Annotated in this window: 40 protein-coding genes, 2 tRNA genes and 6 pseudogenes (2 of these 48 running past the window's edge); 22 read left to right on the top strand and 26 right to left on the bottom strand. The window is 36.1% G+C overall.

The window, feature by feature from the left end; genetic code table 11:
• From secA to VUJ46_RS15520, 3 genes are all read right to left on the bottom strand, one after another.
• Positions 1 to 1,138, bottom strand: the start of a protein-coding gene (gene secA / locus VUJ46_RS15510; protein ID WP_326981638.1) for a preprotein translocase subunit SecA. 1,937 nt of this gene lie to the left of the window's left edge; only the first 1,138 of its 3,075 coding nucleotides appear in the window; it begins with the start codon at positions 1,136 to 1,138; its stop codon lies off the left edge, out of view.
• A 94-nt stretch (positions 1,139 to 1,232) separates the two neighbouring features.
• Positions 1,233 to 1,454, bottom strand: a complete 222-nt coding sequence (locus VUJ46_RS15515) for a DUF2795 domain-containing protein (protein ID WP_047399050.1) — start codon at positions 1,452 to 1,454, stop codon at positions 1,233 to 1,235.
• Between the two features lie 140 nt (positions 1,455 to 1,594).
• Positions 1,595 to 2,617, bottom strand: a complete 1,023-nt coding sequence (locus tag VUJ46_RS15520) for a GDP-mannose 4,6-dehydratase (RefSeq protein WP_326981639.1) — start codon at positions 2,615 to 2,617, stop codon at positions 1,595 to 1,597.
• Between the two features lie 161 nt (positions 2,618 to 2,778).
• Between VUJ46_RS15520 and VUJ46_RS15525 the strand changes: the two genes are divergently transcribed.
• Both VUJ46_RS15525 and VUJ46_RS15530 read left to right on the top strand, forming a co-directional pair.
• Positions 2,779 to 3,576, top strand: coding sequence for a DUF2797 domain-containing protein (locus VUJ46_RS15525; RefSeq protein WP_326981640.1), 798 nt, complete (start codon positions 2,779 to 2,781; stop codon positions 3,574 to 3,576).
• Between the two features lie 36 nt (positions 3,577 to 3,612).
• Positions 3,613 to 6,267 (top strand): hypothetical protein, encoded by a 2,655-nt coding sequence (locus VUJ46_RS15530; protein ID WP_326981641.1) that lies wholly within the window; start codon positions 3,613 to 3,615, stop codon positions 6,265 to 6,267.
• Between the two features lie 22 nt (positions 6,268 to 6,289).
• Here VUJ46_RS15530 and VUJ46_RS15535 read toward each other — a convergent pair whose 3' ends face one another.
• A complete protein-coding gene (locus tag VUJ46_RS15535; protein WP_326981642.1) occupies positions 6,290 to 6,640 on the bottom strand; it encodes a hypothetical protein in 351 nt (116 codons plus the stop codon).
• Between the two features lie 116 nt (positions 6,641 to 6,756).
• On the bottom strand, positions 6,757 to 7,959 hold the full coding sequence (locus tag VUJ46_RS15540) for an NAD(P)/FAD-dependent oxidoreductase (RefSeq protein ID WP_326981643.1): 1,203 nt from the start codon (positions 7,957 to 7,959) through the stop codon (positions 6,757 to 6,759).
• Positions 7,960 to 8,263: 304 nt separating this feature from the next.
• Here VUJ46_RS15540 and VUJ46_RS15545 point away from each other — a divergent pair, with 304 nt between their 5' ends.
• The 6 genes from VUJ46_RS15545 (at position 8,264) to VUJ46_RS15570 (ending at position 26,385) form a co-directional block, all read left to right on the top strand.
• On the top strand, positions 8,264 to 8,755 hold the full coding sequence (locus VUJ46_RS15545; protein WP_326981644.1) for an acyl-CoA thioesterase: 492 nt from the start codon (positions 8,264 to 8,266) through the stop codon (positions 8,753 to 8,755).
• Between the two features lie 81 nt (positions 8,756 to 8,836).
• On the top strand, positions 8,837 to 9,898 hold the full coding sequence (gene thiL / locus VUJ46_RS15550; protein ID WP_326981645.1) for a thiamine-phosphate kinase: 1,062 nt from the start codon (positions 8,837 to 8,839) through the stop codon (positions 9,896 to 9,898).
• Between the two features lie 1,459 nt (positions 9,899 to 11,357).
• On the top strand, positions 11,358 to 13,604 hold the full coding sequence (locus VUJ46_RS15555; protein WP_326981646.1) for a S8 family serine peptidase: 2,247 nt from the start codon (positions 11,358 to 11,360) through the stop codon (positions 13,602 to 13,604).
• 13 nt (positions 13,605 to 13,617) lie between these two features.
• Positions 13,618 to 15,585: a T9SS type A sorting domain-containing protein gene (locus tag VUJ46_RS15560; RefSeq protein ID WP_326981647.1), complete on the top strand. Its 1,968-nt coding sequence runs from the start codon at positions 13,618 to 13,620 to the stop codon at positions 15,583 to 15,585.
• A 119-nt stretch (positions 15,586 to 15,704) separates the two neighbouring features.
• Positions 15,705 to 25,931, top strand: coding sequence for a SpvB/TcaC N-terminal domain-containing protein (locus tag VUJ46_RS15565; RefSeq protein WP_326981648.1), 10,227 nt, complete (start codon positions 15,705 to 15,707; stop codon positions 25,929 to 25,931).
• Positions 25,918 to 26,385, top strand: a complete 468-nt coding sequence (locus VUJ46_RS15570; protein WP_326981649.1) for a hypothetical protein — start codon at positions 25,918 to 25,920, stop codon at positions 26,383 to 26,385. The genes VUJ46_RS15565 and VUJ46_RS15570 overlap by 14 nt, the downstream gene beginning before the upstream one ends.
• 12 nt (positions 26,386 to 26,397) lie before the next feature.
• Here VUJ46_RS15570 and VUJ46_RS15575 read toward each other — a convergent pair.
• Positions 26,398 to 26,697 (bottom strand): annotated as a pseudogene (locus VUJ46_RS15575) (helix-turn-helix domain-containing protein); the annotation flags it as partial.
• A gap of 366 nt (positions 26,698 to 27,063) precedes the next feature.
• Between VUJ46_RS15575 and VUJ46_RS15580 the strand changes: the two are divergent.
• The 8 genes and pseudogenes from VUJ46_RS15580 to VUJ46_RS15615 all read left to right on the top strand — a co-directional run.
• A pseudogene (locus tag VUJ46_RS15580) lies at positions 27,064 to 27,216 on the top strand (RHS repeat-associated core domain-containing protein); the annotation flags it as partial.
• A 48-nt stretch (positions 27,217 to 27,264) separates the two neighbouring features.
• Complete coding sequence (locus VUJ46_RS15585; RefSeq protein WP_326981650.1) at positions 27,265 to 27,921, top strand: hypothetical protein; 657 nt, start codon at positions 27,265 to 27,267, stop codon at positions 27,919 to 27,921.
• A gap of 30 nt (positions 27,922 to 27,951) precedes the next feature.
• Positions 27,952 to 28,344, top strand: a complete 393-nt coding sequence (locus VUJ46_RS15590) for a hypothetical protein (RefSeq protein ID WP_326981651.1) — start codon at positions 27,952 to 27,954, stop codon at positions 28,342 to 28,344.
• Positions 28,345 to 28,851: 507 nt separating this feature from the next.
• Positions 28,852 to 29,769: pseudogene (locus VUJ46_RS15595) on the top strand (RHS repeat-associated core domain-containing protein); the annotation flags it as partial.
• A 7-nt stretch (positions 29,770 to 29,776) separates the two neighbouring features.
• Positions 29,777 to 30,103: a hypothetical protein gene (locus tag VUJ46_RS15600; protein WP_326981652.1), complete on the top strand. Its 327-nt coding sequence runs from the start codon at positions 29,777 to 29,779 to the stop codon at positions 30,101 to 30,103.
• A 462-nt stretch (positions 30,104 to 30,565) separates the two neighbouring features.
• Positions 30,566 to 31,546 carry an RHS repeat-associated core domain-containing protein gene (locus VUJ46_RS15605; protein WP_326981653.1) on the top strand — a complete coding sequence of 327 codons (981 nt, stop codon included), beginning with the start codon at positions 30,566 to 30,568 and terminating at the stop codon, positions 31,544 to 31,546.
• A 914-nt stretch (positions 31,547 to 32,460) separates the two neighbouring features.
• A pseudogene (locus VUJ46_RS15610) lies at positions 32,461 to 33,408 on the top strand (RHS repeat-associated core domain-containing protein); the annotation flags it as partial.
• A 372-nt stretch (positions 33,409 to 33,780) separates the two neighbouring features.
• Positions 33,781 to 33,897, top strand: a pseudogene (locus VUJ46_RS15615) (IS3 family transposase); the annotation flags it as partial.
• A 100-nt stretch (positions 33,898 to 33,997) separates the two neighbouring features.
• Here the strand turns inward: VUJ46_RS15615 and VUJ46_RS15620 are convergent.
• On the bottom strand, positions 33,998 to 34,885 hold the full coding sequence (locus tag VUJ46_RS15620; RefSeq protein ID WP_326981654.1) for a metalloprotease: 888 nt from the start codon (positions 34,883 to 34,885) through the stop codon (positions 33,998 to 34,000).
• 181 nt (positions 34,886 to 35,066) lie between these two features.
• On the opposite strand from VUJ46_RS15620, the pseudogene rplU reads away from it, so the two are divergent.
• The 3 genes and pseudogenes from rplU to VUJ46_RS15635 all read left to right on the top strand — a co-directional run.
• Positions 35,067 to 35,429: pseudogene (gene rplU / locus VUJ46_RS15625) on the top strand (50S ribosomal protein L21); the annotation flags it as partial.
• A 44-nt stretch (positions 35,430 to 35,473) separates the two neighbouring features.
• Entirely contained in the window at positions 35,474 to 35,731 is a 258-nt protein-coding gene (gene rpmA, locus VUJ46_RS15630) for a 50S ribosomal protein L27 (protein ID WP_100076262.1), read from the top strand.
• A gap of 456 nt (positions 35,732 to 36,187) precedes the next feature.
• On the top strand, positions 36,188 to 36,364 hold the full coding sequence (locus tag VUJ46_RS15635; protein ID WP_326981655.1) for a bacteriocin-like protein: 177 nt from the start codon (positions 36,188 to 36,190) through the stop codon (positions 36,362 to 36,364).
• Between the two features lie 67 nt (positions 36,365 to 36,431).
• On the opposite strand, the gene VUJ46_RS15640 is transcribed toward VUJ46_RS15635, so the two are convergent.
• Together VUJ46_RS15640 and VUJ46_RS15645 are read right to left on the bottom strand one after the other, a co-directional pair.
• Positions 36,432 to 38,957 (bottom strand): DUF5686 family protein, encoded by a 2,526-nt coding sequence (locus tag VUJ46_RS15640; RefSeq protein WP_326981656.1) that lies wholly within the window; start codon positions 38,955 to 38,957, stop codon positions 36,432 to 36,434.
• A gap of 168 nt (positions 38,958 to 39,125) precedes the next feature.
• Positions 39,126 to 39,665, bottom strand: coding sequence for a hypothetical protein (locus tag VUJ46_RS15645; protein WP_326981657.1), 540 nt, complete (start codon positions 39,663 to 39,665; stop codon positions 39,126 to 39,128).
• Between VUJ46_RS15645 and VUJ46_RS15650 the strand changes: the two genes are divergently transcribed.
• Positions 39,643 to 39,816, top strand: a complete 174-nt coding sequence (locus VUJ46_RS15650) for a hypothetical protein (protein WP_326981658.1) — start codon at positions 39,643 to 39,645, stop codon at positions 39,814 to 39,816. The genes VUJ46_RS15645 and VUJ46_RS15650 overlap by 23 nt on opposite strands.
• Positions 39,817 to 39,874: 58 nt before the next feature.
• Here the strand turns inward: VUJ46_RS15650 and VUJ46_RS15655 are convergent, their stop codons facing one another.
• Both VUJ46_RS15655 and VUJ46_RS15660 read right to left on the bottom strand, forming a co-directional pair.
• The gene (locus VUJ46_RS15655; RefSeq protein WP_326981659.1) at positions 39,875 to 40,132 is read right to left on the bottom strand and encodes a hypothetical protein; all 258 of its coding nucleotides are present in this window, start codon (positions 40,130 to 40,132) and stop codon (positions 39,875 to 39,877) included.
• 260 nt (positions 40,133 to 40,392) lie between these two features.
• Positions 40,393 to 40,839 carry a JAB domain-containing protein gene (locus VUJ46_RS15660; RefSeq protein WP_326981660.1) on the bottom strand — a complete coding sequence of 149 codons (447 nt, stop codon included), beginning with the start codon at positions 40,837 to 40,839 and terminating at the stop codon, positions 40,393 to 40,395.
• 394 nt (positions 40,840 to 41,233) lie between these two features.
• On the opposite strand from VUJ46_RS15660, the gene VUJ46_RS15665 reads away from it, so the two are divergent.
• The gene (locus VUJ46_RS15665; protein ID WP_326981209.1) at positions 41,234 to 42,574 is read left to right on the top strand and encodes an IS5 family transposase; all 1,341 of its coding nucleotides are present in this window, start codon (positions 41,234 to 41,236) and stop codon (positions 42,572 to 42,574) included.
• Positions 42,575 to 42,885: 311 nt separating this feature from the next.
• On the opposite strand, the gene VUJ46_RS15670 is transcribed toward VUJ46_RS15665, so the two are convergent.
• The 12 genes from VUJ46_RS15670 to VUJ46_RS15725 form a co-directional block, all read right to left on the bottom strand.
• The gene (locus tag VUJ46_RS15670; RefSeq protein ID WP_326981661.1) at positions 42,886 to 43,152 is read right to left on the bottom strand and encodes a hypothetical protein; all 267 of its coding nucleotides are present in this window, start codon (positions 43,150 to 43,152) and stop codon (positions 42,886 to 42,888) included.
• Between the two features lie 10 nt (positions 43,153 to 43,162).
• Complete coding sequence (locus tag VUJ46_RS15675) at positions 43,163 to 43,906, bottom strand: cysteine peptidase family C39 domain-containing protein (RefSeq protein ID WP_326981662.1); 744 nt, start codon at positions 43,904 to 43,906, stop codon at positions 43,163 to 43,165.
• A gap of 116 nt (positions 43,907 to 44,022) precedes the next feature.
• Positions 44,023 to 45,567, bottom strand: coding sequence for a hypothetical protein (locus tag VUJ46_RS15680; protein ID WP_326981663.1), 1,545 nt, complete (start codon positions 45,565 to 45,567; stop codon positions 44,023 to 44,025).
• A 173-nt stretch (positions 45,568 to 45,740) separates the two neighbouring features.
• On the bottom strand, positions 45,741 to 46,868 hold the full coding sequence (locus VUJ46_RS15685) for a DUF3871 family protein (RefSeq protein ID WP_326981664.1): 1,128 nt from the start codon (positions 46,866 to 46,868) through the stop codon (positions 45,741 to 45,743).
• Positions 46,852 to 47,769: an AAA family ATPase gene (locus tag VUJ46_RS15690; RefSeq protein ID WP_326981665.1), complete on the bottom strand. Its 918-nt coding sequence runs from the start codon at positions 47,767 to 47,769 to the stop codon at positions 46,852 to 46,854. Before VUJ46_RS15690 ends, VUJ46_RS15685 begins: the two co-directional genes overlap by 17 nt.
• Positions 47,770 to 47,906: 137 nt before the next feature.
• Positions 47,907 to 48,629 (bottom strand): hypothetical protein, encoded by a 723-nt coding sequence (locus tag VUJ46_RS15695; protein ID WP_326981666.1) that lies wholly within the window; start codon positions 48,627 to 48,629, stop codon positions 47,907 to 47,909.
• 68 nt (positions 48,630 to 48,697) lie between these two features.
• Positions 48,698 to 49,903 carry a site-specific integrase gene (locus VUJ46_RS15700; protein ID WP_326981667.1) on the bottom strand — a complete coding sequence of 402 codons (1,206 nt, stop codon included), beginning with the start codon at positions 49,901 to 49,903 and terminating at the stop codon, positions 48,698 to 48,700.
• Positions 49,904 to 50,144: 241 nt separating this feature from the next.
• Positions 50,145 to 50,218, bottom strand: a tRNA-Asn gene (locus VUJ46_RS15705).
• 281 nt (positions 50,219 to 50,499) lie between these two features.
• Positions 50,500 to 53,709 carry a S41 family peptidase gene (locus VUJ46_RS15710; RefSeq protein WP_326981668.1) on the bottom strand — a complete coding sequence of 1,070 codons (3,210 nt, stop codon included), beginning with the start codon at positions 53,707 to 53,709 and terminating at the stop codon, positions 50,500 to 50,502.
• Positions 53,710 to 53,809: 100 nt separating this feature from the next.
• Positions 53,810 to 53,886: transfer RNA gene (locus VUJ46_RS15715), tRNA-Asn, on the bottom strand.
• 81 nt (positions 53,887 to 53,967) lie between these two features.
• Complete coding sequence (rseP, locus tag VUJ46_RS15720; protein ID WP_326981669.1) at positions 53,968 to 55,317, bottom strand: RIP metalloprotease RseP; 1,350 nt, start codon at positions 55,315 to 55,317, stop codon at positions 53,968 to 53,970.
• A 104-nt stretch (positions 55,318 to 55,421) separates the two neighbouring features.
• Positions 55,422 to 55,862: a DUF6646 family protein gene (locus VUJ46_RS15725; protein WP_326981670.1), complete on the bottom strand. Its 441-nt coding sequence runs from the start codon at positions 55,860 to 55,862 to the stop codon at positions 55,422 to 55,424.
• A gap of 102 nt (positions 55,863 to 55,964) precedes the next feature.
• Between VUJ46_RS15725 and VUJ46_RS15730 the strand changes: the two genes are divergently transcribed.
• On the top strand, positions 55,965 to 56,717 hold the full coding sequence (locus VUJ46_RS15730; RefSeq protein ID WP_326981671.1) for a nitrilase-related carbon-nitrogen hydrolase: 753 nt from the start codon (positions 55,965 to 55,967) through the stop codon (positions 56,715 to 56,717).
• 61 nt (positions 56,718 to 56,778) lie between these two features.
• Here VUJ46_RS15730 and trxA read toward each other — a convergent pair whose 3' ends face one another.
• The 3 genes in view from trxA to VUJ46_RS15745 are tightly spaced (at most 15 nt apart) and all read right to left on the bottom strand, a layout consistent with a single transcriptional unit that may run on beyond the window.
• Complete coding sequence (trxA, locus tag VUJ46_RS15735; protein WP_312390436.1) at positions 56,779 to 57,078, bottom strand: thioredoxin; 300 nt, start codon at positions 57,076 to 57,078, stop codon at positions 56,779 to 56,781.
• Between the two features lie 15 nt (positions 57,079 to 57,093).
• Positions 57,094 to 57,465, bottom strand: coding sequence for a rhodanese-like domain-containing protein (locus VUJ46_RS15740; protein ID WP_326981672.1), 372 nt, complete (start codon positions 57,463 to 57,465; stop codon positions 57,094 to 57,096).
• A gap of 7 nt (positions 57,466 to 57,472) precedes the next feature.
• Positions 57,473 to 57,671, bottom strand: the end of a protein-coding gene (locus tag VUJ46_RS15745) for an MBL fold metallo-hydrolase (protein ID WP_326981673.1). 1,211 nt of this gene lie beyond the right edge of the window; only the last 199 of its 1,410 coding nucleotides appear in the window; the start codon falls outside the window, past its right edge — the gene reads right to left on this strand; its stop codon occupies positions 57,473 to 57,475.

Consider the following 57,671-nt stretch of genomic DNA (forward strand, 5'->3'; position numbering starts at 1 on the left):
TTTTAGGAAGACCTCTGTAAGCCTGAAGCAATTTGAATCCTCCTTCTTTTGTGTTTCCTGCACCGATTAGCTTTTTAGCTTCATTAAAGATTGCAGAAACTGTTTTTTTCTGAACTTCAACAATTCTGTCGATAGAAGGTTTTAGAACATCAAATTCCTGTCTGTCTCCTTGTGGAACTGGACCAGAAATAATCAAAGGTGTTCTTGCATCATCTACCAAAACAGAGTCAACCTCATCCACGATCGCAAAGTTGAGTTCTCTTTGTACCAGTTCTGAAGGTGAAGTTACCATGTTATCTCTCAAATAATCGAAACCGAATTCGTTATTTGTACCATAAGTAATGTCTGAATTGTATGCTTTTCTTCTTCCGTCTGAGTTCGGCTGGTGATTATCGATACAATCGATGCTCATTCCGTGGAATTGATATAATGGACCCATCCACGCCGAGTCTCTTTTTGCAAGGTAGTCATTCACCGTTACCACGTGAACTCCTCTTGCAGGAAGTGCATTTAAGAAAATTGGCAATGTTCCTACCAAAGTTTTACCTTCCCCGGTTGCCATCTCGGCAATTTTTCCGCTGTGAAGAATAATACCTCCGATAAACTGAACATCGTAATGCACCATATCCCAGTTTACGGGTGTTCCGGCAGCATCCCATGAGTTTTTCCAAACAGCCTGATCCCCCTGAATTTCCACGAAATCTTTACCCGCAGCCGCCAATTGTCTGTCCCAATCGCTTGCTTTGATTCTGATCTCACCATTCTGAGCCCATCTTCTTGCCGTTTCTTTTACTAAAGCAAATACTTCAGGAAGAATTTGAAGGAGTACTTTTTCTTCGATTTCGTAAGACTCTTTTTTAAGCCCCTCAATTTTCGTGAAAAGAGCTTCTTTTTCGTCTACGTTCTTAGAATTTTTTATCTGCTCCTGGATCTGTTCTATTTGAGCTGTGATTTTACTGGTTGCAGATTTAATATTTTCTTTAAACTCAGCAGTTTTCTCTCTTAAACCATCATCAGACAATTGCTGAATTCCCGGTTCAACAGCTTTGATTTTTGTTACAACTTTTTTTACTTCTTTTAGGTCCTGCGCTTTCTTGTCTCCCAAAAACCCTTTTAGAACTTTGTTTAAAAAACTCATAAATATTTGCTTTTGGCAATCTGCTTTTGGCGAATTGCCTTATTGTTAATTTAAAAATATTGGCCAATAGCGCTAAGCCATCAGCCAAGTGCTATTAATACTCGTCTTCGTTCCAAAGATAATCTTCGTCCGTAGGATAGTCACTCCAGATTTCGTCGATTGCATCATAGATTTCTCCTTCATCTTCGATCGCCTGAAGATTTTCTACCACTTCCATTGGTGCACCAGTTCTGATCGCATAGTCGATAAGTTCAGACTTTGTCATTGGCCAAGGTGCGTCACTTAAGTAAGAAGCTAATTCTAATGTCCAGTACATAATTTTCTAATTTTTTGCAAAAGTATAAAAATAGCTTATATTATATGCTTTTTTACACCTGATTTTCAATTCTTTTTATTAATTTTTGTTCATCGTACGCCACAGGAAGCATTATCACTGCGCTGCAGACCTACTCGATGTCATTTTCTCAAAAACCATTCCACAAATTTTTTTATGCCATTTTGGAAGTTGGTGTCAGGTTTATAGCCAATTAATGTCTTAGCTTTGGTAATATCGGCATTGGTTTTCAGGACATCGCCGGGCTGCATTGGCAGATTTTTTCTAATGGCAGATTTTCCTAGAGTATTTTCTATGGTAGAAAGCATTTCATTTAAATTAATAACCTGGCTTTCTCCTAAATTAATGATTTCATAAACATTGGAATTATTTTCCAGATATTGGATCGATTTCGTAATTCCGTCAATAATATCATCAATATAGGTATAATCTCTGGCCGTTGTTCCGTCACCATAGAAAGGGATTTCCTGGTTTTCAGAGATTAATTTTGTGAATTTGTGAATCGCAAGATCAGGTCTTTGTCTCGGTCCGTACACTGTGAAGAACCTAAGCTGGATCATATCAATTTTATATAAATCATGATAAACATGACCTAAAATTTCACCACATTTTTTGGTAGCAGCGTACGGTGAAATAGGATTGTCTACATTATCTGTTTCTGCAAACGGAATTTTTTCGTTGTTTCCGTAAACACTTGAAGATGATGCACAAACGAATTTTTTAATACCAAAATCTTTGCTCAGCTCCCAAAGGTTCATCGTTCCGCGGACATTTACTTCTTCATATTCCAAAGGTCTTTCAATGGAAGGCCGAACGCCGGCAAGCGCTGCAAGATGAATAATTAAATCAATCTTATGATTTTTAAATATTTGTTCTAGCCCTTTTTTATCACGGATGTCCTGATAATACAAAGTGTAATTCTCTGATGCTGAAATTGAAATCAGTTGATGGATATCATCTACTTTATCAGAAAATTCAAAATCCGAATTTTTTCCAATTGATTCTAAAGTATTCTTAATTTTTACCTGATAATTATAGAAATCATCAAAATTGTCAACGTTTATGACAGAATGTCCTTTTTTTAATAATTGTTCTACTAAGTGAGAACCAATAAATCCGCTTCCTCCTGTTACAAGATAAATCATTCGTGATTTTTTAGTAATACAAAAATATACATTTACTTTTTGAAAATATAATCTTACATTTGAATTAATATATAAAAGATGGAATATTGGCATTGCTCCTTAGCATTCGCCTCAGTTTTTCTTCGTCTTTAACCTTTATTTTTTAATCAAGTATCTATTTTATGCAGTTTCAAGGGCAAATTTTAAAAATGACGAGCTTCAATGATGAGCCGATTCAATATTATCTTAATCTTTCAGGTGATCTTATTCATATGAATGAGCTTTTGGGAAAAGAATTAACGATAAAACACACAGGTTTTCAATGTGTAAATTGCGGTGAAAATAAACCTATTTACAGAATGGGATTTTGTAAAAGCTGCTTTTTTGAAAGCCCTTATGCAAGTGATACCATTATTCGTCCTGAACTTTCTACGGCGCATTTGGGAATTGCAGAGCGTGATCTTGAGGTTGAAAAGCAAATCCAGCTGCAGCCGCACACCGTGTATTTGGCCTATACGGGAGATGTAAAAGTTGGGGTGACGAGAAATACACAGATTCCTACACGATGGATCGATCAGGGCGCCACTTTCGCTTTACCTATTGCTAGAACAGAGAATCGGTATGAAGCCGGAATGATAGAAGTTGCCTTAAAAGAACATCTGGCTGATAAAACCAACTGGAGAAAAATGCTTCAGGATGATTTTGAAGATGAAGTAGATCTGGCAGATTTTCAACAAAAAATAAAAGAATATTTTCCGGAAGATTTCCAGCAGTTCTACAGTGAAGGCGAAGAACTCTGGAGGTTCGATTATCCTTATGAAAAACCTGAAAAAGTAAGTTCTTTTACTTTGGATAAAAAACCGGAATTTACCGGGAAGTTAACAGGTATTAAAGGACAGTATCTGCAATTCGATGGTAGTAATTTTATTAATGTAAGAGGACATGAAGGGTATGTGATTGAGTTTAATGTAAAAAATTAATCTTATATTTAATATAAATTAAACCAAATCGCAAAAATGAAAAAATGGGTTAAAAAAATTTTAATCGGTTTTGCCGGCTTATTAGGAATTCTGTTGCTGGCAAACTTCGGACTGAATATTTGGCTCAAGACCCAGCTCCCCAATTACATCAAGAACAATACAGATTATAAAGTCTCTTACAAAACGTTGGAGGTGGATCTGATTTCAGGAAATATCTTGGCTTCCGCAATCAGTGTCAACAGTAAGAATCCTCAGAATGTCAACGTTATTGGTTTGCAGGGGACGATTGATACATTAAAGATCAGCCGTTTTGGAATTTATGATGCTGTTTTTAATAAGCGGATCAGTTCTACCGATCTGCGATTGGTGAAACCTCATTTAAATATTATTTTAGCAAAACCTGCTGATGCCAAAAGTGCTAAAAAAACCAATCCTGTTTTATTTGAAAATATCAGAATAACAGAAGGAACAATCACCATTTTTAAGCCCACAAAACAGGAATTTCTCTCGGTTCAGCAGCTGAATTTATTTGTTGAAAATCTTCAGATGACAGAAGAATCTGTAGAGGAAAAACTTCCTGTGGTTTTTGATAAATACGATATTCAGGGGGAAAACTTTTTCTTTCGGCCGGATAATATATATGCTGTAACGGTTCATTCAATAAAAACTACCAACGGACAAGTTGTGATTGATAATTTCAAGCTGACGCCGTTGCTGACCTTAGATCAGTTTAAAAGATTTTATCCTAAAAAAACAAAACTTTTTCAGTTTCATGTTCAGAAAATGGAGTTTAAGGATATTGTACTGGAAAAAAATAAAGTTTCCCTTACGAATGCCAATTTCGAAAATCCGCTGATAACCGTTTATAATACGAATGCTGTTCCTGAAAAAAAATCTTCAAAACCATTGAATTTTGAGGTGAACTTAGATCAGGTAAAACTTAACAATGCGGTTGTTCAGATGGTGAAACCGAGCGGGGATAAAATGTTATTTGCGAAGGATCTGGATCTTGTCATTAATCAGTTAACATTTGATAAAGAAACATCTTCACAGGTGATTCCCGTAGGATATAAAAGTTTTCAGTTTTCAGGGAAAGAGATTTTATATTCTAATCAACAGAATTTCAATATTGGAAGCGTGACTTTAAATCCTAAAAGGGGAGAATTGCGAAATATTTCTGTAACTCCGGACGTCGATGATCCGGGAAAAAAAGCAAGTGGTTTAAAGGTAAATCTGGCCGCTTTTAATATCAATAGCCTTGAATTCATCGATAAAAAATTAAATCTTGATATCAAAGATGTTTTGGTGGACAACGCCAATGGAATTATCAAAGCGGGAGAAAACAAAATCAAGAAAACACCGAAAGAAAATGTGATTAATTCTATTTTGGTGCGAAAAGTTTCTTTAAAAAATTCAAATATTACTTACGACAAAGGAAGTGAACCCTTGGTATTTAATGATTTAAATGCAACAATTAATGATGTTGACATTCAACCTAGGCCCAATAATCATGGGCATACCATCAACGTAAAAGACTATTTTCTGACGACGAAAAATTTTGCTTACAAAACAAAGTTCTATAATTTGAGTGTCGGACTTTTAACGCTTAATAAACATAAAGTTCAGATCGATCAATTTGCGATGAAGCCTCTCGTTTCGAGAGCTCAGTTTATCAAAATGATCCCTGTGGAAAGAGATTTATATGATTTAAAAGCAAACCGGATTTCGGCAGACGGAAACTGGGAACTTTTTTCGCAAAATAAGTTTATTAATGCTACAAATGTGACCATTGAGTCTGCAGATGCGAATATTTTCCGGAGCAAGATCCCGAATGACGATCCCAAGGAAAAACCTTTGTATTCCCGAATGTTACGCTCTATAAAAATTCCTTTGTTTGTTAATACTCTGAACCTGAAAAACTCGATTTTGGTTTATGAGGAAGATACGCCTAAAAGTGCGGGACCAGGGAAACTGACATTCAGTAATTTTAATATGAATGTTAAAAATTTAAATTCTGCCAAGACGAAAGGAAAACCTACGCGTGTTGACATAAAAATCAATTGTTCATTTATGGATCAGGCGCCACTGTCTGTTAACTGGAATTTTGACGTGGCAAACACCAGCGATGTTTTTAATATTTCGGGGAGGGCTGCCAATCTTCCTGCAGCGGAAATTAATCCTTTTATTCGTCCGTATTTACACGTGACGGCAACAGGAACCATTCAGGAGATGCTTTTTAATTTTAAAGGAAATCCTAAAGGTCTGAACGGAACTTTTGCGCTTAAACATAAGGATCTGAAAGTGGCGATTCTGGATAAAAATAATCGGGAGAAAAAAGGTTTTCTGACGGCTGTTGCCAATCTGCTCGTGAAATCTGATTCCGGAGGGCTGCCTCAATCTGTAACGGTTGAAGATGTGGAAAGAGATCCTACAAAATCATTCTTTAATCTTTTCTGGAAGGGAATTGAACAGGGATTGAAACAGACCCTTATTGGTATCAATGTTGATAAAACCAAGAAAAAGGTTGAGAATACGGTTGCTGCGGTGAAGGATATGAAGCAGTCTGTAAATGAATTGAAGCAGGAGATAAAGACTAAAAAAGATCAGCCAAAACCCGTTGAAGAGGAAAAAGAAAAGAAAGGTTTTCTGAAAGGTATATTTAAGAATAAAGAAAAATCCGAAACAGAATAAGTTTCGGATTTTCTATATGTTTTTAGAAATTATATTCTTCACTGTCTTCCACAGGGATGTCTCTTAAAAATGTATCAAAATCCTCACCGGGATAATTGCTGTCTGCGCCGTACGAATCGATGATCATTCCAATATTTCCTGCGGTGTCTTTCAACAAATATAAAACTGCGTTATCATCGGGATTACTGTCTCCTTCAAAACGGTAGGTCTTTAAAATAGTCAACTCGGAAGGCTTATAATTTTTTTCTGAATTTTCGAATTTCATTTCGCAATTTTCGTTCATTCTGAATTCTCTGTGAATGCCTCTTTCCCGTAGTTTTTCCATGACCTGACTGAGCGTCGTCATCCGATCTGTATTTTCTTGATTTTCCATAATACTTTTTTCTAAATATCTGCAATAATTAAACCATAGATATTGAGTATCTTCGGACAGGCTGATGATCAATCCTGTCTCCATGAGATGATGGAGAAAATCTGCAGCATATTGTTTTATTTCGAATTCAGATCCTGTGCAATAAGCCATGCCTCACTCCAGCATGCCTGAAAATTAAAACCGCCGGTTACCGCATCAATATTCAGAACCTCTCCCGCAATATAAAAGTTCGGTAAAATTTTCGAAGTCATGTTTTTAAAGTTAATTTCCTTTAAATCTACCCCTCCCGCAGTTACAAATTCATCTTTAAAAGTAGATTTTCCGGTGACTTGAAATTTCTTTTTGCATACATTCTCTAGAATGGTCTGCATTTCTTTTCCGGAAATCTGTGCGACCTGTTTGTTTAAATCAACTTTTGAAACGTCTAAAATTCTCTGCCAAAAACGATTCGTAAGCTCAAAAATTTTCGATTGTCCTATCGTTTTCTTCGGATTCGATTGTTTGAAGTTCTGAAATAATTCTTCCGCTTCGTCAATATCTTTTGAAATAAAATTAACCTCAATTTCAAAATTATATTTCATTTTTGCCAAACTGATCGCTTCCCAGGCAGAAATTTTCAGAATAGCGGGGCCTGAAAGCCCCCAATGCGTAATCATCATCGGTCCGCTTTCCTCAGTTTTGAGTTTTGGAATCGAAGTTTCAGCCATTTCAAAACTTGTTCCGGCAATGTCTTTTAATAAATCGTCTTTAATATTAAAGGTAAAAAGCGAAGGAACTAAATCGATAATTTTATGACCTAAATTTTCAACCATCTTCAGTGATTTCGGAGAACTTCCGGTGGTATAGATCACAAAATCAGCTTCAAAATCGCCTAAACTTGTTTTTACAAGATATTTTTCATCAGACTTTTCGATTTCTTTTACCGAACATTTTGTTTTGACTTCAACATTTTTCTTTTGAATTTCACTTAAAAAAGTATTGATAATCGTTTGCGAAGAGTTGCTTTCCGGAAAAACTCGGTTGTCATTTTCTATTTTTAATGAAACGTTCCGCTGATCGAACCAATCCATCGTATCGCCAGGCTGAAATTTGGTGAAAACACTTAACAGCTCCTTGTTTCCTCGAGGATAAAACTGCACCAGCTCTTTCGGATCAAAACAGGCATGAGTCACGTTGCAACGACCGCCTCCTGAAATTTTTACTTTCTGAAGAACATCTGAATTTTGTTCGAGAATGGTAATTTTATATTGGGTTTCGTCCAGGTTGGATGCACAGAAAAAGCCCGCTGCACCACCTCCGATAATGATAATTTGTTTCATAATACTTTTAATCTTATGCGCAAGATTATTTTTGCAAAACTACAATTTTTATAAACCATCTTATTTAAGTAATTTTGAGGAAAATAATTTTTTAATAAAATATCGAATAATTATTAACTGCAAAAGTTTTTTTAAGTTGCCTTTTAACAGTAAAAAAGAACATATTGGTTTTTGAAAATCTTTGATTTTCTTTTTATCTGAACTTCTATGCGATTTATTTTAACTTATCTGTTCTGAAGTGTTAAAAGCTTCTGTGACTTTTGTGGTGAAGAAATGTAAAGTTCATTAGTAAAACAAAATTTAAATGATATTCTACCATAAATTCGAAGTTCGTTGGAGCGATTTGGATGCCAACAAACATTTAGCAAATTCATCTTATGTTCAATATTGTGCCCAGACGAGAATGGCTTTTATGAAGCTTGAAAAGATGGGGGTAACCCAAATGAGCCGTTGGGGAATCGGTCCGGTGATTATGCACGAAAGATTTTCTTTTTTCAAGGAAATTTTTGCAGATCAGACGGTGATTGTAAGTCTTGAGGTTGATGCTTGTGCAGACGATTGTTCAATTTACCGTTTCGTTCACAAATTTTATACGCCCGAAGGAGAACACTGTGCCACTTCTGAAGCAACGGGAGTTTGGATCGATACGATGTTGAGAAAAATGACAACTCCGCCGGATGATGTGGTAGAAGCCATCAACAAATATAAAACGCCGAATACTGTGATGTTGACGAGGGAGGACTTCAAAAAATTACCTTTCCGTCCGGAAAATATTGATCCGTCAGTATTCAATTAAAATGGTTTTAAGTGTCATGTTTTGAGTTTAAAGTTCAGGCATTACTCATTACCAATTATTCATTACTTATAATTAAATAATATGTTTGAAGATAAAGAACAGGAATTAACACCGATTTCAAAACTGGGAGAATTTGGGTTAATTAAACATTTAACAGAGCATTTTCCTTTGGCCAACGCCTCTTCAGAGCTTGGAGTGGGAGATGATGCAGCGGTTATCAATCCTGGAAATAAAAAAGTTGTCGTAACGACCGATGTGTTGGCAGAAGGTGTGCATTTCAATTTGGGCTATGTTCCGTTGAAGCATTTGGGGTATAAGGCAGTTGTGGTAAATCTTAGTGATATTGCGGCAATGAATGCGACTCCGACTCAGATTTTAGTTTCTCTGGCGGTTTCCAATCGCTTTCCAGTTGAGGCGCTGGAAGAAATTTATTCCGGAATTCAGGCTGCTTGCGGAAGATATAAGGTGGACTTAATCGGGGGAGATACCACGAGTTCCAACGCTGGTCTTGTGATGAGCATCACCGCAATCGGGATTGAGAATGAAGAAAATATTGTCAAAAGAAGTACGGCCAAACCCAATGATTTACTCGTGGTGACAGGGGATTTGGGTGGCGCTTATATGGGACTTCAGATCCTGGAGAGAGAACATGCCGTTTTCCTTGCCGATCCGAATATGCAGCCCGAAATGGAAGGGTATGATTATATTTTGGAAAGACAACTGAAACCGGAAGCAAGAACCGATGTGAAAGGAATTTTAGAACAGCTGGATATCAAACCAACTTCCATGATTGATATTTCAGACGGTCTGGCTTCTGAAATTCTACACCTTTCTGATCAATCGAATGTTGGATTCAGATTGTATGAAGAGAAAGTTCCCTTGGATAGTCTGACGATTTCTACGGCAGATGAAATGAATCTAAATCCTGTGGTGACGGCTCTTAGTGGGGGAGAAGATTATGAATTATTGTTTACCATCGCCTCCGATGACTTTGATAAAATTAAAAATCATCCGGATTTTACCATTATTGGTCATGCCGTTGAAAAAGAAGAGGGAAATTTTATGGTGGCAAGAGGCTCTAATCAGTTGATCGCTTTGACGGCGCAGGGTTGGGATGCTTTTTTAGGAAATAGCCAGGCGTAAAAAGACAAATTGATATAGAAAAAACCACTGCTAAAACAGTGGTTTTTGTATTTTACAGAATTCTCTCTTGTGGAAAGCAGTCTCTTCCCCTTCGGCAATGCATTTGCACTTTATTAAGAGTAATTCTTATTTTCAAGGGTTCTCTATCAGTCGTTATGAGCCTGAAACCATCCTATGATACTATCAGGTTCCACATGATAAGCTGTTGTACACTTTAAAGAATATTTATGATGATAGTTAATACCATTTTATATTTGAAATTTCCTTTAGAGGCTGTTTAAATTTTATTGCCAAAAATTTTTATAGCTATTTTGAGATGGATTTTTTGCTTCGTGTTTGCAGATTTAGCGGGCTAAATCAAAAATAGGAAGTGAAAAATATGCTCAAAAGAGCATCAAAATTGAGCAAAGATCAACTTCATTAAGGATAATAAATAAAACGGTAAAATTTTAAACAGGCTCTTACATTATTTAGCCCCTGCGTGATTATAATATCATTGAATACGTATTCGTCGGGCTTCACCCGAAGCTGCTGATATTTAAATCCTTTGGGGTTTATGAAGGTAAATTCAAAAAGAAAACAGTATAAATGGATCCCTTGCCTCTTTTTAGGCGTATTTTTTACTTCCTCCCCCTGAGTTCAGTCAATAAAATATTCTACTCGGTCAATAGGGACGGCTGAAGTTTACGCTATTGGTGTGTGCTAATTATAATATAATCAATGTCTTAAATTATTTTTTAAATAGAGCTCAGGTTCCTGTTCTTGATCTGGTCTTTCAAATACGAAGTAAAAATCCATTTCAAAAATAACCGGCAAATACTATATAAAATGTAAACACGCTCTCAATAAAAACCGGAATCATTATTTTTTGTGGCCTGGTTATCTCTATTTTTATTATACAGAAAGAACATATCAATATTAATCTGTTTGGTGTTAAGGAGAGAATAATATTAGAAAAACGTAAATATTTGATTAAAAAAAAGAATTTTTATGATTTTGTATATTTAAAATTTTCAGTTGAATGTGGTTGGTTTGATTTGGTTTTAATGTTTTGATAATCAGTGGTTAAAAATATGTTTTAAAAATATTTTGTTGTTTTATAAAAAAGTATATCTTTGTGAAAACTCAAAAATAAAAAACAAATATGATGAAAAAAGCTCTTCTCTCTGATCCTGATTTTCACTAGGAACAATCCATTAATTTTTGAAGGAAATATTTTTTATTTCTGAAGACTTTTCAATTTAGATTACTGAATATGACAGATATTCGGGTGCTATCTTATTAGATAAACACAAATAGTATGTAGGGAAACAGATGTTGTTTTTCGGGCTTACTGTTTACTATCCTGGTTTCCGGAAAATACTCTTAAGCAGCTGTATGTTCATTCCAGTCGTTTATAGTGCTGTTTTGCAATTGACCCTTGTATAGTCAGATAAATTATTTTAAAACACAAACATTTATGCAAAAAAATTATAAGAAGTCTTTGATAGCGGCTTCTGTTTTTTTCTTCCTGTCATCTTATGCACAAGAGAAAGACTCCGTTCAAGATATAAATACGGCAAAGGAGCTGTTATCTTTTAAAAACCGAATAGATCGATATGCACAATATCAGAAAGAGGAGGTTCAGAGACTTAAAAGGATGGGATACAGGGAATTTATCTCTGAAAATGATCATCAAAAACAGCTTATAGGAGCCGATGACCAGGGATACCCTCAGTACTACACGACCTTAAATGCCGGAGCGGCAAAGATGACAAAAGCCGACAATCTTTATCTTGGGGGAGGGTTAGGTCTTACTATATCCGGGCAAAATATGCTGATTGGTCAGTGGGATTATGCTAAACCAAGAATAACACACGACCTCTTAAAAGGAAAAATAAACCTCTACAATCATTTACAAAACTCCGATATTTCACGACATAGTACTTATATAGCCGGAACATTAGCGGGGAGTAACGGAGAGCATGAGGCAAGGGGGATTGCTTATGGTGCAAGGATTAATGCCTACGACTGGGTGAATGATGTTGCTGAAATGCTTGCCGAAGCCTATGTACCTGGAAATAAAGGAATCCTTGTCGCGAATAATAGCTATGGTTTTGATCCTATTTATCTGCAGTCTTATCAATTTGGGAAATACAACAATACAGCTAGAGATTGGGATAATTTAATGTTTGTAAAACCTTATCTTCAGGTGGTAAAAGCGGCAGGTAATGCCCGTGAAATGGATCCGGCGATAGTTCCTCAGGTCGCGGCAAAAAATGGGTATGATCTTCTGGAAGGTGCGGGCATTGCCAAAAATGTTCTGGTAGTGGGTTCTGCAAAAAAGAATACCCAAATGAATTCAGATGAGGCTTTTGATGTTTCAGCATTCAGCAGTTTTGGTCCTACGGATGACGGTAGAATAAAGCCGGATATTTGTGCTCCCGGAGAAAATATGTACTCGTCGATAGAAACCTACGACGGTGCGTATGGAATCTATCGCGGAACCTCAGCGGCAGCAGCTGTTGTTTCCGGTATAATTGCCCTTCTTCAGCAATATTATCAATCTGTGAGTCCAACGAAGAGCTATATGCTTTCGTCTACTGTTCGGGCATTATTGGCTCATACAGCAAATGATAAGGGAACCGAAGGTCCGGATTATATCTATGGGTGGGGACTCGCAGATGCAAAAAGAGCATCGTCTGCCATCTACAATAATATTGAGGGAACCGTAAATGGGGAAAAAAAGACGACACTTATAAAAGAAATCACGCTTAATCAGGGAACTCAATATACATTATATGTGGTCCCATATGAAACGAGCCAGCCATTATCAGTCACCATTTCATGGACGGATCCTCAAGGAAATCCTGTAAGTAATGTGGTTGATCTCAACACTCCCAATGTGATTAATGATCTTGATCTGAAGATTGTAAAAATAAATTCTAATGGCACCGAAAACACGTATTATCCTTGGAAACTGGGAGGAATGAATAATCTTACTGCGGCAGCTACCAGAAATTCGACCAACGATGTAGACACGATTGAAAGGGTAGATATTAAAAATCCTCAGAAAGTCACCTATAAAATCATTGTTTCTCCAAAAACCAGCGCTACACCGTTGCTTCCCAATGGAAAACAGACGTTTTCAATCGTGGTTTCCAATGTTGATTTCTGTTATAAAGATGATTTGGTGACCCTCACCAGTCCTTCCAACGATATTAATTCCAGCCAGACGATTTTCGCAAAAGAGATTGTGGCGAGTAACAAAATTATAGCGCCCGTTCAGAATGTCAATTATCTCGCTTCAAGAAGCATCCTCCTGAAACCGGGGTTTGAAGCCCAATTAAATACAGGATTTATAGCGATGATAACGCCTTGTTTTGATGTTATTTCTGCCTTAAAATATAAGGCGCAGAAGAGAGTGAACCCAGAAGATGAGTTGCCAGCAACGGGAGAGACTGTTTCCTCATCGGGCTTTACCTTGTTTCCGAATCCTGCAAAAGAAGAAGTGAATATAAAATTTTCGTTAAAAAAAGACTCAGATATCAAAATATCGATCTATGACTTTTCCGGTAAGCTGATCAAGACCGATCAAAGCTCCGGTAAGTTCCCAAAAGGGGAATTCTTAAAAACCATTGATACAAGATCTCTTCAGCAGGGAATTTATCTGGTTTCCGTAGAAATATCGGAATATAAAGAGACCAAAAAACTAATCATAAAATAAAATAACAAACAGTATGAAAAGCATTGTCTCAATTTTTTGGGTATTGATCATGGGGATGATGAATGCCCAATCTCCGGGTGGAGTAGGTGGAGTGAGTGTTTGGTATAAAACAAACTCAGGACATTCTCCTGCTTTAACCTATCCGGATTATAGTGGGAATAAGCATCAGATTCAGGCTTTGGCTTCTGCCAATAAACCTTCCTATTCCTTACTCAATTATAATGAATGTCTTGAGTTTGACGGAGCTGATGATTATCTGAAATTTCCGTATGTCATTGAAACGGCGGATAAAATAAATTTTTTTACCGCCTATCAGAATAAAAATGCACATTCAGAGAGTGCGCTATTTACCACTGAAGCGACGGATGAAAAAGAATTGTTTTACGGAACAAAAAATATATTTCGATATAACAATGAGCAGATTAATTATATTAGTACCCATGTCATTGATACTTTAGCTTCATTCAGTTTATATTCCAAATTCGGGATGCCTTCGGGACGTATTACCGAGGTTATTGGAAATACGGGGCTTTCGTCTCTGCTTATCGGAAAGGACTCCGGAACTCATCAATGGCAGAATTTTAAAGGAAAATTACCGGAATTTTTTATTTATAAGAAAATGCTGACCCTTAACGAGAGGAATAGGGTCAATTCTTATCTGGCGATCAAATATGCTGTGACCATGCCGTACACAGAATATATAAGCTCGAAAAATAAAACGATCTGGAGGCATGAGGATTTTTCCGAGTATCCGAGCAATATTGCGGGGATTGGCAGAGATGATTATTCTGCTCTTTATCAGAAGCAGGCCACAAGCTCGTCGGAACAAAAAAGGCTGATCATTGCCGCCAAAAAGCTTGCTGTAGATAACAAATCTAATGATGCGCAGCTTCCTGAGCATACTTTTTTGGTTTGGGGTGATAATAAAAAACCGTTAGAGCTGGATCAGGAAACGTTTGGTTACAGACTGTTAAAAAGAAAATGGAAAACAAGGCTGACGACAGAAAGCGCCCATACGGTTTCGACAGAGGTCGTTTTTTCGGTTAAGGATTTATCGATAACCATTCCGTCAGATAAAAAGCTATGGCTTCTTATCGACAGAACGGGGAAGGGAGATTTCAGTGCTTCCCATATTGATGCTTATCCGATGGAAGGTATTGATAATCATGAGAATGTCTATTTCAAAGATATCGTTTTTGATAAAGATCTTTCGGGGACGGATGTCTTCTCATTTGCGGTAGGAGATCCTATTTTATCACTTTATGATATAAGGCAGCCCAGCTGTGTGAATACGAAAGGGATGCTTCAGCTGAATATTAAAGGAGGAAAGGCTCCTTTTACGGTGCATCTTACAGGTTCCGGAGCGAATCAAAATTTTACAGCTCAGACTTCGCAGATATCTTTTCCCAATTTGGCTATCGGAAATTATCATTTACAAATTCTGGATTCACAGAATCATACGAGTAATTATGATTTTAATATTAATGATTTTAATACCATTAGCCTGGATCTTGGAGAGGATGTGATCCTCTCATCAGGAAATTCGGCTCATTTTAATGCAGGAACTCATATTACAGATCCGAAAGCCACTTATAAATGGACCTCTGATAATGGTTTTGTGAGCAGCTCATCAAAAATTTCCGTAGATCAGCCCGGTGAATATACCGTTGTTGTTACGACGTCCGACGGATGTGTGAAAAAGGATTCCGTAAGGGTGATGAGGAAGAAGGAAAAAGGAATTGTCATTTATCCAAATCCTGTTTCTAAAGAAGATCCTTTTACCATAAGAATCATTTCAGACAAAAAAGAAAATATAGACATCAAAATACATGATGGCTCGGGAAGACTCGTAAAAACGATTCAGGATAAAGGAAATGATCATTATGAAATAAAAGAAACCCTTTCTGTGGAAGGTGTGTATTTGATTATCGTAAAAACAACTTCGGAAATAAAAGTCTTTAAACTGATTGTAAAAGGTTAAACCAATTGACTCAACCGTATTTGATGAACGCTAAATCAAATTCTAAAAATTAAAGTATAAAAATCTCAAAAAGGTATAATTCATAAGAGCTGTACTTCTAATCATAAACAAACATCCGAATGAAAAAATCTTTGTTAAGTGTTTTCAGAGAAAATACAAAACTTCTGAATTCATTGTTGTTTTTCATCTGCTGGAGCCAAATTCATGCTCATTCTAATGCCATGTACTTTGGTGATTATACGCGTAAAAGTGTACCTGTTGGTGAACTTGGAAACGTAAAAAACGTGCAATATCATCATGTAGAAAAAATAATTCCTGAAAATGAGGGAACTACACATGGTATGGTAGATTCTCAAGAGACAACTTCTGATAAAAAAATAAATGTATCCCATCCGATTGCTGCAGGGTATCCGTATAAAAGTTCATTCACCAATATCAGGCAGTATGGGTCTGATAGTAAAGAAGGGACTATTGGAACCGATGCGGAGCATCCTGTAGATCATGTCTATGACAATATATTCCATATTTTGGTGGATGACAAAATCAATGTTGGCAGTCAATTTATCCTGGAATATGATTTATATGGGATCACCAGCTACGATAGTGTCAGTAAAGTAATCAATGATGATCTGGCAAAGGGTGGCGGAAAAGATATTGAACACAATAAGGTGTGGACCCATCAGTATGAACCGCTCCGTCAAGAGTCGATTAAAAAAGGCATGAATACCATTATTTTTACGATTCCTGATCATGCGCAATACAGTTATAAAGTAAAAAATGTTCGTATTTCTGTTTCGGACAAATCTCGGCCCTTAAAAGAAATAAAGGAAGAATATAAAGCTTTAAGCATTTCGAAGTTGGTCAGTAAGAGCAATCTTGCTGAAAGAATAATTTTAGGAAATTCAGAATTGAGGATTCCTGCTCATGTTCTTAAAAACGTAGAAAAAATTTCGATTACAGCTTTGAGGGATATTGATATGCCTGTGCTGACTCCTGAAATGGTGAATGTAACCTCCGGAAATTCCGGCTATCGGTTTTTGCCTCATGGGGAGCTTTTTTCTGCACCTGCTCATGTATCGTTGGGATTTGATGAGAATAAAATTCCTGAAGGATATACTCCGCAAGATATCAAAACCTATTATTTTGATACCTCCGAAAAAAGATGGATTGCTTTGGATAAAGATAGCCTGGATCTTAAAAAAAGTACCCTGATTTCTAAAACAACCCATTTCACCGATATGATCAACGGAATTCTGAAAGTTCCTGAATCTCCGGAAACAGGCAGCTATGCTCCGAATTCGATTAAAGATATTAAAGCCGCAAATCCATCAGAGGGAATTGTAAGTATCGCTCCGCCTACAGCGAATAGTATGGGTAGCGTGACCACCAGCTTCCCGATAAAAATTCCTGCCGGAAGACAGGGTATGCAGCCTTCTCTGAATATAAGTTATAACAGCGAAAGCGGGAATGGCTGGCTGGGAGTAGGCTGGGACCTGTCTCTGCCTTCTATTACGATAGATACGCGCTGGGGAGTTCCGAGATATGAAAATGGAACAGAAACTGAAATTTATACGTTTGGAGGCGAGCAGCTTGCATTTGAAGTCGGAAACGGAACCATGGCAATGCCGAACAGAAGTGAAGGTTTTGAAAAAGCGCGACAGAATGACCGCCGGTTTTATCCCCGGATTGAAGGCTCCTATAACCGAATCATAAGAAAAGGCTCCAATCCTAAAAATTATGTTTGGATCGTAACCTCTAAAGAGGGAACGAGATCTTATTTTGGGGGGGACGAAAATGGAGTAAAAGAGAATGCTGTTCTTAAAGATGATGCTGGAAATATCGGTTATTGGGCGCTCTATAAAACCGTAGATCTCAATAAAAACTATGTAGAGTATCTCTACGACCGTACAGGATATTCGGGAAATACAGCGCCGGGTGCACAGCAGATCTATCCACAGCAGATCAATTATACCCTTCATGAAACGACGAATACTTCTCAAAAATATTCAGTTCATTTTACGACCCAAACCATAGGAGAGGATGTACAGATTGACGGAAGACTGGGTTTCTTAAAAGCAGATTCTAAAAAGCTCACCAATATTACCATCAGCTATGGCAATAGTAAGGTGAGATCCTATCAATTGAATTACAAGGAAGGAGCTTTCAAAAAGACTTTACTGGGCAGTATTACGGAAATGGATGCCAATGGTGCTGTTTTTTACACCAATGCTATAGAGTATGAGCAGGCTCCGAATAAAATTTTTGCAGACCCTATCCCTTGGTCGGTCAAGGAAAATATTGACCTATCGGACAAATACTCTATGCTTTCAGGAAGTTCCGGAACTTCAAAAGGAGCGAATTTTGGGATCAGTGTGGGTGCTTTTACCTTGCCACCTCCTAGCCCTGTGGGAGATAAATCACCTTTTTCTTTTAGAAAAGGTACGTTCGGAGCTCACGGTTCGATAAGCAAAAGTGATTCGGACGTTAAAATTACATTGATCGATATCGATGGGGATCATCTTCCGGACAGGGTATATGAAAAAGACGGGGCTATTTACTACTCAAAAAATAAATCGGTACCCGGAGGTCAGCAGGAGTTCGGAACTTCACTGAAAGTGGGTGGGGAGATATCGACCATCAGTAAGTCCAAAACTTCGGCATGGGGAGTTGGGATTAATGGAAACTTCAGCAATGTAAGCCTAGGTTTTGATTATTCCAATACCTCTTCTACAACGCATTCTTATTTTATGGATTTTAATAACGACGGTCTGGTCGATTTTGTAAAAGACGGGAAAGTCTATTTTAACAGAATCACCGCCGGCATTCCAAGTTTCCATGAAGACAGCAGCAGTACTCCTTATCCGGTAAAAATAACCTCATCGAATCCATCCCAGTCGCTGTTCGACGCTCAGGATGCTGCGGAAAAGAAAACAATGCTTGAGCAAAACCCGCTCCATGATGTGGTAAGGGTATGGGTAGCTCCGAAAACCGGAAAAATAACGGTAAAGAATAATTTTAATCTTAACCAGGTTACCTGTCCATCGGAAGAAGACTGTTCAAAAGCTGATGGTGTCGCAGTTTCTTTTCAATATAAAAATAATGATCCTCTGGTCGATAATATCAACGCCGGCGATTTTGGAATGCACTCTTTTGCTGATCAGACCATTGATATTAAAAAAGGAGAAAAACTTTACTTCAGAGTAACTTCAAAATATGACGGAACACAGGATCAGGTGACCTGGAATCCGCAAATCACCTATTCCGTGCAGAGCAACCCTGCTTTGGACAGTGAAAACAGAAATTTATCTGTTTATAAAGCGGAAGAAGACTTTGTGAATTCGAACGGCAGCACATTTTATGCAGAAGATCACGGAACCTTAACGCTATATCTGAATAAGCCGATTCCATTATCAGATGATGCCATCATCAAATTGACTGTGAATGATCAGGAGACTGCCCTGGATCCGGTATTGGCTGGAAGTACCTATAGCAATTTGACGTATGGTTCTCCTGTGATGCTGAATAAAGATGATAAAGTAAAAATAAAGGTATTTACGGATACACAGATCGATTGGTCCAAATTTAAACTCATTCCTGAATTTATAAATTCAAACGGCGATAAAACCATCCTTCAGGTGGAATACACCATGTATAATGACCGTGGAACTTTTAACATTTATAAGGTTTCCGGAGGGGAAGTAAACCGTAAAATTTCGGTAAAAGCATCTTCCTTCCCGAATTTTCAGGGTAAAAACGGCAAAATCGTTGTTTCTGCAAAAATGAAAAATAAGCTGTTGACTAAAACGGTGTACACCATTACCAATGACGGAAATACGATTACCCCTTCTTTTGGTTCTTCTTATACGGTAAAATCCGGGGATGTAAATAATGACATTTATCTGGAAACGACGATAAGCAGTGATGACAGGGGGTTTATTACAGGAATTTCAAGTGTTAACGGGTCTTTAATGAATAATAACCTTAATTATATTGATAACCCCGGAACCCTTCAGAAACAATATCCGGAAACGTCATCCGGAAATAGCGGAATTTTAGAAATTGCTCAGAACAATACCTCTTTAAAGTTTGAAATTGTAGATCACAATGCCTCGACATGGGCAACGCTGTCTTTAAAAGACCAGAATGGCAATACTACTGTTTTTCCTAAACTCTCCGGAGAGGCTTCGTTTCCGAAAGAAGCGGTGGTAGCTCTGCAAAGAGGGAGCTACACCTATTCTCTAGAGTATTCTGAAAATCAGAATGCTCCGGGGTATGCGCGAATTTCAGTTCCTAACGGTGGCAGTGAATCGAGAATGAGAGATTTTGTAAATGCTCCTCCACACAAACCTATTCTGTCTTCATTGGATCTTACGAAAGCTCTGAATTCTGATCAGTATGATGGCAGGTTCGGAACCTTATACAGAGGATGGGGTGCATTTGTGCTCAATGGGAATAATGCAAAACATAATACCGTACAGGAAGCCTATAGCTTAACGGCCAACTATGCGAACAGAGGAACCAAAGAAGAGATGAAAGTCATTGAGTCTGAGTTGGCTTTAAGCAATGCTTATGGTAAAGATCCCGGGACTTCTCCTCCGGTCAATGTACCGACGCATGACAGTGAAGGGAATGTCACGTTTCAGTCTAATGAAAGCTCAATGGCAGAGAACAAATTTTTAATGATGAATTCCGATATCAATAATGATGATAAAGGAAGATGGATTGATACGGATCCATTGATCTACATGACGCAAAATGCCATCAGTACTTCCCGTATAGGGGTACACGGTATCGATCACAGTTTTGATAATTACTCTACCGGGCAGGCTCAGGGAGATAGGCTGAGTGCTCCTGATATAAAGACAAAAAATCAGAGTGTCAGTGTTGCCGGAGGGGTCAGTTTAGGAGGAGTGGCAGGTATTAATGCTTCCCATACGGTATTTTCCCAGGCACAATCGATACGAAATGTATTGGATTATAACGGAGATGGTTTTCCGGATGATTTTAATAAGAAAAATATTAAGCTTACCTCTCCGCTGGGAGTTCCTTCCTCTTTAGGGCAGGATGCTTTCGGGATAGGTAATCACCAGTCAGTCTCTTCGGCCACGGCGGAAGGCTTGTCAACAGGGATGAATTTTACTCACGGATCATCAGACAGAACTGCTTTTGTACGAACCGTTGCAACGAAAAGCGAGAATTATAATAATTTTTTACAGGCGGTCAACACCGCGAAAGAAAGCCAGCGGGGATCAACCAAATTAACAATAAGCGGAAATATGGGGATCTCTGCAGAAAAGTCTGAAAAGACATTTTTAGATATCAACGGAGACGGATTACCGGATTTGTATAACAACGGGAATTTCAGCTTAAATATCGGGCGAAATCAATTTGCCAATACCGCATCGTGGAATACCGGAGACGTATCAAAAGGGAAAGGTTTTTCAACAGGAGCCGGAGCGGGAGTCTCTTTATTCTGGGGAAGTTTTGAAGGAGGTGTTAATACATCAACAACTGAAAACGAAACCAAAGAGGAACTTCTGGATATCAACGGAGACGGTCTTCCGGATAAAGCGGTGTACAGCGGATCTAATGCTAAGATTTATTTAAATAACGGGCATACCATAGGAAGTACCGTATTGTCTGTAGATGCGGGTTCCAATTTGCATGTAGATCAGTCGATCAGTGTCGGAGGAAACATCGGAGGAACCATTCCTGTGCTTATTCCTACCAATCCGACATTTACAACAGGCCTGAAACTGAATATTACCGTGGGGGTTTCTGTGGGAAAATCCTCCGGAAAAACAAAATCTACTTTCAAAGATATGAATGGAGATGGCTATCCTGATTTTGTAACCTCCGATAATGCCAATAATATCAGAGTATCTCTTAACCAAACCGGAACCGCCAATCTTCTTAAAAAGGTCATTACCCCGATGGGAGGGTCTTGGGAAGTGGCTTACGACAGAATAGGGAACACCTATGAGATGCCGCAAAGCAAATTTGTATTAAAAAGTGTCATCACCAATGACGGATTTGCCGGAGACAGGATATTTAAACCGGATGTATCTAAAATAACAGTCACCTATGAAAAGCCATTCTACAGCCGATGGGAGAGAACATTCTACGGATTTGAAAACCTGACAGTCAACCAGATTGATACCAAACAGGGAGGCGCTGCTTCCAATGTGATCTACAGAAAAACGATTCAGAAATTTAATAATAAAAATTACTATTTCAAAGGATTGCTACTTGATGAGGTACTTCTGGATAAGGATAATAAGGTGTGGAGCAAGAAGGTAAATGTCTACAGCCTCAAAAATATCATCAATGTAGATCACGCTACTATTTATTATGAAGGAGAGGCTGAAAAAACAGGAAATAACTTCGGTTCTTTCGTGGCCGCAGAATCGGTGAGAAGTAATTTTTATGATGGAACAGTAAAAATTGACCTCCTTACGGATGCTCATATTAAGAAATATACCCTGACGGAATTTAAAACCTATGATCAATGGGGAAATGCCACAGAAGTAAGGGATAGGGGAGATTTGGATATTGGCGCTTCAGAAATCTTAACCAGCAAAGTGACCTATACCCAGCTCAACAATGCCGCCTATATTGTGATGCCAACTTCTGTGAAAAATACGGCACAGGGAATCACGCGTGAGAAAAAAGCAAAATACAGCCCTGCCAATGGCAATCTTATCAATATGACGATCCTTAATCAGGGGGCAGACTATTCTGTTTATGATTTTGAGTATGACACGTATGGAAATATGACCAAATCTACAGGGCCTGCGAACAGCGATCATCAGAGATTCTTTCATACCTATACTTATGACGATCTTGTAAAAACCTATCCTGTAAAAGTGGAAGATGCCTTCGGGTATACCAGTAGAACCCGATATGATTTCAGATTTGGATTGCCGATCCTGACGGAGGATATGAACCTTCAGCCTATGAAGTATACCTATGATGCGAAAGCAAGAACCACTGAAATTACGGGGCCTTATGAAATGTTTAATAATATTCCGTGGACCATTAAATTTGAATACAGCCCGATTACCAATGCCCCGAAAAATGCGACCAATGCGCAGTCTTATGCCGTAACGAGGCATTATGATCCTGAGTACGCTGGCAATACCATCAATACCATTACGATTGTGGACGGATTTGGAGAAGCTGTTCAGGTCAAAAAAACCGGAGCGATTCATAATGAAGGGATTAAGTATATCGTGGCAGGAAAAGTGGAAGAAGATGCATTCGGCAGAGCTTTAAAAACCTATTATCCGACCGTGGAAAACGTCAGCTCGGCTAACATCCGGTATAATGCTGTGGCAGATCAAGTACCCCCAACGGTGAATACCTATGATGTGTTGGACAGAGTGGTCTCTACTAAACTTCCGGGTGAAGATCTGTTCTCAACCATTTCCTATGGATTTGCCAATGATGTGCAGGGAAGAAGAATGTTTGAAACCACTTTCAGTGATGAGCTCGGAAGTGTTAAAAAAACATATACCGATATCAAAGGAAGAACAACTTCTGTGCATGAAGTCTCCAATACAGGAGCTATCAAGACGCAGTTTACCCATGATGCGATTGGAGAAATTCTTTTGGTGAAAGATGTCAATAACAATAGCACAACATCGGTTTATGATGATCTGGGAAGAAGAATCTCTTACACTCATCCCGATACAGGAGTCACCACCTACGTATACGATAAGGCCGGAAATATGATTTCCAAAAAGAACGCGGCCAATGAAAATGTAGAATACAAATATGACTTTACAAGGCTGAAAGAGGTGAAGTACCCTGTTTATCCAGCAAATAATGTAAAATATTATTACGGAAAGGCATTGGATGCGGCTGCCATGGACAACAATGCGGTAGGAAGACTTTGGTATCAGACTGATGCTACAGGAACCCAGTATTTAAAATACGGAAGACTAGGTGAGCTTATCCACCAGAGAAGATCGGTCGCTGTGCCGGGAGCCGGAGTATATTGGTTCGGAACAGACTGGAAATATGATACCTGGAACCGTGTAAAATCCATTACCTATCCGGATGGGGAAGTACTGAATTATAAATATGACAGAGCCGGAAATCTCAATAATATGGTTTCCGTGAAAGATGGCGTTACCTATCCTATGATTAACCTTCTGGGCTACGACAAATTTGAGCAGAGGGTCTATCTGAAAAACGGAAACGGAACAGAAACCAGCTACGAGTATGAAACCAACAGAAGAAGACTCTTGAAAATGTTTGCTAAAAATACAAACAACAACAGATTTTTTATGCAGAACGTCTATCAGTATGACGTGGTTTCCAACGTCATGCAGATTCACAATAATGCACCTGTGGTGGCCGGGCTCTTAGGAGGTGGTACCAACTATGCATTCGGATATGATGATCTGTACAGGCTGACGTCAGCGTCCGGAAACTGGAGAGGAAATAATACCCAAAATCAGGAAGAGCGACACCGTTACACGGTGGGAATGACGTATGATAATATGCACAATATCATGAGCAAAACCCAGAAACACGAGCGGGTGGCAGGAGCAACAAGCAATAACTGGACGACTCTGGAACCTACCTCTTACAGGCTCAACTATAAATACGATCATGCATCGCATCCCCATGCGCCATCTACCGTTATTGATGAGCAGAATCTCGTGCCTTCGTCCACCTGCTGCAATCCGAATGATCCCGGTGTGAAGTTCCAGAACTATACCTACGATGCAAAAGGAAACCCGACCCGTATTGCCCAGCAGACCTGTACGGTAACCGAAAATAAAGCAATCTATGACTGGGATGAGGAAAATCGCCTGCGCTTTGTAGATACCAACCCTTCGACTCCGGAGATCGATGGGGCTGCAATCTATACCTATGATGCAGGAGGAGAGCGAATTATTAAAGATGTTCTGTATTCCGGAATGTTGTTCAGAACTGCCGATGATAGCTCTGCAATGTCTCAAACTCAGCCTCAGGTGGAGTCTCATGCCTTCACCATATATCCGAACGGATTACTGACAATGAATGTTTCTTCTGATGGGAAAAGTACAACCGTTCCTCGCTATACCAAGCATTATTATGCAGGCAGCCAAAGGATTATCAGTAAAATAGGCGAAGGAAACAAAGTGGGAATGTTCAACTGTGCATGGCAGATTATTCCTTTTTCAGGAAGCACTCCACCAATTAATACCGTTACGTCTTCAGATACTATTTTGCAGACCGCCACGCAAAGCAATATCGATATCCTGCAGAAAAATAATATAACGGCACAAGGCTATGGGCAAAATGGAGGCTACAACGGAAGCTGTACAGGAACCTATGCCGGAGCGAAGGAAAACAGACAATACTGGTTCCACCCGGATCACCTGGGATCAAGCAGCTATATCACAGGACTGGATGGAGAAGTAACCCAAAATATAGAATATTTCCCAAGTGGCGAGATTTTTGTAGAAAACCATAAGAATAGTCATAACAGTCCGTATAAGTTTAATGCGAAGGAACAGGATGCTGAAACGGGGTATTACTATTATGGTGCGAGATATTATAATCCAAGGGTTTCTCTTTGGTTGAACGTGGATCCGCTAGCGGAGAAAATGCCGAGTTGGTCGCCGTATGCTTATGCGTTTAATAATCCCATTCGTTTCACAGACCCAGACGGAAGAGAACCAAAAGATGATTATAAACTTCATAAAAATGGAAGGTTAGAGTTAATTAAAAGAACTGGTGGTAGTTTTGATAGATATTATAATGAAAGTGGGAGCAAATCCATTAAAGTTAATAAAGAATTTACCAAAAATTTTAAACAAACTACAGAATGGAGACCATATGGACAAGGCGATGTTCCTACAGAAACAAATGTCACGCTCAAAAATCCTAATATTTCTTCTAAACAGATTAAAAATTATTTTTACTTTCTTGCCTCAAACACCAATAAAGAGTGGAATTATGATAAATTATCTAAAGACGGAATATTTGGTAATACAACATTATATTTAATTACGTCTCAACACAGAGTAGGCGATGTTACTAATCACGGAATTCCTGAAAGTTATGCAAACAATGGTTATACTTGGTTAGAAACAGGACATAGTCATCCATTTGGTTCTCTAATGAAAGAATCTGGATACTTTGATGTTAATTGGCCTTCAGGATTTAATTCAAATGGAACTATTAAACCAGGTGAAGGTGGCGATCGTCAAACCTTCGAAAGTAATAAATCAATAATGCCGGAAAAGGCGTGGATTTTCTTGCCAACACAAAAAAATCCAAACATTATTTATTACAACGACCAAAAGTTTTGGTTTCCAAATCAAAATACAGAAAATGTTCACCAATAAATTTAACTATATGTATAAATATTCAGTTGTGGTTACTTTATTAATGCTTTTCTCTTGCAAGGAAAAAAATGTTTTCAAAGAAATAAACCTTAATGAAAATATTTTGAAAGAAATTAAATCTGATAGTAAAACTTCAAAAAAAACGAGTGTTTATATTGTTAGCTTGTTCACAGACAAAGAAGAAAATATATGTGAAATAGTGAAATATCAAGAATCTCCCACGTCTACAAATTTTGTGGGGTGTCAATTTTTGCAAAAAGACACAATATTTTTATATACGGACAAAAAAAATAAATATTCGGATTGTTATGTTTTATCTGGCAAAACCATAAGTTTAAATAAAAAACAGTTTGCGATAGAAAACAGAAAAGAAATAGGATACTATAAAATAGATACACTAAATTGTTCAATGGCAAAGTTTATTCCTAATAAAAACACCAAAGCCACTCGATGAGTGGCTTTATTGTTATATTGCAAGCGCATTAGAAAGCGTTTTCTTAAGTTTTAATTTATAGAGAGCCATATCAATAATACTGAATATGGATTCTTTTTGTTTATCGTCCAGCTGTTCTATCAGTTGGACTTTTTCTATTACCGATTTATTGAGAGAATCAATCTCAGAAAATACGTTATCAGAATTTACAATATCTGCGATGCTTACGTCTAAAGCGTTTGCAATTTTTTCTATTGAGGAAAATTGTGGGTCTACTTTACCGTTCTCAATTTTAGAGTATTGGCTTGGGTTCATACTCAAAGTTAGGGCAACTTCTTTTTGAGTCGTAAACGCTCCATTGCCATATTTTCATTATCAGGATATGAAATTTGGTCAATATAAATGTAATCTTTTCAAAAAAAATCGGATAATTCAATGTTTTTATAACTCCAAATTCATATTAGGAACGAATAAGTTTTCTTTTATTTTAGGAAAAAATTTATTTTTTTAATAGAAATAAGAAAGTTTAAGTACAAAGTACTGAATAGAGTAAAAGTAGTTTTTCTCCATTCAATAAATATGTATTTTTGGAAAGAGAGCGAGCGAAGAAGTTCAAGATGAAATATTCAGGGATAATGGTTTAGAGGTGTTTTTGGTTTTTGTAGAAAATCATAAGAACAGTTATAACAGTTTAATGCCAAGGAACAGGATGCTGAAACGAGGTATTACTATTATGGTGCGAGACATTATAATCCAAGGGTTTCTCTTTGGTTGAATGTGGATCCACTGCCGGAGAAAATGCCGAGTTGGTCGCCGTATAATTATACGTTCAATAATCCAGTAAAGTATACTGATCCTGATGGAAGAGAACCATTTAATGAGTATGATAAGAATGGCAAGATGATTAGTAATTTAGGTGGAAATAAAATAGATTTTTACCATCAAAAAAATGGAGATACTAAAGTAGTTAGTCGACAAACTGGAGATTCAAATGTTATTAAAGGCGGAGAATCTATTATTAGTGGTTATACCCATAGAGGGAAAGATGTTGGATGGGGTACTATAACAGGTGAATTTTTTGGAGGAGACGGACCTACACGTAGTTTGTTTAGCGATTTTAATGATTCTAATTCTGGTCCTTTTGCTTCTTTAGATAGAGCATCATCTCCTTATTCTTCTTTAGCAAGACAGGATGCACTAAATTCGAAAAATTCAAAAGGAGTTGTAAAAATGGATTATTCCCACGCAAATCCGCTTACTGCAAATTTTGATGGATATGAACAGATGTGGGGAAGATCAAATGTATCTTGGTATAAATTAGGAGATGAAACACTTTTTTTAATGACCGATTCTAAGTCACAAGAGTCGTTATTTTATAGATTACCAGTAAATAACTTTGAAAGAACTGAAGGGAAAGTAAATAGTTTTGGAAATACATATCAAACCTATATATGGACTGAAAGCAATTCAGAAGTTCAAAAAAAAGCAATTAACCCAACGTTAAAGAACGTTTTTAAACAAGCTATAACACCGCCATCTATATTAACAAGACCTTGATTTAAATCGAACATTTTAAATTTAATAAGTATGAAAAAAAGTATAAGTTTAATTTTATTACCTTTTTTATTTTCGTGCCAAAATATTAGTAATCAAGATATATGTGGAAAATATTCACCCATTTCATACAAGAATACATATGACACTCTAACAATTAACAAGGATGGGGTTTATAACAGGGTAATTTATAATATAAAAAGGAAGAAATTGTTGAATTACAATTCGAAATACAAATTAGATGGTTCTTCAATAAAATTTTCTGATTTTTATTTGAATTTGGATAAAGATTTAATTGCTTTTCCCGAAGATATTAAGGATATCGATATGACTTACACAACTTTTTTTGAAACAAAGAATAAAAATATTATTCTTTGTTTTGGATATCACGAAGGAGAAAATTGTTATCAAAAGATTATAGAATAAATAAAACTCTCGCCAATTGGCGAGAGTTTTATTTAATATAATGCCGCTGCATTTTTAAAGATTTTTTTAAATTTTTGTTTGGTAATCATCGTTTCTAGCATGGCGAAAATTACATTTTTGTCTTCTCCTATAATCTATTGATTAATCTTACCTATCCAGTCATGGTTTTATCTTTTACTACAACTTCTGTAGGAAATTGATTATCAGTATGTAAAACTTGTTCAATATAAATGTAATCTTCTTAGAAAATCTGATAGTTCAATGTTTTTTACAGCCTCAACTTCATATCGGAAACGAATAAGTTTTCTGTGATTTTAGAAAAGAATTTATTTTTTAAATGGGAATAAAAAACTTAAAGTATAAAGTAATGAATAGGGAAAAATTCGTTTTTCTTCATTAAATAAATCTGTATTTTTGGAAAGAGAGCGAGCGCAGAAGTTCAAGTTGAAATATTCATTTATAATGGTTTAGAGGTATTTTTTTGTAGAAAATCATAAGAACAGTCATAACAGTCCGTATAAGTTTAATGCCAAGGAACAGGATGCTGAGACGGGGTATTACTATTATGGGGCAAGGTATTATAATCCAAGGGTTTCTCTTTGGTTGAATGTGGATCCGCTGGCGGAGAAATTTCCTTCGTGGTCGCCGTATGTTTATGCACTGCAAAATCCTGTAAAACTAATTGACCCCGATGGAATGGCACCAATGGATCCAGGACCAGGACCAAAATGGAATCATTATTCCGCTATAGGATTGCGAGGTTATACTCAAACTTATTTTCAAAGTAAAACAGATCCTGATCCTTGGACAATAAATACTTTTTTTGGTAGTGTTAATTTGCAAAATCCAACAGCGGTAAATGCTCATATTCTTCACGTTGGATATGAAGACTTTATGCTTAGCTCTCATAAGCAAATGGCAATATATGCCAATGCAATCGACTGGAATCATTTTGATGAAACTCACGAAGTTCAATTTAATTCTACCTCGAATTACCAAGGTAATACATATCAAATTGGAGAAAGACCAGTTACCCTTACAGAAGTTCGAAACAATATTGCTGCTATACAAGAATTGAGCTGTAATTGTGGCGCTGTTTTGATGGGAGCGGCAGGGGCGTCAAAATCTCGTTATAGTAGCATTGATGATATTTTAGAAAACCCTAATTTATTAAAAAACCAAAGTCCTGCTGATGTTAGTAAAAACATTGGGGCAAATCCTAATTGGAGAGAAACAACCTTGGGTAAAGGCAGTAATAAAGGGGGTGGTTACAAATTAGAAGAACTTAATAACCGTGGTGACGTTACTGGCAAACAGATTAGATATAATCCAGGTTCAAAGACAGGACGAAAAGGAGGTGATCCGTATTGGAGAGTTAATAGTGGACACGGAAATTCTGCACCGATATTTAACAAGAAAAAGTAGGAAGATTATGAACTCATTATTTGAAAATGATTTAGTTAGAACATTAAAAGTTATTGGTGAAGATTCAAATTATCAAAAAAAGCATATAGCTAATCTCTTAGGTGAAAATTGTGATAATGTGGATGAAATTTTATTAGAATATGATGATTACAAATATTTGAAACAAAATTACAATGATTGTGTTAATAATCTTTTTACAGATTTAGAGAACATATTAGATGAAATTGATAATTTAGGATTACATAGTTTTTCAGATTTAAATGATGATGTATGGAATAAAGCAAGAAATATAGCTAACGAAATTCTAAAAATAGTAACCAAAGCCACTCATTGAGTGGTTTTTTTGTTTCACAGTGCCGCTACATTTTTATTAAAGAAATCTTTAAATTTTTGTTTGGTAATCACCTTTTCCAACATAGCGAAAATTATATTTTTGTCTTTTTCCTCTAATCCATTGATTAATCTTACTTGTTCAATGAAGACTTTATCTTTCTCTATAACTTCTGTATAATCATCATTATCAGGGTGTAAAATTAGATCAATAGGAGTATAATCTTCTTAGAAAATCGGATAGTTCAATGTTTATTACAAGTCCAAATTCATATCGGGAACGAATAAGTTTTCTTTTATTTTAGGAAAAAATTTATTTTTTTAATAGAAATAAGAAAGTTTAAGTATAAAGTACTGAATAGGGTAAAATTCGTTTTTCTCCATTGAATAAATCTGTATTTTTGGAAAGAGAGCAAGCGCAGAAGTTCAAGTTGAAATATTCAGGGATAATGGTTTAGAGGTGTTTTTGGTTTTTGTAGAAAACCATAAGAATAGTCATAACAGTCCTTATAAGTTTAATGCGAAGGAACAGGATACTGAAACGGGGTACTACTATTATGGGGCGAGATATTATAATCCAAGGGTTTCTCTTTGGTTGAATGTAGATCCGCTGGCGGAGAAAACAATGCAACCTTATACTTATGGGAACAATAACCCAATAGTTTTTACAGACCCAGATGGAAGAGCTGCTTATCCACCATTAGGATACAGAGGAAATAGTTGGATTGATGGCACTGGTGATTTTGTTAGGTCAATAGGAGGTGAATATATCAATAAGAGAGATGGTAAAATGTATGATAATGGAACTAAGGGAATGCGTCAGACAACGCATATACAGTCTTTATATATTCCTGCGTCTTCAATCGCTAACGAAACAAATTTTACTCTTAAAATTTGGAATAGAAATAATTCTGAAGGTGTGGTGAAAAACTATAAGAATACTCGTGATATAATTGTTGATTATCTTGCAGGCACTGGACCCGACAATGCGATAATAAATTCTGGGGGAGCTTTAGAACAAATTAAAAATTTGGAGTCTGTCAAAGCAAATCTTAAAACTCTATTAGGAAAGTTAAATGATAATGGAGGTTATCATATTGGTAAATCCGAAGAATTATGGCACGACAACGGGAGTATCTTTGGACACGGGAAAGAATTTGGTCAGCTACTGGGTGCTTTATATAAAGGTATTAAAGGTGGTGCTGGACCTGCTTTTGATTCCGATTTAATGAATAATCCTATGAGTGCACTTGGTTCATATGGTATGTCAGTTAGAGTAAACTCTGATTATAAAACGGCAACTGTAGGTGTTTACAATAGTCTATCACTTGGTTCAGGACTAGATAATATGTTTGGTAACATTTCAAGACCTAGGACAGCAGTAAGTAATAATAAACTAACAAATACTTATCAAATATATATATGGACAGTACCATTAAAAAAATAATTATTTATGAAACTATCAAAACTTACACCGTTTAAAATTTTTCTTATACCAGTTCATATAATTTTTCTGTATTTTTTTACATATGGTAATGCATTTTTCATTCAAGCATTTTTCATTGTAGTATTTTTATTAATAGTTTTTCTTTTTTTCATTATTGATTTAGGATTAATATTATCGATTAAAAAAAATCAGTCATTAATGTATGTGCAAGTCGGATTAATTATTGTGTATTTTATAATCATTTTATTATGTAAATCTCAAATGTTTGAAATGTTGCAAAATTTGGTTCCAGTTATTCCTAAACATTGATGAATGGGTTCCCCACTGCGTGAATATATCAAAAAGTTGGTATTTCTCTAAGTGGTTGAAAATTAAATGATGTTAATCAAGAGCAGAAAATTTTCTGTTCTTGATTTTAAGAAAAGAAGTTCTTTAAAATAATGTACGCGGTAACGGAAGAAGACGATTTCTATTGGTATACCCGATGAGGCTGTCCAAAAAGTTTGGACAGCCTCTTTATTATGTTTTTTTTTGCGCTTTTTTAGAGCTAATACTCATTTCTTATTGTTAACCCAACTCTAAACGTTCATTCAGATCTAGTTTTCAATTGCTACTTCGGTTGGGAAAATTTTCTTCGTGATTTACAATTTGGTCTTAGAGAAACCTTCAATCTTTTCTACCCCTCCAAAATCATAGAAAAACGAATAAATTTTCTGTGATTTTAGGAAAGAATTTATTTTTTAAATGGGAATAAAAAACTTAAAGTATAAAGTAATGAATAGGGAAAAATTCGTTTTTCTTCATTAAATAAATCTGTATTTTGGGAAAGAGAGCGAGCGCAGAAGTTCAAGTTGAAATATTCAGGGATAATGGTTTAGAGGTGTTTTTTTGTAGAAAATCATAAGAACAGTCATAACAGTCCGTATAAGTTTAATGCGAAGGAACAGGATACTGAGACGGGGTACTATTATTATGGGGCGAGGTATTATAATCCAAGGGTTTCTCTTTGGTTGAATGTGGATCCGCTTGCAGAGAGTTTTCCGGGAAGATCACCGTATGAGTATACGTTTAGTAATCCGGTACGTTATACAGATCCTACGGGGATGGCGCCGGATCAAGAGTATCCGGATTCTTATAAAGGAACACTAGGAAAGGGGGATTGGCGTAAATCAGATCGATTAAATAATACCCAAACATGGAAAAATGCTAATGCATATAATACAAAAAATAGTATTAAAAATCAGTATGCTCCTTTTTCTCAGATCTTAGATTATTATAAATGGGTACAATCTGAATCTACAGCAAGAGGGCATCAGGTAAGATGGATGAGTGGAGCAATAGGTTTAGTAGATGATATGTCTATAATTGATTCTGGTGCAGATATTTTCATTAATTCAGAAACTATTGGTTTATTAAAAAAATTGAACGTGGGAATTCAAAATGGGACTCTGCCTTATTTTAATGATTTACTATATGGAAAGTTCGCTAATACTCCTCTAACAGGCTCTGTAGCACAGGCATGGGATACAGCTTTGGTTAATTACGAGCAGGGTAAGGTTGCTCCACCAATTTATGCATCAGCCTCTCCAACTGCACTAAAATATATGAATCAAATGGCTCATTCCGCGGGATCTGGTAATGGATGGCACTCATTTGTCGGAGGGGGATCTGCTCCTAACTTCTCTACATTTGGAGCTACTGTTACAGATACTCAGGCAAGAATTGATATTCCTTTATTAATGTTGTATCCGAATTCATATAAACCAAAATGGAAAGGATTTGATAATATGAAAGGCTCAAGCGGAACCCTGAATTCAGCTTGGGGAGGATGGTTTAAAGGTAAAGGATGGTTAAAAAATTAAAAGCTATGTGGTATTTATTTATGTATATTGCTAATATTATTATTTCTTCTTTAGTTTGGAAGTTGTACGATAATACGTCTAGATTTTTTTTTCCGGTAATTTTTACAATTACTTTAATGTATGTTCCAATTTTGATTATTAATTATTTTGTAAAAAATAATAATATCTTTTACAAAAATGTATTTTATACGATTGTAGGGTTATTTTGTTATACATTTTTTATATACTTAGTACATGGTACGATTGACAAAAATGTATTCTTTTCTATAGCGAGTATAGTTACGATTTATTCTTTTATATCATTTATGCTACTACACACGTTAATATTTTATTTTTTTAAAGTTAAATATTAGTGCATAGATTCCCGCTGCGCGAATATTTGAATACATTGAAATCTGGTACAACAAAAAAAGACGTCACAGCGCCTTGAGTTACCAAACTATTGAAGAGTTTAACAGTCAAAACAAAATTTATCAAAATGTAGCTTAACTTATACTGGAATTTTTATTTGCATATCCAAATCTTCTATATAAGTAAAAAGAGGCAAGAAAATCTCGCCTCTTTTTTTAAAATATGCTAAAAATGAATGTTATTTCAACTCTTTAAACTCTTCAGCAGAAATTTCTCCCGACTGAATTTTTCTCAGCTCGTCCATATATTGGCTCATATACGCATCCAACTCCGGATACTGAGTATTTTTTGCCATTTTATATGTTCCGTTCAGCACGCCTTGATAATAATAGAAGAAATTATAATCGAAAGCGGAGGCCGTAAGATCATACTGACCTAAAAGAAATCCCAAACGTACGGCAGATCTCCTTTGTGGCGGGGTTCCATGGTGTCCGGCGCTGTTGGTTTGATAATCACCAATACTTTGAGCAAACTCATACGCTGCAGCGATCTGTGCAAATGATGTTTGGTTATAACCATTTGGTCTTCTCAGATAATATCCCGCAAAACCATCTGCTTCCAGTTCATTGGGTCTTGCAGTAGACTCACTAACGGAAGGCAATCCGAAAATGTATTGCAACTGATGACCGTACTCATGAGCGAGAATCATGGCGTTTACAATATCTCCGCCTTTGGATTTGGCATCATAATAAATGGCATATCCATAATAAATTTTCCCTGTAGAATAAGAAATTGCGTTGTAAGTAGAATTGTAATTGGAAGGATCATTTACAAATCTTAGTGTAGGATTGCTTCTTCCCCACATACTGGCAATTTTTGTCATCTGCGAATTCATAAAATTGGTATCTGCTGTAGCTTGCAGTGTTGTGGTAAGCACCGCAGACGAGCTCCAATATTGATCTACATAATAACACACTTTTTCTAATTCGTTGGGCTGATCAAGTCTTAAATTTTCTACCTGAACCTCCGGTAATACCGTGTCTTCTACATTATCATTGTTACATGCTGCCAATGTAAAAACAGCAAATGCTCCCACTAAAGCGCGGAAATTAAAGTTTCTTTTCATATAAAATATTTTTGGTGTGAACGAAGGTATAAAATATTATGATAAGTATCATCACTTTATGGTGAAAAATTATTCAGAACATAAAGAAAAAATTTATGTAAAAAATAATGGGTTTGATTGTAAGCAAATTAGAATTTAATTCTTATATTTGCACCTCGAAATAACTAAAAATCTATAAACAATGTTTGCAATTGTAGAAATAGCAGGGCTTCAATATAAAGTTGAGCAAGACCAGAAGTTGTTTGTAAACCGTTTAGCAGGAGACAAAGGAGGTAAAGTATCTTTCGATAAAGTACTTCTTACTGTAAACGGAGCAATCACGGTAGGCGCCCCAGCTGTAAGCGGAATCACTGTAGAAGCAGAGATCCTAGACCACGTAAAAGCTGATAAAGTAATCGTTTTCAAAAAGAAAAGAAGAAAAGGTTATCAGGTGAAAAATGGTCACAGACAATCATTAACTCAAATTCAGATTACTGGTATTACAGGATTTGATGGAGCTAAAAAAGCAGAAAAGCCTGCTAAAAAGACAACTAAAAAAGCTGACGCTGAAAGCGCAGAATAATTTAAACCAAAAAACCTTAGAATAAAATGGCACATAAGAAAGGAGTTGGTAGTTCCAAAAACGGTAGAGAATCGCACTCTAAAAGATTAGGTGTAAAGATTTTCGGTGGTCAGGAAGCTATTGCTGGAAATATTATTGTTAGACAAAGAGGTACTCAACACCACCCAGGTGCAAACGTGGGAATCGGTAAAGATCACACTTTGTTCGCTCTAGTAGACGGTAAAGTAGTTTTCAGAAAGAAAGCAAACAACAGATCTTTTGTATCTGTAGAAGCAAACGCATAATTCAATTAGCGTTTTATAAAATAAGCTCCTCAGCATTTTTGTTGAGGAGTTTTTGTATGTAATAAATAATATTCTAAATTCTTCTGCGTTTTACTCAGACACTAAATTAAAACGGATCAGTTTCAAAACTTGGGGAGAAATTCTTTAGATATTTTTTTGCCACGAATGCGCGAATATTTTTATTTCCCACGGATAGCACAGATTTCCCGCGGATGATATCGTTGATTTTCTTTGTTTAACCTTTGCGGTCTTTTATAGGTAGAACGGTTTGGTGAGACTTAAAACGGGAATTGTCAAAAAACTTGGGTTGGCTTCGTGTTCAATATGTAAAGTGTAAGGAAAAGAATCTGCATCATTTGCAAAATCTGCGAGAGCAAAAAATTTCATCTTACATGATCTGAACTTTTTTGCCTAGTCCCCAACTTTTGTACTTGATCCATTAAAACGATATTTAAAATGAAAAATTTAAAAAAACTTTCAAGACTTCAGCTTAAAACATTAAAAGGTGGTTTTAAGTGTGAAGGTATTTCTTGCGACTGGTATTGCGGCTTGCCTGCAGAAAACCGCCCTGTTTGTCTTTCGCCACAAACATTGATGCCTATTTGCGGTGGTTGTAATAATAGTGATATTTAAGATGGTTGTAAAAAATAAACCCCGGCAGAAAACCGGGGTTATGTATTTTATAAAAATTTTGTCTAGTTTAAAACCCAACTTGGAAGCCTGCTTTTACACCAAATTTCGAAATATCAGGTCGGTCCAGGTAATTTCCTCGCCAGTTAAAGTCGACACGGAAAATTCTAAGGTTTCCGATCCCGATGTTTTCAATTCCGAAACCGTATTCAAAATAAACGTGGTCACTTGGTGCTGAATATCTTAATCCATCAACATTGATTGCTCTTGCTCCATCACTTAATGTTCCGTAGGCTCCCCTGATGAAGGCAACTTCTCTTAATTTTAATTTTTTAATTAAAGGAATAAAAGACAGTATTTTTCCGTTAAAGTGATGTTCGAGATGCAATGTGGTGTAAGTGTCGGCAACAAATTCGTAATAATTAAGCTGTGCAAAAGTATTCTGAACCAATCCGTAAGACTGGTTTCCGGGGATTACGTTTTGTAAAGCCAAAGGCACGGTGTCGAAATTCTTGCCAGCCTCGAAATTAACCATCAATTTGCCCAAACTACCAATGAGAATAGGTTTATAGAATAAAAACTGTAATTTATTATAGTTAAAATCAGCGTTGAATAAGCCTTCAATACCTCTTGTGTACTTCAAAACAATGGTTGGTGCCAGCGTTCCGTGCTCATACCTGTCTACTCCGGTTTGTGAGAATTTTGCACCCGGTCTTGCGATTAAACTTAAAGTGACATGAGAATCATTAACGGTTTGTCTGAGCTCACCGTTTCTGTAATACATCAGGTTAAATCCTCCGGGGTTAGCGGATTTGATACTCTGCATAGTCCCGTCTACGCGTACCTGAAAGTTTTTCCAAGGTTCTATAGAGGCAAATATGTTCGTTGAGTTTACAGAACTTAAAGAAGCGTTGTCTCCTCTCGCAAATACCGTTGAAGAGGCAAAGGACCGCGACATAATTCCGTCATCATCAGTAAGCTGTGTACCCAGCTGTAAAATATCTCTTCTGGTTCCTAAGCCAATCATGAATCTGTTGAGTCTGTTGAACATATACTTTCCTTCAGCTCCGTACTTGAACTGCTGGTCTCTGAAGCCATAGGCTCCATAAAACTGAACTCTCCAAGGGTCATTTTGACTAAAGTAGGATCTTGCCCCCAGTCTTATTCTGTCTCCCTCCACTTCATTAAAGCCGTAAACAGAGAAAATAGGACCAATATCAACTCCTTTTACGATATTGTAATATCTTGAACCTAAAGTTTCGTAAAGTTTTACAATTCGGTTGAATTTCGGTGTTTGTTTTAGCTTGTCCAGCATTTCATAAACACCTTGTTCGGTTTTCGATAAAGAGTCAGGTCTTGCTTTTGCCCAATACGCATCGTCTTTATCTACAAATTTATCATCATATTCTTCTTCTCTTCGAACGAAAACTTTGTTGTCTAAAGGTTTATTAAAATCATATTGATAATAATCTACTGATCGCCTCGCAATGATGCTTTTCGAGGTTTTTTTCTTGGCAAAAGGCGTTAATTCAATTGCGGTAACGAATTTTTTAGGTAAGAATGTTTGATCATCAGGGTTATCATATTCCAACTCGGTTGAAATGCTGTTGATGAAATTAACATTGATCTTTTTGGTAGATTTTAAGGTAGCTCCCAACACGGCATAGCTGTCGGTATCGATATAAAGATAGCCCTGAAAAGCCAAAACTTCGGTTCTTTTCGGCTGATATCTGATTCTAAAAGCTCTTTCACCGTGAACGGTAATGGTATCCGTTAAATTATAATCATAGGTACTGAAACCATCTGTTCCGACAGGGCTTGGGAAGCCAATATCAAAATAATTTAAAGTATTGTCGTAAATATTAATATCACGATAAAGATTTTTGGCCGTTACCGTAATCACCTGATTGTCCTGAAATCCCGAGGTTTTCTGAGCAACAAGAAGTCTTTTATTTTTTTTATCGGGTTTGTTTTCGCCGTAATTTTCGTAGATCGATTCGTTTAAGAAAATAGGAAGTCCCATTTTTCCGCTGGCGGTGGAATCTGCATAATCGAAGATAAAATCCATCTTATTGAAGATTTTTTTCTTCATAAATGTACTGTCCAGATTATTGGCATCAAACTGAATTTTCTCGTATTCTTTGTAAGTATACGTATTGAATTTATCTAAACCGTTATTTCTTTTTCTTTTCCATACTTCCTGCATGATGGCATAAGCCGGATTTTCTTTTTTGTTTTTATACTTTGGTTTTTCGTTATGAATTACAACTTCCTGAATATCTCCCACTTTTTCAGCGGAAAGTTTTACAAAAATATTAGAGTTATTTTCTGAAGTAATATCAATGCTTTGTAGCGAATAGTTTTTCTTTAAAAATTTAAGTTTATAAATAATACTGTCCGACTGAACGCTAAAGTCTCCTGAACTGGTCGTTAAAGCAGCTTTATTGCTGTCGTTGATAAAAATATCTACGCCAGTAACGGGTTTGTTTGTTTTTTCATCTATAATTCTCCCGTTTGCTGTATTTTGAGCGAAAGTGATACCTGATATGAGGAAAAAAAAATAAAATAAATTATATTGAGTGTTTTTAATTGACATTTGTTGTTCTTCAAGCTATTAGCATAAACAAAAAGTATGCTGTTTTATTATAAAAAGTTAATAACTATTTAAACTTTTTAAGATTCAAATAAGAAAATGCAAAGGTAACAAAAATAACACCATCAAAATTGACGGTGTTTATATAATAAATTTGTGAAAATTAATACTTTATCTTTGAAGCTCTGCAAAGATGTATCCTAAGGCTCCAAAACCTAAAGAATCACCATCAGCAATATGGAAACTTACTCTGTAATACGTTCTGTCGGTATACGAGAAGAAGGTGAATTGCGCCGCGCCATCCTGCACACAGTTTACGGGAACAAGTGCCGCGTTGGGAGTTCCTGGTATTCCGGCTCCTAAATTAGCAAAAGTAGGAGTAAAAGTCATTGGGGTTGTATTGATAAGTCCTGTACTTGCCTGGCTACTTCTTGATATGGCATGAAGGATTCCGGTGTTGTTAACTCCTGTTGTAGATCGTACTTCAAGATAGGTGTTGGTATCTGTACAGGTTGTGGTTGGATATCTGAATTCAAGAGAGCCTAAAGTTACTGTAGAGTTAGCAGCTACGCTGGCATTTATACTGAAAGATTTGAAGGTAGTAGTTAAAGGAGCAATGTTCTGTATCACAACATTTCCACTTGCATCAACTCCTAAAGCGGCAGCGTTTTGGGTGGTAGGTGTAGTATTGTTAATATTTGTAAACTTCATTCCTGAAGTTCCTGTTGTTCCCGATGATACTTCTAATTTAGCGGTAGGAGCCGCAATTCCTATTCCTATATTTCCGGTACCTGTAAATCCAAGATTGTTTCCTGCTAAATTTACATTTCTCGCGCTGGAAAGAGATCCGTTTCTGTCGTAAATTGTACTGTCTACTTTTATCCATGCAGTTCCGTTGAAATAATAAAAGCCGATAGTATCTATATTAACCGCAGTTCCGTTTTTGTTCCGTTGGCGATGCTGTTTACATAAATCATGGTGGAGGTAGGTGTTCCCGTCATATTTTGTGCTCTCAATCTATCAACTCTAGGAATAATAATTCCGTCAACATTTGTTTCTGTTCCGGTTGGGTTTTTTGCGGTAACGTCTAATGTTGAAGTGGGAGCTGGGTTGTTGATTCCCACTTGGGCGCTAATTGCGAATGGAAGCATTAGAGATGATAAAAGAAGCTTTTTCATATTAAATTAATTTTTATTGCAAAATAATAATAAAATATTTACTTAAAATGTAATTTTGTTTAAATTTTTAATAAATATTCGTTATGAAGCAATAAAATAAAAATAAATTCAGGCATAAAAAAAGACTTACATTTCTGTAAGTCTTTTTGCTCCTCCTGCTGGGCTCGAACCTTAAGGTGTTACATGTTGATATTTAGTGATTTATATGTTGGTTTTTAATAGAGTATACCTAAAAGTATGCCTTTGAGGTCATTAATTACCTACAGCAATCCCTCATCATTAAAACTTGTATAACTCTCTTTCGTAATGATGATACTGTCAAGAAGAGCTATGTCAAGTAGCTTGCAAGCTGTATTAAGCTTTTTTATTATGGCTAAATCTGCACTACTTGGATTAAGATTGCCACCTGGGTGGTTATGTACCAATATTAATCCAGTGGCTAAACACTTTAAGGCTACTGATAAAATCAGTCTAATATCTACTAAGCTATTTGTAATACCTCCTTTAGATAGGCTATAGAAGCCAATGACAGTATTTGAAGAGTTTACGAAGAGTATTTTTACTTCTTCCTGCATTTCTATTATTCCATTATCCCAGAATGTCCTGATAACTTCTACTACATGACTACTGGTAGTGAGCTTAGTTTGAGACATTTTGTTGGGTTGGTATGTTACCTGTATCTCTGATACTGTTGTTTCTGTATTCATTTTTTTTTGGAGTATGTGAGGAAGCTTATTTCACATTTTTTGTAACCCCAAAATCATAAAACTTGTTTAGCACCTTTTTCTGATACATTAGAGTAGTTACATTCTCTTCATCCTGATAAGACAGTTTTAGAGTAACTGAACTGGGAAAGGTCATATATGCCAAATTTGTCGATAACTATAGCTTGGGGTATACAGGTGGGAGATAAAAATGAAGGTGTTGATAGACCTTGGGCCAAAAATAATCCAGACCCAAGCCCAGGAAGGTCAAGCTATTTAGTCATTCCTTAAAAACCAAGTAATATTTTGATTATCAGTTTTATGCACTTATATTTCGTAAAAAATCGTTGTAAAAAATTGCAATAAATTGTATTTTTAGGATATAAAAAGTGGCAAAATGTTAGGCAAAATAAGAGAGGATTTACAGCAGAATTTATTCAAGACCAGGCTTACGGAGCTTATTAATATGGAGCATCCGGTGGTAAAATTAGCTGGGGAGATTTCCTGGGATAAAATGGAGTCAGAGTTTGAGAAATTATTTTCAGAAAACGGAAGACCTTCTATTGCTATCCGTAAAATAGCAGGAATGCTTTTGCTCAAGGAAATGTTTAAAGAAAGTGATGAAAGTGTAATAGAGAGATGGATTGAGAATGCGTATTGGCAATATTTTACCGGAGAAACCTTTTTCCAGACAGAGCAGCCTTTCGATCCGAGCAATTTTGTACACTTCAGAAAAAGAATTGGAGATAAGGGTTTGGAATTTCTTTTGGGACAAAGCGTTTCTCTCCATCCCAAAGCCAAAACAGAAGATGAAGTTCAGGTAGATACGACGGTTCAGGAGAAGAACATTACCTTTCCTACCGATGCCAAATTAGCAAAAAAAGTAATCGACAATTGTAGAAAAATAGCAGAAAAAGAGAGCGTTGTACAAAGACAAAGCTACAGAAGAGTGAGCAAACAATTATTGCGGGACGCTTTTTTTGGACATCATCCCAGAAGACAGAAGAAGGCAAAAATGGCGAGGAAAAAGCTCAGGACGATTGGTAAAAGAGTTCTTCGGGAATTGGAAAGAAAACTTCCTAAAGATGTTTTGAAAGGCTACGAAGACGTTTTTAAAATTTACCTTAAAGCACTCACCCAAGAACGTACCACGAAAGATAAAATTTACAGTCTTCACGAGCCACAAGTTGCGTGTATTGCGAAAGGAAAATCGGGAAAAGCATACGAGTTTGGGACAAAAGTAGCAGTAGTAAGAGGTCGGAAAACAGGGATCATCAGCTCGGTAAAGAGATTTTCTGGCAATCCTCACGATAGTAAAACTCTTGAAGAATCATTGGCACAGAGTGAGAGGGTAAGAAAATCCGTTGGCGGAACAAGACCTACGAAAGCCACTACAGACAGAGGATTTAAAGGAATCAAAGAAGTGGAAGGAACAGCAATTTTGCTTCCCGCAAAAAAAGAAAAAACAAAATATGGGCAACAAGTAGCCAGATTAAGATTCCGGGCAAGAGCAGCCATAGAACCTTGTATCTCTCATTTAAAAAGAAACCACTCCTTAGGATTAAACTTCCTGAAAGGAGTGGCTGGAGATATTAATAATGCATTATTAGCAGGGATTGGATACAATTTGAAGATGAGATTGAATCAAATCAAACAACAAATTCTTCTTTGGCTCGAACTTGTTCTCCGAATCTTTTTAGGCAAATATAATTTTCAAAGTCAAAAAACAGCTTTTTAAGGAGCGACTATTTAGATTTTTTCTATAATAATGCTCTTGTTTTCAGGGTTGCTTATTGTATTGTGGATGGTGGCAGATGTGAAATACCATTCCCAGATTATGATGAGCAAGGGAATGTTTCAGTTCCTAGAGAATATCATGACTTAATAAAAAAATTCAGTGAAATAGTAAATAGGTCATTTATTTTTGATGGTTATTTTGCAAGAACAGGAATAACTATTTCAGAAGAAGAATGGAAGTAATTTTATATTTATATATATACAACAATAGACTGCATAAAAAGCAGTCTATTTGTTTTGTTACTTAAGTAATTATTCTTCTAATGGAAATACTTGTCTCACAAACTTAAGAAGTTCTTCAATGGTCTTCAATTCTTTTTTTATTGCAATTTGACCTGTGAAATAATTAACAGTAATTTGATTATCTAGAAGACTAACTCTAAATACATTTTTCATCATCTTAGAGCCTAGCTCCTCACTAAATCCATTTTCTTGTCCTGCTGCTAAATATCCATTTTTAGAAAGCATAACTAAATAACCTTCAGTTTCTAACTCATTTTTTATTTCTTCTATTTTCATAATATTTAATTTATAATTTTACTTGTGCCCAATGGTATACAGTTCCAGCCCAATATGTTTCAAAGTCATCCAAGGACATTGTAGCTTCAACACCATTTTTCTGACCAAATCCCTTTGTCTTGTCCCATGGGTCTCTAATATGTACTATTCCATCTTCTATTTTATCAACTATAACAGTATGGATTTTTTCTGTGTTTGGATGCATTAAACTGGCTAGCCAAGGTCTTTTAGTTGCTTTTGATAAATATTCAGCTGTCTTTTTCATATCATCAATTCCTACATAAGCAGAACCAGAATTTATCTTTTTACCTTTAAATACCATCTCTAAAGCAGGTCCAACATCACGTAAATCAGTTCCTAAATCAATATCTGTTTTAGCAAATTCTCTGACTAAACTTTCAGGAACATCAATCCCATTGTCTTTAGCTAGCTGTCTGATGCATGCAGCAGCACAAGACATTCTTTCTTCCTGACAGAACATCCTTGCTGATGTAATTTCAGACAAGTATTTAAAAGCTCCTCCAGTCCCAGTCCCTAACCTAGGCTTCAGAATCTTATTCCAAAAGGAGTTGACCTCTTTAAAATCTCCTTTAAAAATAGGTTTTTCTTTCCATTTCAGAAGATAACCATCAACCTTTGCTACAATCTCAATACCAAGCTTTTGAAATCCAATTCTTGCACTGGCAAGAATATTAAAAATGCTCTGTGCTTTCTTTCCTTTTATTACAACTTCTTCAATCTCTTCTGCTGTCATGGCTAAATCTTCAGCCTTAGCCCCATTCTTAGCCCCTTGCAAGAGTTCTTCAATAAACTTAATGAAACCTTTGAATCCTTTAACACAAGCTTTCCCAAATCTAAAGATAAGCTTTCCTAAAAAAGAGTAAGCAAATCTGTAACTCCAAATGTTACAGCAGACATTGCTTCCCTTGTTATTACTTTTAAAAGACTTGTAGCTTTTTGAACATAAGTTGTTCCTTTTATGATATTTCCTTCTCCTGCTGTGAAGATAAGAAGTAAAATATTGATAATGAACTCAAAAGCAATAATTCCTACGTAAAATGCAATTGTGTAACGAGAGGTTTTATCCCAATATTCCTTCATCTTGTCAAATATACCTTCAAAATCAGATTGAGAAATGCCACCACTTGAACTGAAAAGATTTTTAACTCCTTTTAAAAATACTGGACCATTTGCAAGAATCCAGTCTAATACATCTTCTGCTTTCTCTAATACATCTCTTCTGTCTTTATACTGTTCATAAGATAAAGCCATTGTTGGCTGGAAAAGAGCCTGTAAAATGTAAAGTATGCACTGTAAAAGACCTACAAGACCACTGTTTATACCACAGTAAAAAGCATTGGCAATTTTAAGAACTTCTAAACCTTTCTTGGCTAATTCTACCAATTCATCCTTAACCTCACCAAGAAAATTTTTAATCGTATTAACAACACTACTAATCTTCTCTACAAGTCCTTTGAAAGCATCTGGTAAATGTTCTATAGAAGCTTCTTTAACCTTACTTGCTGCCTGTTTTACTAATTGCCAAACCTGAGTAAAAGCAACTTCTGCACCTTGAACAAAAGGATTATTTCCCAAATTTTCAAAGAACTGTGCAGCTTTATTCATATTAATAGGGATAGGAACTACAGCCCCACCAATTACAAGAGGAAAAAGAGGAGAATAGTCTTTAGCTTCTGGGTTGTAATTCTTCTCTGTAGGTTTAAAATCTTCTAAATGTTCTGCACACCACCCAAAGGCATCAGCAGGAATGGAAGTAATATTACCTATAATTTCTTCAAACCTCCTGTCACCAGTATAATATTGATATTCTCTCATTAATGCATCACGAGTAAGAGTAGCATTAATCTTATCACCTTCATAAGTATAAGCTAACTGTGCCAGATATGCAGCTTCATCATCCATAGATGTGATATTCCTGAAGAATTTTCCACCAACAGTAGAAGATAATGGTTCAGGAAATCTCTTAAAGAGTTGAACAAAATAATCTCCCATCTTAGCAATGTAAAAGTCTCCTGCAAAATTGGATTTCTTGGAATCAGGCTTTTCATAAAAAAGAAAAAGGCTTTGAGGTTGTCTTTTGTTGGCATTGTAGCTTCCCAATACCTGAGAACCATTTTCACAAGATAGTACCTGAGCTTGATACTCGTATCCTTTCACTCCTTTATCATCTACTCCTGTTGATGGAAAGACAGATACAGGAGTATCAGTAAGATAAGAATACCCTAATGGAGTATTTCTGTAGTCATGAAATGGGCTTCTGTAATCAGGAGAATCATCTTTGCTGATAATTTTGTTTCCAAAAGCATTATTTCCTGCAAATCCTTGATTAACTTCTTCAAAAGAGAGTATTTTGAACTGAGATAAGTCACCAAATTCGTCATCAAATTCTTCCATAAGCTTTGTGTTTTAGCAATTAATATTTTATTTAAATGTTTCTAAAAGCAAAGCTAAATCTTGACTGCGCCAAAACATGACGTGTTTAAAATTCCTTTTAATTTTTTTCAGCTTTTATTTGACTACCTGTCAATGAATAAAAATCCACCCCACAAAATGCAAGGTGGAAGCAACTAACTCAAAAACCAATGATATTTACTGTCACCATTGAGTGCTTTCTGAATACCCTGAGTAAATTCAAAGGCATTCAAATTCCTGTCAAGGAAAGTGTCTATATAACTGCTCTTATTAGCCTGTGTAAAGAGATTATATACATTCCAAAGATTAATGTCTCCCTCTTCACTTCTGCAAAAGCTTTCATCTTCATAGTAGTCTTTTGCCACTGTATTAAGCTGACTATCATTGAAGTTCAGGCTTGGAATGACTAATCTCTCCTTTTTAGGTAAGTGTTGATACAGTCTTGACCTACCCAAAAGCTGAGCAAATTGTTGTTCTGTAAGGTGATTATGGGATAAAGACCTCATGACCCCCAGGTGACTTTCTGCACTGTAATTCTGAATAACATTAGTCACTTTCTCCTGTAGTTCATGATAATTCCCCACTCTCATTTCCTCAACAAAGCCATCAGAAGATACACAGAGATTACAACACACTTTATTTTGAAAGCCAATGAAAAACTTGAACTTTTCAAAAGTTTTCTTGTTGTAGAGGTTCTCCAAGTTATAACTTCTTACTCCACCCAGAGTAAGAGCCAGTTCATTACCATTAATAGTGTCTACAATGGATGGTATCTGAATAATAAAAGCCATTCTTTCATAATAGATAGTCTTTTCGTGGTCAAGTAAATCTTTAGCACTCTTGTAGATGGCATCAGGAGTTCTACCTTTGATTTGGTGTGATACCCTAATTTCAGGGTTACTGATACTATGGTGAGGAAACAGTTTTAATGCTGTATTCATTACAATATCTATAAACTCCTGATGTGCAATGGTCTTTTCATTGTCCTTACTAAACACAGGAATAATGCAGTCACTTTTAAGGTGGCTCAAATCAACCTGTAAGGTATTAGCTTCAATAAAAGGTTTATGAACATAGGTAGAGTCTGTTGTGCTAATGATAGTATTGACTGTATTAGAAATCAAAAGAGGCTGAACACTTCTTGGTTCAACCTCCTTAATTTCATTCATTCTGCTTGGGTAAAATACCTCTGCATCTTGGATATTTACAGCCTCCAGGTTAAGGTGACTGCTTCTTTGAACATTGTGCAGTTCCATTACTGCTGTATTATCTGTGTACTCCATTAGTTGAAAAGTTTTGTGGGTTAGACAGTTTGATTAAAAATGATTTTCTGGCTTCATATTCAGGCTTTAACTCTTCCTGATATTGGGGATATTGTTTGTAAAGAGCTAAAAGGTCACTAATTGCATTACAGTCTCCTATTTTATTAATTAGAGCGTTAATCTCATTAGTGCCCAGGTAACTTTGTTTAGTCATAGAAGGGGTTACCTGGGCTTGGTTAATTGTTCCTGCATTACACCAGTCAAGAATCACCTTACCAGTTTGAGGGGTTATCAGAAACTCAGGTTTATTCATGAATAGTCCTGTTCTATCCTTACTTGCTTTAGCCAAATGATTATCATTAACTAATTCAAAATTGATGGTAAGTTCATATTCAAAACCATCCCTGGTGATTTCTTTGGTTCCATGTTTGACGACTTTAGTCTTACCATTGCTACCAATATCTAAAGAATAATCCATCTTTCTTCTTGTGGTGGTAATGATATGGCAGCTTGACTGTAGTATCTTGTTGATGAATGCTTGATGTCTTGGAGTTACATTAGCCCAATCCTGAAACCTACCACCTAGTTTCTCATGGATTTCAAGACATCCACCAGAGCCATTCCATTCATGACTGGCTGAATCTATGATAATGACTTCTATTCCTGACTTTTCACACAATTCTATAGCTTGTATATATCTTTCAGGTGAATAGGGAGCTTGTAAGTCCAACACCTTATAACTACCCAGGTCAGAATACAAGGAAGCTGAGGAGTTTTCTGTGTCTATGACTGCTATTTTACTCCAGTCCTGTGTCATTCCATAGGCTAATAATAAAGCTGATTTGGTCTTTCCAAATCCACTAGCTCCTGATAATCCTAATCTGAGCTTTACTTGTTGTCTTTGTGACTGTTTTAATTGCATAATATTTTGTATTTAAAATTGTTGATATCACCCTTGGATTCTCAAGGGTGTTGGTGAATTATTGATTGTTTAAAAAGGTTACGATTTAGAACATCAAACCTATTAGAGGAAATCCTCCAATGGAGAGAATAATGTGGTTATTTCCCTTTCTTTTTCCTTAGCCCAGGTTTAAGATACTTTTGAATATCTCTGTGACCTGGAAAAATCCTTTCTTCCTCTTCATCTCCAAAAACTTTTGGAAGTATTTCTATAACTTTTTCAGGATGTAGAAAGAAATAATTAACCTGTTGTGGCTTACTTTCAGAGCTTATGCTTCTTTTATTTTCAACAGAAATGACTCCTAATTCCTTAAATCTGCTGATTATTTTTTCTGCCCTGTCTTTCTTGATGCCTAATTCCTTAAAAATTTTTTCTTTAGACCAGTAGAATGATTTGAAATTAAATGCTTTGTATTTGATAAGTAATGCTTCAAAAAAGACTCTTTCATCACAAACAAAGAAATTGCTGTCATACTGCATGAAATTTAGAAGTCTAGTCCCAAATATGGTGTCATAGTCTACGAAATACCTATCAAAATTGAATTCATGAAAGTCTCTCATGTTAACAACTATTTTATCACTAGGAGATAGTATGTTCTTAACCTGCATGTTTCCTGTTGAATTTACTTCAATAAGAATGTGCTTTGGAGTGTTGTCTTGTTGGAAATTTTCGTCAAAAGAAATGTCGTGATTGTAGAGTTTTACTTCTTGAAAACTCTCTTCAAAATCTTCACTATGTACCCCAGGTAACTTCTGAGGAGAAAGATTACTTTCAATCTCATTTTCTTTATGAAAATTCCATTCTTGTTGGAATTCATTCATAATTTAATGAGTTAAAATTGTGTTTTCAAAATTAAGAAAAATATTAAGAATACTGTTGAATTATCTTTTTATTTTTTCAGTTTAATCTTAAGTTTTTGAAGTTGCTCACTTAGCTTTTTTGGCATTAGCTCTGCATAATATTCCTGTGTAGTAGTAATCTTGGAATGACCTAAAAGTTTAGATATAACCTCCATAGGAATATCATTACTCAATAAGACTGTAGAGGCAAATGTTTTTCTTGCTGTGTGATGAGTGAGATTTTTAGAGATTTCTAGTATAGAAGCTATTTCCTTAAGTAGCCTATTAAAATATTGATTACTTATTCTGGGTAAGAGATACTCACTTTCTGAAGAATATTTCTCCATTACCTCAAGGGCTTTTGGAAGTATTAGAGGTACAGAGAATGTTCTGTCTGTCTTTTCTCTTTCCTTATAAATCCAACTGATTCCATCAGGTTTAGTTATTAAATCTTCTCTTTTGAGTTCAAACATCTCCTTATAAGCAAGTCCTGTATAACAGCAAAATAAATAACAGTCCTTAATCCTATTTAATGTTTCAGACTGGAATATATGACTTTCAAGTTTGTCTAATTCCTTTTGTGTTAAGAATACAAGTTTAGGATGTACTGTCTTAGGTTTATGTTCTTCAAAAGGATTAGACTGAATATACTTCTGTGATACAGCTTTCTTGACTACTTTCTTAATTCTCTGAATAGCTTTGTTAATAGTAATCTGACTATGTTTAAGTTCAGTTTTAGAATAGTATTCAAACTCTGAAATGAAGTCAAAATCTAAATCCTTTAGCTTAATATCTGATTTTTTGAATTTGAACCTTATAAACTCTTCTAAATCACCTTTGATATATTCAAACTTATCATAAGTGGGTTGTTTAATATCAATCCCTATTAGCTTTTTAAGTCTTTCAAGGTAGAGTTTGTAGTATTCAAGTAAAGAATAATCTTTAACTAGGGTTTCACCTTTATATTGCCTGTAAATATCATCTACATCAAAGTTCTCATCTTGAAGTTGAAGTAATAGAAAAGCCTGATTAATCTTGTTTTTAATCAGGCTTAATTGGTTGTTGACATAATTGTTATCTTCATTGGGTGGTTTAGATTTCTGCTGTTTACTATCCCAATGTTTAGGATTAATAAATAATCCTGTAGCAAATGGTTTTCTTTCTCCCAAATATGTTATTCTACATCTTAATGGGGCTAAACCTTTAGTGTTTGTCTTTGCTTTGTCTAATACAAAGAGTATGCTTATAGTGTTCATGATTTTGTAGAATTAATAAGGGTTTGAATGGTGTTCCAATATTTAAAAGTGGTGTTCCAGCTCTTAAGAAATGATGGTGTTCCAAAGCTAAAAGGAATGTGTACCTTTTTGGAAGCCTATTATTTAATAAAAAGTATGGGAAATAGGGTATTTAAAATATTGTAAAATCCCCTAAACATAAGGTAACCCACAGAAAATGAGTAGAAATAAAAAAAGACCTACATTTCTGTAAGTCTTTTTGCTCCTCCTGCTGGGCTCGAACCAGCGACCCTCTGATTAACAGTCAGATGCTCTAACCAACTGAGCTAAGGAGGAATTTCCTTGTTTTAAGGTGTTGCAAATATAATATGAATATTTATATCAAGCAAGTTTTATCCTTTATTCATGATGTTTTTTCGCTAAATGTATTGAAATTCAATCACAAATATTTTATATTTTTTTTAATTAAATCTGAATTTTTACCAATTATTACTCCAAAAAAAGAAATGTTTAGCTTAGAAAAAATGTTGTATTGCTCAGAAGTTACTACTTTTTATCTCAACTGAAATAACAATAAAAAGAATATTGCTATTTCAGCTTCTGATATTTTAAATTTTTTATTTCTTTAAATCTTTAAGAATTTCCTGAACAGCGCGCTCCAATTGCGGGTCATTGTTCTGCTGGCGATCCATAAAAGTATTTTTGATATAAATGTCCGGTTTCACTCCGGTTTTTTCAAGATTCTTACCGTCTAAAGTATAAGTTCCCCAAGAAGGAAGTCTGTAAAAAGATCCGTCTACAAGGCTTTTTCCTGAAGTAAAGATAATCCAGCGGTAGGTATCCTGACCGATGATTTTTCCTAATTTCAAAGCTTTGAATCCTGCTGCGGTCATTTCAGCATCACTTAAAGATGCTTCGTTAATTAACAGAACGATGGGTTTTCCTGAAGGCGCAAAATTTGGCTGTGTTGTCATTTTTCCTTCACGGTATTTCCACTGTAAATAGGGTCTTTGAGAAAGGAAATTCAACACTTTATCATGCACATTTCCACCTGTATTGTATCGAAGATCAAGAATCACGGCATCTTTTTGATTTTCCTGTTCCACCATATCCAAAAGAAAACGGTCAAGCTCATCGGTCGACATGTTTTTCATATAAGAATAAGCGATTTTATTATTACTCAGCTTATTAACGCGGTCACGATTGTTGAAGATCCAATCATCATAAAGCAGACTTTTCAATTCCACATTTGAAATCGGATGTACTTTTGTCGTTATATTTTTACCATTACGGTTGAAGGTGAGAATAAGTTCTTCCTGTTTTTTCGGAGTGGTAAAGTAGTTTTCACGATTTTCATTCGTCTCTATCTTTTTTCCATTAACGGAAATCAATTGATCTCCAGGCTTAATATCAACACCCGAACGGAATGCCGGCGATTTTCTTACAATACTTTCTACGGTGTACGGCTGATCTTTTTTAAAGATAATTCCACTTTCATTGGTGAAGTAATTCAGGTAGGTGCTTTCTTCTTTTCCAGTGGAAGAAAATCCGGTGTGAGAAGAATTTAATTCGCCTAAAAGATCGTTCAACAAAATTCTAAGATCGTTTCTGTTATGAACATACGGAAGATATTTTGCGTATTGGTCCTTTTTAGCCTTCCAGTTGATGCCATGGAATTTTTCGTCGTAGAAGTTTTCTTCAACGCCCGTCCACGCTTCATTGTACATCTGTGTAAATTCTGAAGCCAAATCTTTGTTAAATGTATATTGAATCACTACTTTTTGGGGTTTCAAAGCAGAAATTGCTGTTTTGTAAACATTTCCTTCGATTAATGCGAACAGATTTTTAGCATTTTTCGTGATATTATAAGCGGCTTTATCAAAAACTTTTTCAGATTTGGCAGGTTCAAAATCGGTAAAAACTTTTTTAAACAATTGCTTTTTACCATTATCCTGATTGGAATTAAACAATAAAATCTCTTTTTTATCATCTAAGAAAACTGCCGGATCATCCTGATAACCATATCGATCGGTTACCAATTCTATTCGCTCCAAAGTATATTCAGGATTTATTTTGATTTCCTTAACTACAGGTTCTTTCTCTTTCTCCTTTTCATCTTTTTTATCCGCGTCTTTATCTTTGCTTTCTTCCTTTTCCTTGTCGTTTTTCTCTTTTTTGTCCTTTGTTTTTTCGGAATCTTTTGTTTCTTTTTTATCTTCTTCAGTGAAAAGTTTGTCGAATTTCTCAGATTTATAAGGTTGATCAAACCAATCCAACGCCATACGGTAAATATTGGATTTTTGCAGACCTAAAGGATAAGATGGGTTCGTTCTGTCGCTTGTAAAATAAATATATTTTCCGTTCGGAGACCAATAAGGATCTTCTTCGGAAACTCCGGTGTTCGTAAGGTTGGTGGTTTCACCTTTTTTAATATTATAGATGAAAATATCAAGTTCAAAGTTCCTTTTAGCTGAAAATAGAACATATTCGTTATTTGGCGAAAAAGATGGTTTTGAGTTTTGAAAGGCCCAAATTTCATCTTTCACAATCGTAGTCGAATTGAAATTTTTAAGATCCATTAATCTCACTTCATCACGGCCGCTTAGATAAACTGCTTTTGAAAGATCGCTGTTCAGGGTAATATTGCGGTTGTTGCGTAAATCGTTGGTCAGCTGCTTCTGTTGTCCTTTTCCGTCCGCAGAGATACTGAACCAGTTTTGATAGCCTTTATCAGTTTGACTGAAAAGTAGAGTACGGTTGTCTTTCAGCCATTTTACTTCCATCACGCGTTCTTTTCCGTCGGAAATCTGTTGTGAAAACTTTCCTTCCACATCAGACACAAATAAAACACCACGGCTTACATACGCCATTTTCTTACCGTCAGGAGAAACATCATAATACGAAATATTATTTTCTACGTTGAAACTTTGCTCTTTTTCTAATGTTTTATTGGTGTTTAAATTGATGTTAAGGGCTTTTGTGCTTTTTGAGGCAGCATCATAAACATACAACTGATAATCTTTTTCAAAAATAACTTTAGAACCGTTGGCTGCGACAAAAGGTTTTTTAATAGAAGTGTCAAACTGTGTTAAAGCGATTTTTTTACCATTTTCAAGTTTATAAAGGTTGTATTCATTATTATTTTCATCAGAAATAAAATAAATAACTCCATTTTTATCTACACTTGGGTTAAAATCTTTCCCTTCGTAATTGGTATATTGTTTAAAAGAATTATTTTTTGGATTAAAGCCTAAAATATCAGGGTTGTTTTCCCCTTTGTAACGTTTACGATGAGTCTGTCCGGCGCTTTCCATAGAGCTTGTGAAAAGATATTCTCCAGCCGGAGTTTCTGCAAGTCCGTTTGTATTATTAAAATAGTTATTAAAAAGCTTTTCCGGAGTTTTTCCTTCAATCGTTGTTTTAAAGCTTCCGAAATTGTTCTCTCTGCCGGAAGTAAAATAAATCGTTTTGCTGTCCCATCCCCAATTTTCTATTTCGTCTTTTCCGGTATGAAAAGTCAATTGTTTGATATTTCCACCTTCTTCAGGCATTACATACACATCATAATTTCCATATTGATTGGAGCTGAACGCAAGCCATTTTCCATCCGGAGAAATTCGCGGGTTAATTTCTTCGCCTTCCATCGCGGTGATTCTTGAGGCATTTCCTCCGCTAGAGTCTGCTTTCCAGATATCACCATCGTAAGCGAAATAAGCGGTTTTTCCGTCCGGACTTAATGAAGGTGTTGATAAAAAATATGATTTTTCCTGCGCAGAAAGCTGTGTGATCGCAAAGGCAGTGAATAATGAAATGTATAGTCTTTTCATGAGGTAGTTTATATTGATGAAAAATACTGATAGAGTAAGTATTCAATAAAATTCACAAATATAAACATAAAAAAAGACCTACATTTCTGTAAGTCTTTTTTGGCTCCTCCTGCTGGGCTCGAACCAGCGACCCTCTGATTAACAGTCAGATGCTCTAACCAACTGAGCTAAGGAGGAATGTCCTTTGTTTTAAGTGGTGCAAATATAGGACGAATATTTATACCCTACAAATATTTTTAATGAAAATTTTAAAAATAATTATAATTTTCCGGTGAAGACCTTGAAAATGTCGCTTCCGAAGATCAGTAACATCAAGCCTAACAGGAAGATAACCCCGATCATCTGTGCGTTTTCCAATACTTTCTGAGGAACAGGTTTTCCAACGATCATTTCATATAAAGTGAAAATTACGTGTCCACCATCCAATCCCGGAATAGGAATTAAGTTCAAAAATGCCAACCAAATAGAAAACATGGCAGTAAAGCTCCAGAAAGAAACCCAGTTAATAGCGATGCTGCCATCAGCTGACTTATCAACAGGCATATTTTTAATAATAGCGATTGGTCCGCCAACGTTTTTATATCCCTGAATTTTTGAGTTAAACATAATTTTGAACTGCTTTACCTGCATGGTTAAAGCCTCAATAGTTCTTACAAAACCTCTTGGAATAGCTTCTCCGAAAGAATATTTTTTATCAGTAACAACGCTTGCCATTGCTTTTTGGTCTACACCAACTCCCAATTTACCGTTTTGATCTACTGTTGCAGAAACAGTTTCCGCTTTTCCGTTTCTCAGAACGTCGATGTTTACTGCTTTACCTTTATTTTTCAATAAAACATCACTCACTTCATCAAAGAAAGGAGTCTGTTTACCATTAATTGAAACTACTTTATCACCTTTTGCCAATCCTGAAGCTTTCGCTGTTGGGCTTACCAATGTATCAATGATCATTGGGATTCGTGGAGTAATGTACATTTTAGCTTCTTTTTGCTTTAGTACATCCGCAACGCCATCTTTGTTTACCGGGAAAGTTACTTCTTTTCCGTTTCTAAGAACCGTTACATTGTCGCCTAAAAGAATATTAATAGAAGCATTTTCTAATCTTTCTGCTGGTTTTCCGTCAATATTGATGATCTTGTCACCACTTTGGAAACCCATTTTTTTACCGGCATCCGTTACCCCAATTCCATTATTGAATTTCGTAAGATCGGTATACATTTCTCCGTTGAATAGAGAAAGGCAACCGTAGATCAGCCAGGCAAGGAAAAAGTTGACCGTTACGCCTCCAAGCATAATAATTAATCTCTGCCAAGCCGGTTTTGCTCTGAATTCCCAAGGCTGTGCAGGCTGTTTCAACTGCTCAGTATCCATACTTTCGTCTACCATTCCGGCAATTTTCACATAACCTCCGAAAGGAAGCCATCCGATACCATATTCGGTTTCACCAATTTTCTTTTTAGCGATTGAAAACCAAGGATCGAAGAAAAGGTAAAATTTTTCTACTTTGGTTTTAAAGTATTTTGCGGGTAAGAAATGCCCGAGCTCGTGTAAGATGACTAAGATAGAAATGCTCAATATAAATTGAAACAGTTTAATTGCTATTTCCATTAATGCTTTTTATGTTTAATTTGCAAAGGTAACAATTATCAAAACTATGCCAAATAAAAAAGCTCCTCGAAATGAGAAGCTTTGTCATATAATCAGGTGTTTTTCTACAAATTGAACGAAACCCCAAGACTGCCATTGTTGCCGACTTCCGCAAAAACTCCGAATTTCTCCGTGAAAAAGTATTTGGCGCCAATGTGAGCTCCGATTCCGAAGTCTTTTCCTAAAACTCCAACATCAACTCCCGGATAGATGTCCCATTTTGATGGAAGGTCCAAAGCATCCTGAAGGTGAAAATTCAGTCTTCCGAAAATGAAAACACGATTGTCTTTATCATTATCCTTATAATTGTCAAAATAAGCATTCGCACCAGCTCCTACAGATATCAGCTTGTTTAAACCATAATCATAGGTTGCCGCAATCCCGGTTCCATATCCCCACGCACTGAGACCCAGATTGATTTTCTGATCTCCTTTGCCTGTCCAAGCCTGTGCGCTGGCTGTTGCTCCCATAAAGATCACCATGAACATAAAAACCAATTTCTTCATAAATTTTACATTTTTAGTGTTATTAATAAAAAAGATTCGTATCAAAAATAGAACCGAAATTATCAGAAAATCGTATTTTTATTGAAGTTTTTAATAAAGTTTATGAAAATCACAGGACTGAATTTAGATATCATCTGGAAAAATAAATCCGCAAATTTTGAAGAGATTGAGAAGGAGTTGCAAAATCAGGAAGCGGATCTTTTTCTGCTTCCGGAAATGTTTTCAACAGGTTTTTGTATGGATGCCGCAGAGATTTCAGACAGAAATCAGGAATCTCTGGAGTTTTTAAAGAAAATGGCAAAAGAGAAAAATGCTGCTTTTTGCGGAAGTGCGCCCGTGGAAGAAGAAGGCAGTTTTTATAACAGAATGTATTTCGTACAACCCGATTCTCAGGTTGATTTCTATGATAAAAGACATTTGTTTTCCTTTTCCAGAGAAGATAAAGTCTATACGCCGGGACGAGAAAGAGTGATTGTAAATTATAAAGGATTTAGAATCTTGCTGCAGGTTTGCTATGATCTTCGTTTTCCTGTTTTTGCAAGAAATAATGATGATTATGATGCGATTTTATATGTAGCCAACTGGCCGGAGAAAAGGGTAGGAGCCTGGGAGCATCTGCTGAAAGCAAGAGCAATTGAGAATTTATCTTTTGTTTTTGGTTTGAACCGAATCGGGACCGATGGAAATAATCTCTTTTATCAGGATAGTTCGCACTGTTTTTCTGCTGACGGATCTGAAATTTCTGAAAAGAACGGAAATCTTGTTATTGCAGATCTGGATGTAGAGCAATTGAAAGATTTCAGAAAGCATTTTCAGTTTTTGAATGACCGGGATGCTTTTTCAATTCAATTATAAAAAAATTGAGGTTAAGATTTAGGCTGATATTTTTACAACCTTAGTCTTAACCTCAACCTTTTTAAGCATATTGTTGTAAAAGTTGTGTCAATCTGTTCACATCGTGAACCCCGCTTTCTTTATAAAGCAATTCTCCTTTTTTGAAAACCGCTAATGTAGGAACGCTGCGCACACCATATTGTGAGGCAATGGCAGGATACTGATCGATATCTACTTTTATAATTCTGGCGGTTTCGCCTACTTTCTCTTTTACCGTCGTTAAAACCGAAGACTGAACTTTGCAAGGCTGACACCAGGTTGCAAAAAAGTCGATTAATACCGGTCTTTCCGAGTCTATAATTTCCTGAAATTTTTGTGACATAGTTTGGTTTTTTATTTATTTTGATGATGGCTCATCCTGAATGGCTTTTACGTTTTTCCAGCTTGTGCCGTCGTACACTTCCACGCCATTTTTCTTTAATATTTCTACTGCTTGGTCCGCCTGAATTCCTTTGTTGCAAAAAACAACTACTTTTTTGCCTTTCAATTGTTCAGTATTATTCTGAATTTCAGCCAAAGGAATATTAATAGCATTCTTTGCGGTTCCTTCTGCATATTGTTCCGGAATTCTTACATCTACCAACGTTACATCTGAGCTGTTCACAACTTCTCTGATGTTTGCTTTTGGCGCTTCAGAATGACTGGCTGTTTTACAGGCTGTTACTGTAAGTGTTGTAAGGATAATTCCAAAAAGTATACCTTTCTTCATCTTGATTTTAGATCACTTTAGACTGACAAACAAAATCTGTTGTCGGGAATTTTTCTGTTTTTTTGATTCCGTTGAAACCACCTTCGATTTCAGTGAAATTTCTGATTCCGTGAGAGTTAAGGATGCTTGCCGCAATCATGCTTCGGTAACCGCCTGCACAGTGCAGGAAGAAATGTTCAGAATCATCAATCGTTTTTACCCAATCG

The organism is Chryseobacterium sp. MYb264 (assembly GCF_035974275.1).
In the GTDB taxonomy this organism is placed as follows: domain Bacteria; phylum Bacteroidota; class Bacteroidia; order Flavobacteriales; family Weeksellaceae; genus Chryseobacterium.

Excerpts from the sequence above, each read along its gene's own strand:
- VUJ46_RS15565 (WP_326981648.1), top strand. The coding sequence starts at position 15,705 with ATGAAAAAATCTTTGTTAAGTGTTTTCAGAGAAAATACAAAACTTCTG.
- VUJ46_RS15670 (WP_326981661.1), bottom strand. The coding sequence starts at position 43,152 with ATGAAAATAGAAGAAATAAAAAATGAGTTAGAAACTGAAGGTTATTTA.
- VUJ46_RS15690 (WP_326981665.1), bottom strand. The coding sequence starts at position 47,769 with ATGCAATTAAAACAGTCACAAAGACAACAAGTAAAGCTCAGATTAGGA.
- VUJ46_RS15660 (WP_326981660.1), bottom strand. The coding sequence starts at position 40,839 with ATGAATACAGAAACAACAGTATCAGAGATACAGGTAACATACCAACCC.
- rseP (WP_326981669.1), bottom strand. The coding sequence starts at position 55,317 with ATGGAAATAGCAATTAAACTGTTTCAATTTATATTGAGCATTTCTATC.
- VUJ46_RS15540 (WP_326981643.1), bottom strand. The coding sequence starts at position 7,959 with ATGAAACAAATTATCATTATCGGAGGTGGTGCAGCGGGCTTTTTCTGT.
- VUJ46_RS15695 (WP_326981666.1), bottom strand. The coding sequence starts at position 48,629 with ATGAATGAATTCCAACAAGAATGGAATTTTCATAAAGAAAATGAGATT.
- VUJ46_RS15525 (WP_326981640.1), top strand. The coding sequence starts at position 2,779 with ATGCAGTTTCAAGGGCAAATTTTAAAAATGACGAGCTTCAATGATGAG.
- VUJ46_RS15530 (WP_326981641.1), top strand. The coding sequence starts at position 3,613 with ATGAAAAAATGGGTTAAAAAAATTTTAATCGGTTTTGCCGGCTTATTA.
- VUJ46_RS15725 (WP_326981670.1), bottom strand. The coding sequence starts at position 55,862 with ATGAAGAAATTGGTTTTTATGTTCATGGTGATCTTTATGGGAGCAACA.
- VUJ46_RS15590 (WP_326981651.1), top strand. The coding sequence starts at position 27,952 with ATGAAAAAAAGTATAAGTTTAATTTTATTACCTTTTTTATTTTCGTGC.
- thiL (WP_326981645.1), top strand. The coding sequence starts at position 8,837 with ATGTTTGAAGATAAAGAACAGGAATTAACACCGATTTCAAAACTGGGA.
- VUJ46_RS15655 (WP_326981659.1), bottom strand. The coding sequence starts at position 40,132 with ATGAAAAAGCTTCTTTTATCATCTCTAATGCTTCCATTCGCAATTAGC.
- VUJ46_RS15675 (WP_326981662.1), bottom strand. The coding sequence starts at position 43,906 with ATGACAGCAGAAGAGATTGAAGAAGTTGTAATAAAAGGAAAGAAAGCA.
- VUJ46_RS15710 (WP_326981668.1), bottom strand. The coding sequence starts at position 53,709 with ATGAAAAGACTATACATTTCATTATTCACTGCCTTTGCGATCACACAG.
- VUJ46_RS15665 (WP_326981209.1), top strand. The coding sequence starts at position 41,234 with ATGTTAGGCAAAATAAGAGAGGATTTACAGCAGAATTTATTCAAGACC.
- VUJ46_RS15555 (WP_326981646.1), top strand. The coding sequence starts at position 11,358 with ATGCAAAAAAATTATAAGAAGTCTTTGATAGCGGCTTCTGTTTTTTTC.
- VUJ46_RS15515 (WP_047399050.1), bottom strand. The coding sequence starts at position 1,454 with ATGTACTGGACATTAGAATTAGCTTCTTACTTAAGTGACGCACCTTGG.
- VUJ46_RS15680 (WP_326981663.1), bottom strand. The coding sequence starts at position 45,567 with ATGGAAGAATTTGATGACGAATTTGGTGACTTATCTCAGTTCAAAATA.
- VUJ46_RS15570 (WP_326981649.1), top strand. The coding sequence starts at position 25,918 with ATGTTCACCAATAAATTTAACTATATGTATAAATATTCAGTTGTGGTT.
- VUJ46_RS15560 (WP_326981647.1), top strand. The coding sequence starts at position 13,618 with ATGAAAAGCATTGTCTCAATTTTTTGGGTATTGATCATGGGGATGATG.
- VUJ46_RS15545 (WP_326981644.1), top strand. The coding sequence starts at position 8,264 with ATGATATTCTACCATAAATTCGAAGTTCGTTGGAGCGATTTGGATGCC.
- rpmA (WP_100076262.1), top strand. The coding sequence starts at position 35,474 with ATGGCACATAAGAAAGGAGTTGGTAGTTCCAAAAACGGTAGAGAATCG.
- VUJ46_RS15620 (WP_326981654.1), bottom strand. The coding sequence starts at position 34,885 with ATGAAAAGAAACTTTAATTTCCGCGCTTTAGTGGGAGCATTTGCTGTT.
- VUJ46_RS15600 (WP_326981652.1), top strand. The coding sequence starts at position 29,777 with ATGAACTCATTATTTGAAAATGATTTAGTTAGAACATTAAAAGTTATT.
- VUJ46_RS15585 (WP_326981650.1), top strand. The coding sequence starts at position 27,265 with ATGATTAGTAATTTAGGTGGAAATAAAATAGATTTTTACCATCAAAAA.
- VUJ46_RS15645 (WP_326981657.1), bottom strand. The coding sequence starts at position 39,665 with ATGAAGTTTACAAATATTAACAATACTACACCTACCACCCAAAACGCT.
- VUJ46_RS15535 (WP_326981642.1), bottom strand. The coding sequence starts at position 6,640 with ATGGAAAATCAAGAAAATACAGATCGGATGACGACGCTCAGTCAGGTC.
- VUJ46_RS15740 (WP_326981672.1), bottom strand. The coding sequence starts at position 57,465 with ATGAAGAAAGGTATACTTTTTGGAATTATCCTTACAACACTTACAGTA.
- VUJ46_RS15635 (WP_326981655.1), top strand. The coding sequence starts at position 36,188 with ATGAAAAATTTAAAAAAACTTTCAAGACTTCAGCTTAAAACATTAAAA.
- VUJ46_RS15520 (WP_326981639.1), bottom strand. The coding sequence starts at position 2,617 with ATGATTTATCTTGTAACAGGAGGAAGCGGATTTATTGGTTCTCACTTA.
- VUJ46_RS15730 (WP_326981671.1), top strand. The coding sequence starts at position 55,965 with ATGAAAATCACAGGACTGAATTTAGATATCATCTGGAAAAATAAATCC.
- VUJ46_RS15640 (WP_326981656.1), bottom strand. The coding sequence starts at position 38,957 with ATGTCAATTAAAAACACTCAATATAATTTATTTTATTTTTTTTTCCTC.
- VUJ46_RS15685 (WP_326981664.1), bottom strand. The coding sequence starts at position 46,868 with ATGGAGTACACAGATAATACAGCAGTAATGGAACTGCACAATGTTCAA.
- VUJ46_RS15700 (WP_326981667.1), bottom strand. The coding sequence starts at position 49,903 with ATGAACACTATAAGCATACTCTTTGTATTAGACAAAGCAAAGACAAAC.
- trxA (WP_312390436.1), bottom strand. The coding sequence starts at position 57,078 with ATGTCACAAAAATTTCAGGAAATTATAGACTCGGAAAGACCGGTATTA.